The 57,384-nt window shown below is 58.5% G+C and carries 50 protein-coding genes and 1 riboswitch (2 of these 51 cut by a window edge); of the genes, 24 read left to right on the plus strand and 26 right to left on the minus strand.

The window, feature by feature from the left end; all coding sequences use genetic code 11:
• The 4 genes in view from ACUUL3_RS14655 to ACUUL3_RS14670 are tightly spaced (at most 47 nt apart) and all read right to left on the minus strand, a layout consistent with a single transcriptional unit that may run on beyond the window.
• Positions 1–1,048 carry the 5' portion of a sigma-54-dependent transcriptional regulator gene (locus ACUUL3_RS14655; protein WP_448552573.1) on the minus strand. Its footprint begins 320 nt before the window's first position, so 1,048 of the gene's 1,368 nt are visible here — the first part of the coding sequence; its start codon is at positions 1,046–1,048; its stop codon lies off the left edge, out of view.
• Positions 1,045–3,582, minus strand: a complete 2,538-nt coding sequence (locus ACUUL3_RS14660) for an ATP-binding protein (protein ID WP_448552575.1) — start codon at positions 3,580–3,582, stop codon at positions 1,045–1,047. The genes ACUUL3_RS14655 and ACUUL3_RS14660 overlap by 4 nt, the downstream gene beginning before the upstream one ends.
• A 47-nt stretch (positions 3,583–3,629) precedes the next feature.
• Positions 3,630–4,448, minus strand: a complete 819-nt coding sequence (locus tag ACUUL3_RS14665) for an alpha/beta hydrolase (protein ID WP_448556501.1) — start codon at positions 4,446–4,448, stop codon at positions 3,630–3,632.
• A 35-nt stretch (positions 4,449–4,483) separates the two neighbouring features.
• Positions 4,484–4,888, minus strand: coding sequence for a CoA-binding protein (locus ACUUL3_RS14670; protein WP_448552577.1), 405 nt, complete (start codon positions 4,886–4,888; stop codon positions 4,484–4,486).
• 253 nt (positions 4,889–5,141) lie between these two features.
• On the opposite strand from ACUUL3_RS14670, the gene ACUUL3_RS14675 reads away from it, so the two are divergent.
• A complete protein-coding gene (locus tag ACUUL3_RS14675; protein ID WP_448552579.1) occupies positions 5,142–5,345 on the plus strand; it encodes a CooT family nickel-binding protein in 204 nt (67 codons plus the stop codon).
• A gap of 1 nt (position 5,346) precedes the next feature.
• Positions 5,347–5,607, plus strand: coding sequence for a hypothetical protein (locus ACUUL3_RS14680; RefSeq protein ID WP_448552581.1), 261 nt, complete (start codon positions 5,347–5,349; stop codon positions 5,605–5,607).
• 139 nt (positions 5,608–5,746) lie between these two features.
• On the opposite strand, the gene ACUUL3_RS14685 is transcribed toward ACUUL3_RS14680, so the two are convergent.
• The gene (locus tag ACUUL3_RS14685; RefSeq protein WP_448552582.1) at positions 5,747–6,244 is read right to left on the minus strand and encodes a hypothetical protein; all 498 of its coding nucleotides are present in this window, start codon (positions 6,242–6,244) and stop codon (positions 5,747–5,749) included.
• A 39-nt stretch (positions 6,245–6,283) separates the two neighbouring features.
• A complete protein-coding gene (locus ACUUL3_RS14690) occupies positions 6,284–6,907 on the minus strand; it encodes an HAD family hydrolase (protein WP_448552584.1) in 624 nt (207 codons plus the stop codon).
• 211 nt (positions 6,908–7,118) lie between these two features.
• On the opposite strand from ACUUL3_RS14690, the gene nadB reads away from it, so the two are divergent.
• The 5 genes from nadB to ACUUL3_RS14715 all read left to right on the plus strand — a co-directional run bounded on the left by nadB (position 7,119) and on the right by ACUUL3_RS14715 (position 12,755).
• Positions 7,119–8,735, plus strand: a complete 1,617-nt coding sequence (gene nadB / locus ACUUL3_RS14695; RefSeq protein WP_448552586.1) for an L-aspartate oxidase — start codon at positions 7,119–7,121, stop codon at positions 8,733–8,735.
• 261 nt (positions 8,736–8,996) lie between these two features.
• Positions 8,997–11,126, plus strand: a complete 2,130-nt coding sequence (nrdD, locus tag ACUUL3_RS14700; RefSeq protein WP_448552588.1) for an anaerobic ribonucleoside-triphosphate reductase — start codon at positions 8,997–8,999, stop codon at positions 11,124–11,126.
• A 13-nt stretch (positions 11,127–11,139) separates the two neighbouring features.
• Positions 11,140–11,454, plus strand: coding sequence for a hypothetical protein (locus ACUUL3_RS14705; protein WP_448552590.1), 315 nt, complete (start codon positions 11,140–11,142; stop codon positions 11,452–11,454).
• Positions 11,455–11,474: 20 nt separating this feature from the next.
• Positions 11,475–12,236 (plus strand): anaerobic ribonucleoside-triphosphate reductase activating protein, encoded by a 762-nt coding sequence (locus ACUUL3_RS14710; protein WP_448552592.1) that lies wholly within the window; start codon positions 11,475–11,477, stop codon positions 12,234–12,236.
• 198 nt (positions 12,237–12,434) lie between these two features.
• Complete coding sequence (locus tag ACUUL3_RS14715; RefSeq protein WP_448552594.1) at positions 12,435–12,755, plus strand: TusE/DsrC/DsvC family sulfur relay protein; 321 nt, start codon at positions 12,435–12,437, stop codon at positions 12,753–12,755.
• Between the two features lie 71 nt (positions 12,756–12,826).
• Here ACUUL3_RS14715 and ACUUL3_RS14720 read toward each other — a convergent pair whose 3' ends face one another.
• The 5 genes from ACUUL3_RS14720 to ACUUL3_RS14740 form a co-directional block, all read right to left on the minus strand.
• A complete protein-coding gene (locus tag ACUUL3_RS14720; RefSeq protein WP_448552595.1) occupies positions 12,827–13,591 on the minus strand; it encodes an ATP-grasp domain-containing protein in 765 nt (254 codons plus the stop codon).
• Positions 13,591–13,854, minus strand: coding sequence for a hypothetical protein (locus ACUUL3_RS14725; protein ID WP_448552597.1), 264 nt, complete (start codon positions 13,852–13,854; stop codon positions 13,591–13,593). Before ACUUL3_RS14725 ends, ACUUL3_RS14720 begins: the two co-directional genes overlap by 1 nt.
• A 106-nt stretch (positions 13,855–13,960) precedes the next feature.
• Positions 13,961–14,242, minus strand: coding sequence for an acylphosphatase (locus ACUUL3_RS14730; RefSeq protein ID WP_448552599.1), 282 nt, complete (start codon positions 14,240–14,242; stop codon positions 13,961–13,963).
• A 32-nt stretch (positions 14,243–14,274) separates the two neighbouring features.
• A complete protein-coding gene (gene ligA / locus ACUUL3_RS14735; protein WP_448552601.1) occupies positions 14,275–16,317 on the minus strand; it encodes an NAD-dependent DNA ligase LigA in 2,043 nt (680 codons plus the stop codon).
• On the minus strand, positions 16,317–16,505 hold the full coding sequence (locus ACUUL3_RS14740; RefSeq protein WP_448552603.1) for a tautomerase family protein: 189 nt from the start codon (positions 16,503–16,505) through the stop codon (positions 16,317–16,319). Before ACUUL3_RS14740 ends, ligA begins: the two co-directional genes overlap by 1 nt.
• Before the next feature lie 151 nt (positions 16,506–16,656).
• On the opposite strand from ACUUL3_RS14740, the gene surE reads away from it, so the two are divergent.
• Positions 16,657–17,412 (plus strand): 5'/3'-nucleotidase SurE, encoded by a 756-nt coding sequence (gene surE, locus ACUUL3_RS14745; protein ID WP_448552605.1) that lies wholly within the window; start codon positions 16,657–16,659, stop codon positions 17,410–17,412.
• 6 nt (positions 17,413–17,418) lie between these two features.
• Here surE and ACUUL3_RS14750 read toward each other — a convergent pair whose 3' ends face one another.
• Together ACUUL3_RS14750 and ACUUL3_RS14755 are read right to left on the minus strand one after the other, a co-directional pair.
• Positions 17,419–18,510 carry a GGDEF domain-containing protein gene (locus ACUUL3_RS14750; RefSeq protein ID WP_448552607.1) on the minus strand — a complete coding sequence of 364 codons (1,092 nt, stop codon included), beginning with the start codon at positions 18,508–18,510 and terminating at the stop codon, positions 17,419–17,421.
• A gap of 36 nt (positions 18,511–18,546) precedes the next feature.
• Positions 18,547–21,852 (minus strand): EAL domain-containing protein, encoded by a 3,306-nt coding sequence (locus ACUUL3_RS14755; RefSeq protein ID WP_448552609.1) that lies wholly within the window; start codon positions 21,850–21,852, stop codon positions 18,547–18,549.
• A 193-nt stretch (positions 21,853–22,045) separates the two neighbouring features.
• On the opposite strand from ACUUL3_RS14755, the gene ACUUL3_RS14760 reads away from it, so the two are divergent.
• From ACUUL3_RS14760 to ACUUL3_RS14810, 11 genes are all read left to right on the plus strand, one after another.
• Complete coding sequence (locus tag ACUUL3_RS14760) at positions 22,046–23,236, plus strand: MBL fold metallo-hydrolase (protein ID WP_448552611.1); 1,191 nt, start codon at positions 22,046–22,048, stop codon at positions 23,234–23,236.
• A 129-nt stretch (positions 23,237–23,365) separates the two neighbouring features.
• A complete protein-coding gene (locus ACUUL3_RS14765) occupies positions 23,366–25,120 on the plus strand; it encodes a methyl-accepting chemotaxis protein (protein WP_448552613.1) in 1,755 nt (584 codons plus the stop codon).
• 90 nt (positions 25,121–25,210) lie between these two features.
• Positions 25,211–26,011, plus strand: coding sequence for a biotin--[acetyl-CoA-carboxylase] ligase (locus tag ACUUL3_RS14770; protein WP_448552614.1), 801 nt, complete (start codon positions 25,211–25,213; stop codon positions 26,009–26,011).
• A gap of 58 nt (positions 26,012–26,069) precedes the next feature.
• Positions 26,070–26,144: riboswitch (cyclic di-GMP riboswitch) on the plus strand.
• Between the two features lie 81 nt (positions 26,145–26,225).
• Positions 26,226–30,854, plus strand: coding sequence for an RHS repeat-associated core domain-containing protein (locus ACUUL3_RS14775; protein WP_448552616.1), 4,629 nt, complete (start codon positions 26,226–26,228; stop codon positions 30,852–30,854).
• 4 nt (positions 30,855–30,858) lie between these two features.
• Entirely contained in the window at positions 30,859–31,164 is a 306-nt protein-coding gene (locus tag ACUUL3_RS14780) for a hypothetical protein (RefSeq protein WP_448552618.1), read from the plus strand.
• Between the two features lie 161 nt (positions 31,165–31,325).
• The gene (locus ACUUL3_RS14785) at positions 31,326–32,639 is read left to right on the plus strand and encodes a transposase (RefSeq protein WP_448552620.1); all 1,314 of its coding nucleotides are present in this window, start codon (positions 31,326–31,328) and stop codon (positions 32,637–32,639) included.
• A 601-nt stretch (positions 32,640–33,240) separates the two neighbouring features.
• Positions 33,241–33,984 carry an RHS repeat domain-containing protein gene (locus ACUUL3_RS14790; RefSeq protein ID WP_448556503.1) on the plus strand — a complete coding sequence of 248 codons (744 nt, stop codon included), beginning with the start codon at positions 33,241–33,243 and terminating at the stop codon, positions 33,982–33,984.
• A 453-nt stretch (positions 33,985–34,437) separates the two neighbouring features.
• Positions 34,438–35,166 (plus strand): transposase, encoded by a 729-nt coding sequence (locus ACUUL3_RS14795; protein WP_448552622.1) that lies wholly within the window; start codon positions 34,438–34,440, stop codon positions 35,164–35,166.
• Positions 35,073–36,401 carry an RHS repeat domain-containing protein gene (locus tag ACUUL3_RS14800; protein WP_448552624.1) on the plus strand — a complete coding sequence of 443 codons (1,329 nt, stop codon included), beginning with the start codon at positions 35,073–35,075 and terminating at the stop codon, positions 36,399–36,401. The genes ACUUL3_RS14795 and ACUUL3_RS14800 overlap by 94 nt, the downstream gene beginning before the upstream one ends.
• Before the next feature lie 33 nt (positions 36,402–36,434).
• Positions 36,435–36,875 (plus strand): hypothetical protein, encoded by a 441-nt coding sequence (locus ACUUL3_RS14805; protein ID WP_448552625.1) that lies wholly within the window; start codon positions 36,435–36,437, stop codon positions 36,873–36,875.
• 538 nt (positions 36,876–37,413) lie between these two features.
• A complete protein-coding gene (locus ACUUL3_RS14810) occupies positions 37,414–37,989 on the plus strand; it encodes an IS110 family transposase (RefSeq protein ID WP_448552627.1) in 576 nt (191 codons plus the stop codon).
• 157 nt (positions 37,990–38,146) lie between these two features.
• On the opposite strand, the gene ACUUL3_RS14815 is transcribed toward ACUUL3_RS14810, so the two are convergent.
• The 10 genes from ACUUL3_RS14815 to holA form a co-directional block, all read right to left on the minus strand.
• The gene (locus ACUUL3_RS14815) at positions 38,147–39,466 is read right to left on the minus strand and encodes a glycosyltransferase (protein ID WP_448552629.1); all 1,320 of its coding nucleotides are present in this window, start codon (positions 39,464–39,466) and stop codon (positions 38,147–38,149) included.
• A gap of 168 nt (positions 39,467–39,634) precedes the next feature.
• The gene (locus tag ACUUL3_RS14820) at positions 39,635–40,072 is read right to left on the minus strand and encodes a hypothetical protein (RefSeq protein WP_448552631.1); all 438 of its coding nucleotides are present in this window, start codon (positions 40,070–40,072) and stop codon (positions 39,635–39,637) included.
• Positions 40,069–40,413, minus strand: coding sequence for a DUF3088 domain-containing protein (locus tag ACUUL3_RS14825; RefSeq protein WP_448552633.1), 345 nt, complete (start codon positions 40,411–40,413; stop codon positions 40,069–40,071). Before ACUUL3_RS14825 ends, ACUUL3_RS14820 begins: the two co-directional genes overlap by 4 nt.
• A 117-nt stretch (positions 40,414–40,530) precedes the next feature.
• Positions 40,531–41,994, minus strand: a complete 1,464-nt coding sequence (gene ahcY / locus ACUUL3_RS14830; RefSeq protein ID WP_448552635.1) for an adenosylhomocysteinase — start codon at positions 41,992–41,994, stop codon at positions 40,531–40,533.
• Positions 41,995–42,037: 43 nt separating this feature from the next.
• The gene (metK, locus tag ACUUL3_RS14835; protein WP_448552636.1) at positions 42,038–43,204 is read right to left on the minus strand and encodes a methionine adenosyltransferase; all 1,167 of its coding nucleotides are present in this window, start codon (positions 43,202–43,204) and stop codon (positions 42,038–42,040) included.
• A 101-nt stretch (positions 43,205–43,305) separates the two neighbouring features.
• On the minus strand, positions 43,306–44,262 hold the full coding sequence (locus tag ACUUL3_RS14840; RefSeq protein ID WP_448552638.1) for a ketopantoate reductase family protein: 957 nt from the start codon (positions 44,260–44,262) through the stop codon (positions 43,306–43,308).
• A 10-nt stretch (positions 44,263–44,272) separates the two neighbouring features.
• Positions 44,273–45,163 (minus strand): DNA-binding protein, encoded by an 891-nt coding sequence (locus ACUUL3_RS14845; RefSeq protein ID WP_448552640.1) that lies wholly within the window; start codon positions 45,161–45,163, stop codon positions 44,273–44,275.
• 115 nt (positions 45,164–45,278) lie between these two features.
• Positions 45,279–47,522 carry an ATP-dependent Clp protease ATP-binding subunit ClpA gene (gene clpA / locus ACUUL3_RS14850; protein ID WP_448552642.1) on the minus strand — a complete coding sequence of 748 codons (2,244 nt, stop codon included), beginning with the start codon at positions 47,520–47,522 and terminating at the stop codon, positions 45,279–45,281.
• Between the two features lie 28 nt (positions 47,523–47,550).
• The gene (gene clpS, locus ACUUL3_RS14855) at positions 47,551–47,865 is read right to left on the minus strand and encodes an ATP-dependent Clp protease adapter ClpS (protein ID WP_448552644.1); all 315 of its coding nucleotides are present in this window, start codon (positions 47,863–47,865) and stop codon (positions 47,551–47,553) included.
• A 128-nt stretch (positions 47,866–47,993) separates the two neighbouring features.
• Positions 47,994–49,415 (minus strand): DNA polymerase III subunit delta, encoded by a 1,422-nt coding sequence (holA, locus tag ACUUL3_RS14860; protein ID WP_448552646.1) that lies wholly within the window; start codon positions 49,413–49,415, stop codon positions 47,994–47,996.
• Positions 49,416–49,562: 147 nt separating this feature from the next.
• Between holA and ACUUL3_RS14865 the strand changes: the two genes are divergently transcribed.
• The 3 genes from ACUUL3_RS14865 to ACUUL3_RS14875 are packed head-to-tail and all read left to right on the plus strand — an operon-like array spanning position 49,563 to position 53,000.
• A complete protein-coding gene (locus ACUUL3_RS14865; protein WP_448552647.1) occupies positions 49,563–50,741 on the plus strand; it encodes an NAD-dependent epimerase/dehydratase family protein in 1,179 nt (392 codons plus the stop codon).
• A complete protein-coding gene (locus ACUUL3_RS14870; RefSeq protein WP_448552649.1) occupies positions 50,738–52,132 on the plus strand; it encodes a protein kinase domain-containing protein in 1,395 nt (464 codons plus the stop codon). The genes ACUUL3_RS14865 and ACUUL3_RS14870 overlap by 4 nt, the downstream gene beginning before the upstream one ends.
• A gap of 1 nt (position 52,133) precedes the next feature.
• A complete protein-coding gene (locus ACUUL3_RS14875; RefSeq protein WP_448552651.1) occupies positions 52,134–53,000 on the plus strand; it encodes a deoxyribonuclease IV in 867 nt (288 codons plus the stop codon).
• Positions 53,001–53,007: 7 nt separating this feature from the next.
• Here the strand turns inward: ACUUL3_RS14875 and ACUUL3_RS14880 are convergent, their stop codons facing one another.
• Positions 53,008–53,703 (minus strand): response regulator, encoded by a 696-nt coding sequence (locus ACUUL3_RS14880; protein ID WP_448552653.1) that lies wholly within the window; start codon positions 53,701–53,703, stop codon positions 53,008–53,010.
• Between the two features lie 42 nt (positions 53,704–53,745).
• Entirely contained in the window at positions 53,746–54,246 is a 501-nt protein-coding gene (locus tag ACUUL3_RS14885; protein ID WP_448552655.1) for a chemotaxis protein CheD, read from the minus strand.
• Positions 54,247–54,591: 345 nt separating this feature from the next.
• Here ACUUL3_RS14885 and ACUUL3_RS14890 point away from each other — a divergent pair, with 345 nt between their 5' ends.
• Positions 54,592–55,386, plus strand: a complete 795-nt coding sequence (locus tag ACUUL3_RS14890) for a cytochrome c3 family protein (RefSeq protein ID WP_448552657.1) — start codon at positions 54,592–54,594, stop codon at positions 55,384–55,386.
• A gap of 95 nt (positions 55,387–55,481) precedes the next feature.
• Here the strand turns inward: ACUUL3_RS14890 and ACUUL3_RS14895 are convergent, their stop codons facing one another.
• Positions 55,482–56,930 carry an exodeoxyribonuclease III gene (locus tag ACUUL3_RS14895; protein ID WP_448552659.1) on the minus strand — a complete coding sequence of 483 codons (1,449 nt, stop codon included), beginning with the start codon at positions 56,928–56,930 and terminating at the stop codon, positions 55,482–55,484.
• Positions 56,931–57,337: 407 nt separating this feature from the next.
• Between ACUUL3_RS14895 and ACUUL3_RS14900 the strand changes: the two genes are divergently transcribed.
• Positions 57,338–57,384, plus strand: the start of a protein-coding gene (locus ACUUL3_RS14900) for a sulfite exporter TauE/SafE family protein (protein ID WP_448552661.1). It continues 940 nt past the right edge of the window; 47 of the gene's 987 nt are visible here — the first part of the coding sequence; its start codon is at positions 57,338–57,340; its stop codon lies off the right edge, out of view.

Below are 57,384 nucleotides of genomic sequence, written 5' to 3' on the forward strand. Positions count from 1 at the left end.
CAAGCGCCTCGGGCCGAAAGCCCTTTACCTCTTTCCCGTGCCTGAGCGCGGCTTGTTTGAGGAAATGGTCGGCCAGGAGAGGAATGTCACCTTCCCGTTCCCGCAGGGGGGGCAGGTGGAAATGGATGGATTTGAGGCGGTAGATGAGATCCAGGCGGAACAAGCCCTGCTGGCACGCCTTGTCCAGATCAACATTGGTGGCGGAAACAATCCGGACCTCCACCGGAATTTGCCGCGGGTCGCCGAGGCGCATCACCTTTTTTTCCTCCAGCACCCGCAGGAATTTGGCCTGGAGCGGCAGGGGGAGTTCGCCGATTTCATCAAGAAAAAGGGTACCGCCGTGGGCCTGCTCGAAAAACCCCGGGTAGTCCCTGGCCGCGCCGGTGAAGGCGCCCCTGGCATGGCCGAAAAACTGGCTTTCAAACAGGGATTCGGACACCGACGCGACATTGACCGGCAGATAAGGGCCGTCCGGAACAGGCCCTGCCCCATGAATGGCCCTGGCCAGAAGCTCCTTGCCGGTGCCGGACTCGCCGGTGATCAGCACCGGGTTTCCGCTTTTGGCCATGGTCTGGGCAAAGGCCAGCAGCTCCCGCATGCGGGGGCACTGGGTGAGGATCGGGGCAAAGGCCGCTGAAAGGGTCAAGCTCTTGCCGGCGATGGCACCGGCAAGGCCGGCGAACAGGGCCCGGCGCTCATAGGCGTGTTCCAGGGTCAGGACCAGCCTCTCGTTGTCCACCGGCTTGAGCAGATAGTCATAGGCTCCGAGCCGCAGAGCCTTCACCGCCGTATGCACGTCATCCACCGCGGTGAGCATGATGAATTCGGTGCGCGGGCTGTGGGGCTTCGTCGCCTCCAGCACCTGCAGGCCATCCAGATCCGGCATCAGCAGATCCAGAAAGACCACATCGAAGGTGTCGGACCTGATCCTTGCCACGGCGTCCCGAGCCTGGTCGCAGACCTCCACCTCCCGATAACCGCGGCGCTTGAGCAGCCTCCGCATCGAGCTCAAGGCCAGGGGTTCGTCATCGACCAGCAGTATCTTCATAGCCGTTGCCTGCCAATGGTGTTGATCACCGAGATGAGCTTGGGAAGATCCAGGGGTTTTGCCATGAAATGATCCGCTTGGCAGTGTTGGCCCGCGGCCTGCCGGGCTTCCACCGGGTCGCCGGAGATAAGAACGACCGGCAGCAGCGGGAATTTTTCCTTGATTTTCCGCAGAAGCTGCCAGCCGCTGAGTCCTGGCATGGAAATATCGCTCAAGACCATGTCGATTTCCGGATGTTCCTCCAGAAAGCCGAGGACCTCCGTGCCGTCCTTCATGAACTCCACCGGCATCTTCCGCACATCGACAAAGAAAGATTTCAACAGGCCCAGGACCGTGGGGTCATCGTCCACGCAGAGGATGGTCGGCCGCAGTTCCAGGGGGCTGGTCCGCCGCTCGACGGGCAGGAAAACCGTAAATCTGGTGCCCAGTCCGGGTCGGGAGAGAACGGCAATGCGGCCGTTGTGCTCCTGGACCAGGCCGTAGGAGACCGAGAGGCCCAGACCGGTGCCGCCCTGGGCGCGTTTGGTGGTGAAAAAGGGATCAAAGATATGGCTGGCCTCCTCCGGGGCAATGCCCTGGCCGTTGTCCGTAACCTCGACGAGGACGGCGTGCAGGCGGGTGACATAGCGGCTGCGGATGGAGATCGCCCCGGTCTCCTTGCTTTCCACGGCCTGGGCCGCGTTCATGATCAGGTTGGCGACGACCTGTTCCAGTTTCTGGAAATGTCCGTAAAATTGCGGCAGATCTTCCGCCAGGTCAACGCTGATGCTGCCGACCAGCTTCCGGGCCTGGGCGCCGACGATGGTCAGGGAGTCGTTGATCACCTTGTTGATATCGACAAGCTTGCTGGGCGCGGCCTCGTCGAGCCTGGAGAAATCCTTGAGCTTGGCGACAATGGTATTGATGCGGTCGGAGCCGGTTTTGATGGCGGCAATGATCTCGCCCATTTCTTCCGCCATTTCCGCAAAGGTGATGTTGCCGGCTTTTACCCCGGGATGGTTTTGGCTGAACTCCATGATCACCGGGGCAAAGGTTTCCCAGGACTCCGCGAGCAGGGGCACATTGTAGGTGATAAAGCTGTTGGGATTGTTGATTTCGTGGGCAACGCCAGCCACGACCTGGCCCAGGGAGGCGAGTTTGTCCGCCTGGATGACCTGGCGCAGGCGCTGTTCCGACTCGAGCTGCAGTTTTTTTTCATCGGAAACATCCTGCCAGGTTCCGACGATATGGCGCAAGGAGCCATCGGCATGCCGCACCGCCCGCAGATTGCTGGCGAACCAGCGGTAGGTGCCATCGGCCGCCAGAAAGCGGCATTCGCACTTCCGTGCCTCTTGTGTGCGCAGGGACTCAAGATCGACCACCGCGCGCATCCGGTCCTCCGGGTGGAGATGTTCGACCCAGAACCTGGGGGTCGTAAGAAACCGTTCAGGGCGGTGGCCGGTGATCGATTCCACCACGTTGCTCATGTAAGTGAAGGAAAAATCCCGGTCCGGAATTCTGGTAAAGGGGATGATCGGCAGTGAATCCAGGAGCAGGGCGAGCTGCTCGTTGCTCCGGGTCAGCTCGGCCCGGGAGCACTCCGCCTCCTGCCGCGCCCGCAGGGCTTGAATGCCGTAAGCCAGATTGTTTGCCAGTTCTTCGAGCAGGAGAATCTCCTCTTCATCAAAGACGGAGGCGCCCGCCGCATGAATGGTCAGGGCGCCGACAATGCTGGCTCCAGCCGGCACGGGAAGAGACAAGGCCGCGCCGAAGCCGTGGTTCAGCGCTTCCCGGTGCCAGGCGCAGCCTGCCGCGGAAGCGGCCGTTTCCGGCATGAGGACCCGTCGGCCCGAGGAAATGGCCCTGCCCGCCGGATCACCGTTTTCGAGAGCGTCGGCCCAGGTGGCGCGCAGACAGGCAAGAAAGCCGCCCTCTTTCCCGTATTGGGCCACGGGCTTGACCGATTTCTCCGGGTCGTGCATGGCATAGCCGACCCAGGCCAGCCCGTAGCCGCCGACCTCCACCAGCAGCCGGCAGATCTCATGGAGCAGATCGTCTTCGGTTTTAGCCCGGATTAACGCCGCGTTGCCTTTGCTCAGAATCTCGAGGGCGCGGCTGCGGCGGGCCAGCGCCTCCTGGCCCAGCTTGCGCTCGGTGATATCGGTGGCGATCTCCAGGCGGACCATGCGGCCATCCACCCATTCGATGGCCCGATCCGCCATTCGGTACCAGTGATTATTCCGGGTGTTGCGGAGATCCCAGCCGTACTCGCCGGTCGGTCGGCCGTTTTCGTCGAGCAGCTTATCGTTGCTGCAGAAGGGGCAGGGCCCGGTCTGGCCCTGCTGCAGGGTCTGCCAGCAGATTGCTCCCTCGATCTCCCCGAAGAGCCGCCGGGCATAGCGGTTCACAAAGAGCAGTTCGTGGCTCTGCATATCCGCCACATAGACAATGGCATCCAGGCTGTCGAGGATCTTGAGGAATTTTTCCTGGTGGGCCAGGATATCCGCCCCGCGGTTTTTTTCTGTTCCCGGCGGCAGGTCTTTTGGCGAGGCCACTCTGTGCTCCCTTCTCTGGGTTGTGCGGTTGGCTGCGGCTGGTTCAATTATAGATTTTTTTCCGGGTTGTTATGGAGAAAAAAGGCCAGCCCGTCCTCATAGCTGTTTCCGGAGGTCAGAAAACCGCTGTTGTGGTCGCCCCGGAGCCGCAAAAAACGCTTGGGGGGCTTTGCCGCCGCATAGAGTCTTTCCCCGTGGCTGAAGGGGATGATCTCGTCATCCGGGCTGTGCACCACCAGGAGCGGGCAGGAAATCGTGGCAAGAGCGGCCAGGGTGTCGTAGCGGTAGCGGCAGAGCCAGCGGGCCGGCAGAAGGGGAAAGAGCTCCGCCGCCCGGTCCGGCGCCGAGGTGAAGGCGGACTCGACGATGAGGGCGGCCGGGCGCACCTCGGCGGCAAGGCGGGCCGCCACCGCCGCCCCCAGGGAGCGGCCGAAAAGAACGATATCCCGCGGGGCGAAACCCGCCTCTTCGCAAAGATAGCGCCAGGCGGCCCGGGCATCCAGCATGGTCCCAGCCTCGCTGGGGGCGCCTTCGCTTTCCCCATAGCCCCGGTAGTCGAAGATCAGGGTGGAATAGCCGAGGGCATGGAAGATGCGCAGGGAGTCGAGGCGATGGGAGATGTTGCCGCCGTTGCCGTGACAGAAAAGGATCGCGCCGCGGGGATTGGCCGCCGGGACAAACCAGGCGGCAATTTTGAGGTTGTCCGCGGTGAGGAGCCGGAGCGCGCGGAAAGGAAGACCGATGGCGGCCGGAGTCGTCTCGATCCTGGCGGCAGGATAGTAGATGAGCCGGTCCTGCAGAAAAAAGAGCAGGAGGCAGAGGCCGAAGTAGGCCAGGGCGATGATCGTCAGCAGGGAGGAGAGCATGCTGGGGCGCTTGGGGCCGGACAAGGGAGTCTCCCTCAGCACAGGCCGGCATGGTCGGTTTTCAGGCAGCGGTCCATGACCACGGTCAAGCCGGCGGCCCTGGCCATTTCAGCCGCCGCCTCGTTGATCACGCCCTCCTGCATCCAGACGCCTTTCGCCTTGATGCGGATTGCCGCCTCCACGATGGGCTCCACGTCTTCGGAGCGACGGAAGATATCGACGATGTCCACTGGCACCGGCACCGCGAAAAGATCGGCATAGCAGGGAAGACCCAGGATCTCTTTCTGGCCGGGGTTTACCGGGATCACCGTATAGCCGGCCTCGATGAGATAACGGGCCACCATGTTGCTCGGCCGGGATTCCTTGGGGGAAAGCCCCACCACCGCGATGGTTTTGCTGGTGGCCAGGAGTGTTTTTATGGCGGGAAAATCAAGGAGCATGGGATCTCTCGTCAGAAACATTGTCATGGGGCGCGCAAGCCGATGGTTTTGCGAATTCCCCAGGGAGGGCGCGCCGGTACCTGAAAGTTGAGGGGGTACGGAGCGAAAACCCATGGCGGCGCGCCATTGCAAAGTCTTAAGGTTATCTGTCACGCCGCCATAAATAAATCTGCATGAAAAAGCGGGAAAATCCTATTATATTGTATTTTCCCCCACGGCAAAGTGAAAAAACGATACCGCAACGAGGCGAATCATGTGCCAGATGAGCATAATCCTTGAACAGGACGGCAAGGAGGAGGTATTCCTGGAAAATGCCTCTTTTCTGGAGGTCACCGAAGAGGGGGTGCGGGTTTCCGCTCTCTTTGAAGAGCCCAGGCTCATCAAGGGCGGCGCGGTTCGCTCCGTTGATTTTCTGAAAGGCAGGGTAACCGTGACAAAAACAGGAGGAACAGCCTGAGATGAATCCGAAAACGACCGTTGAAAAGCTGCAGGTGCTTCTGCCCCACTGGATCGAACATAACGAGAACCATGGGGCGGAGTTCAAAAAATGGGCACAGGAGGCGCGGGCCGAAGGAAAGGGGTCCCTGGCCGGCATTCTTGAGCAGGCCGTGGAAAGCATGGCCGCCACCGATGCGATCCTGAAAAAGGCTCTGGCCGAGATCGGCGGCCCGAAACAGGAGCACCATCATCACCACCATCATCACCACCACTACGACTGAAGCCGTCCCGGTTTCCCCAGCCGCGCGTCCGGGAGGATTGACCCGGCTCGCGGGTTCCTTTCAAGAACCGCTCATTTTTTTAACGCGAAGGCGGCACAGGATTGCCTGCGTGAACATGGCTGCCGGTGCGCGGGCCCGGTTATTTCTCAAAGGAGCGCAGGGAGGAGACGCTGCCGTGCTCTAAAGCCTCCAGGGTGGCCACCAGCTTGATCAGCCAGAATTCTTCCGGCGCGGCCGTTATCTGGTTGCGCAGGGTTTCGCTGAGCCAGTGGGAATCCTCGGCCAGGTTGTAGAACACGCTGTCGATGCCGAAAAAGCCGTCGAGGATGTGGGCGGCGGTGTGGATGATCTTGCTCTGAAAGCCCTGGGGCAGGTGGAGCAGATCCTGAAAATCCCTGGTGCCGGCCGCGCGCAGGTCGGCGAACAGCTTGGCCAGCACCTGGCGGTTCGCGGCGATTCCCTCTTCAAGCCAGGGCCAGAACCGGCTGTCGGTTCCCGGACAGGACTCGGCGGCGATCGCCCGGGCCGAGTCATACTGCACCAGGGGGGTGCGCTCAAGAAAGCGCAGGGCGTGGGCCATGCTTTTTCCCAGGTCCGGCCCCATCACCAGGATCCGGTGCGACACCTCCAGTCTCATGGCGCCTCCTTGCGTGTTTTCCGTCCCGCGGCCGGCTGGTTAACCAAAAATGGGCAGCCGGCTGATTTCCATGAAGCTCTGCACATGATATTCCGCGGGCAGGGCCTGGTTCTTGAATGCGATGAGCCGCATGCCGACCGCTTCGGTGTGCTCGCGGTCCACCTGGGAGTCGCCAATGTAGATGCTCTCGGTGACGCCGCACTGAAAATGGGCAAGAATCTGGTGCAGCGCTTCCGGGTGCGGCTTGGGACGTTCCACGTCGAAGGCGGTCACCACCTTGTCGAAGAGATCGGCCAGGCGGAACATGTTCAGCACCGAAGCCATGGTCGAGGTACGGTTGGTGCTGATGGCGGTTTTGCGCCGGGGCCGCAAAAAGTTGAGAAATTCCGGCAGATCCGGTTCCATGATCATGTGCCGCAGGAAGGGAGTGTAATCGAGCCCCTGGCGGTACTCGTCCGCCGCCGCCAGGTCGTCTGGATAGTTGCGGAAGATGTGGCGGACGGAATCCATGACATGGTGCATGTGCACGTATTCAAGCTCCTCGGCATCCATGGGCGGGTGGCCGAAATGTTCCAGCATGTGGTTGTAGTACACCCGATTGGCGTTTTTGGAGTCGAACATCACGCCGTCACAGTCGAAAATCACCAGTTTCAAAGGGGTCATTGCGAAGAATCCTTGCCATCTTGCAGCCTCCGCGCTATGTAAACCCTTTACCGTGAAGGGCGGAACCCGGACACAACAGGAGGGGGCTGAAGCGTATGAGAAGTATTGCGGACAGTCTCCTCTTTACTGAACTTTGCCGGGTGCTGTCAAGCGGTTAACCCGGGCGCGCAAAAGGGCCTGCCGATTTCCGCCACCTCCGGAGGGGACTGCCATGAAATACAGCACCGATTTTCTCGTCATTGGCAGCGGCATTTCCGGCCTTTCCTTTGCCATCAAGGCGGCGGCTCTGGGGCGGGTCACCATCATCACCAAGAAGGCCAAGGTGGATACCGCCACCAACCTGGCCCAGGGCGGCATCGCCGCCGTGCTTTCCGCCGACGATTCCTTTGCCCTCCATATCGAAGACACCCTGCGCTCCGGCGCCGGCCTCTGCCATGAGGATGTGGTGCGGCTGGTGGTGGAAAACGGGCCGGAGCGGATCCGGGAACTGATCCGTCTCGGGGTCGATTTTCAGCACGACGGCGTTGATCCGGGTCACCTCGATCTGGGCCGGGAAGGGGGGCATTCGGCCCGCCGCATCGCGCACGCCATGGATCTTACCGGCCGGATGATCGAGGAGAGCCTGCTGGCCAGGGTGGCGGACAACCCCAAGATCACGGTGCTGGAAAACCATCTGGCCGTGGATCTTTTGGTCAGCTCCAAAACCGGCACTCCCTATCAGCCCCACGACAGCTTCACCGACCAGTGCCTGGGCGCCTATGTTTTTGACCGGGCCACGGGGAGGATCGACACCTACCAGGCCAAGGTCACCGTGCTCTGCACCGGCGGCACCGGCAAGGTCTACCTCTACACCACCAATCCCGACATCGCCACCGGCGACGGCATTGCCATGGCCTACCGGGCCGGGGCGAAAGTGGCCAACCTGGAGTTTGTCCAGTTCCATCCCACCTGCCTCTACCATCCCAGGGTGAAGAACTTTCTCATCTCCGAAGCGGTGCGCGGCGAGGGAGGCCGCCTCATCGACCAGCGCGGGCAGTCCTTCATGCACAAGTACGATTCCCGGGGCGACCTGGCCACCCGCGACACGGTGGCCAGGGCCATCGACAGCGAGATGAAGATGAGCGGCGACGACTGCGTTTATCTCGACATCACCCATCAGCCCGCGGAGTTTTTGAAAAAACGTTTTCCCACCATCTATAACAAATGCCTTTCCCTGGGCATCGACATGACCAGGGAACCCATCCCGGTGGTGCCGGCCGCCCACTACATGTGCGGCGGGGTGCTCAGCGACCACTGGGGCCGCACCAATATCGAGGGCCTTTTCGCCTTTGGGGAAACCGCCTGCACCGGGCTCCATGGCGGCAACCGCCTGGCCAGCAACTCCCTGCTCGAAGCGGTGGTCTTTGCCCACCAGGCCTTTCTGGAATGCCAGCGGGAATGGCCCGGGCTGAAGGAGGCCTGCCTGCCGGAGGTGGCGGAGTGGTCTCCCGGCGCGGCGCAACGCATCGAGGAAAACGTCCTGGTCAGCCACAACTGGGACCAGATCCGGCGGCTGATGTGGAACTACGTGGGCATTGTCCGCTCCCTGAAGCGGCTGAATCTGGTGCAGGAGCGGCTGCAGGTGATTGTAAACGAGGTCAACCAGCATTACCACGACTACATCCTCACCCCGGACCTCATCGAACTGCGCAACATCGCCCAGGTGGCCGAGCTCATCGTCCGCTGCGCCTGCAGCCGCAAGGAGTCCCGCGGCCTCCATTATCTGGCGGATTTTCCCCGGGCCGATGACCGCCACTGCCTGCGGGACACCATCCTCTGGCGGCAATAACGCCCCTGCCTCGCCCCCTTTTCCCGCCCGCTTCGGGGCATCTGCCCGTAGTGTCGGGAATATAAGCTTTTCGTTAAGTTCTTTCGTTTTTAACCACTTTATTTTACAAGAAAAAATCTTTTCCTCCCCCGGGATTTTTCCCTTGACTACCCCACTACCTGTAGTGCAATAATGGTTACCGAAACACAACATATCGTGTTTCCGCTGTAAAAGGAGGGGAAGTTTTCAACTAATTTCTTTATCACCAGGAAGGAGCGGGGAATGGGAGTCGTGATGCCACTCAATGCGGAGAAGGGACGGCCGGAACAGAACAAGCAGATGTTCAAGGAGGACAGCACCGATCTCGCCCTCTTTGTCCGCTCCTCCCAGGACGACATGACCGGCTGGGACCGGCACCGCATTGTCGAGGCCCTGCTGCGGGAAACCTTCATCGACCGCGATACCGCGGAAAAGATCAGCCTGGATATCGAGGCGACCATCCAGAAGGGCAGGGTCAAGACCGTCACCGGCCCGCTGATCCGCGAAATGGTCAATGCCAAGCTCCTGGAGCTGGGGCTGGAGGAGGCCCGACGCATGCATACCCGCCTCGGGGTGCCTCTCTACGACGTGGACCAGCTCCTGGTCCAGCACAACAAGGAAAACGCCAACGTGCCGCACGGACCCGAGGCCACCAACCTGACCCTGGCCGAGGGGATCAAGAAGGAGTATGCCCTGCTGCATGTTTTTTCCCCGGATGTGGCGGACGCCCATCTCTCCGGCGACCTGCACCTGCACGACCTGGGCTTCATCGACCGGCCCTACTGCTCTGGTCAGTCCCTGGAGTACATCAAGAAGTTCGGCTTGAACCTGCCCCATGCCCTTTCCATGGCCAAGCCGGCCAAGCATGCCGAGGTGCTGCTCGCCCACATGGTCAAGTTCGCCGCCGCGCTCCAGAGCCACTTCGCCGGCGCCATCGGCTGGGACGCCATCAACCTCTTCTATGCGCCCTATCTGGAGAGCTTGAGCGATTACGAGGTCAAGCAGCTCGCCCAGATGATGATCTACGAATTTTCCCAGCAGGCCGTGGCCCGCGGTGGCCAGGCGATTTTTTCCGATGTCAATATCTACTGGGAGGTGCCCAAGCACTTTGAAAACGTGGAGGCCATCGGCCCCGGCGGCACCTATACCGGCAAGACCTACGGCGAATACGAAAAACAGGCCCAGCGCTTCGCCTGGGCTCTGTTCGAGGTGTACAAGGAGGGAGATGCCGCCGGGCGGCCCTTCTTCTTCCCCAAGCCGCTGGTGCACATCACCGAGAAATTCTTCAAGACCGAAGGCCACATGGACTTTCTGCACCACATCTGCGAAGTGGCCTCGGTGAAGGGCAACACCTATTTTGTCTTTGACCGCGGCGAAACCGCCAAGATCTCCGAATGCTGCCGCCTGAGCTTCAAGCTCGAAGCCACCGACCTTGAGGATGCCAAACAACCCTGGAAGATGCGCTACTCGGCCCTGCAGAACGTCACCATCAACCTGCCGCGCCTCGCCTACCGGGCCAAGGGCGACGATACCAGGCTTTTTCAGCTTCTCACCGAAAAGCTGCAGCTTGCGGCCAAGGCCCACGAGCAGAAGAAAAAGTTCATCGAGCGGCTGATGGCCCTCGGCAAGGGCGGGCCGCTTTCCCTTCTGGCCATGGACCTTGACGGCCAGACCTATCTCAAGCTGAATCGCTGCTCATTCCTGATCGGCATGGTGGGCTTGAACGAACTGATCAGGGTTCATCTCGGCGAAGAAATGCATGACTCCGAGGCCGCCATCAAGTTCGGCCTCAAGGTGATCGCCCACATGAACATCGTCTGCAACAAGCTGGCGGAAGCCATGGGCATGAAGTTCGTTCTCGAGCAGACCCCGGCCGAGAGCACTGCCTTCCGTTTCGCCAAGCTGGACCTGGCCCATTTTTCCGCCGACGCGGAAAAGGTGATTCAGGGCGATAGGGCGCGGGGCGAAGTCTATTACACCAATTCCACCCTGTTCAACGTGGGCGCCAACATGAGCCCCATTGCCCGGGTGGAGCAGGAGGGGCTGTTCCATCCCCTGATCGAGGCTGGCTCCATCACCCATATCTGGCTCGGCGAGGCCCAACCGGACAAGGAGGCGCTGGCCAGCTTCGTGATCAAGGTCTTCCGGCACACCCAGAATGACCAGATCGCTTTTTCGCCGGAGTTTACCGCCTGTATCGACTGCGGCAAGACCAGCCGGGGGTTGAGCGGGAGCTGCCCCTACTGCGACTCGAAAAACGTGGACGGCATCACCCGGATCACCGGCTACTTCACCAAGATTTCCAGCTGGAACAAGGGCAAGCTCGGCGAGCTGCACGACCGTTACCGGAACGTCAACCGTTTCAACAACTAAGGAGGGGACGCGCATGACACTGTTCACCAAGGATGATTGCATCCTGTGCAGGCAACTGAAAAAACAATTCGATCTCATGGCCATGGAGGTGCACATCGAGGTGCTCGACAATAACGACGCCGGCGCCCTGGCACATCTTGCCTGGCACGGCCTGGTGGAGACGGCGCGGAAAACCCTGCCGATCCTGGTGCTGGACGACTCTTCCACGGTGCATGAGTTCGCCCATATCGAGAGACATCTGCTGGATCGCGCCGCCCGGTACGGCGTATCCGGCAAGCGGGTAACGCGCCAGGCTCATTGCGAGTCCGGCAGCTGCGCTCTGCAATAAGAGCTGGCGGGGAATCGCTCGTGGGGGGGGGAGGCCGGCGCATCAACGGGAAAGACTCCCCGTCCCGGCCCTCATCGCCCTCGCGTTCCGCCGCCTCCCTGCCCGCGATCAAGGGGTTTCTGGAAACCTCCTTCATCGACTGGCCGGGCAAACTCTGCGCCATCCTCTTTGTGGGCGGCTGTAACTTCCGTTGCCCATTCTGCCATAATCACCCCCTGGTCCTCGCCCCGGAGGGATTGGAGAGCATCCCGTTTACGACGGTCCTCCAGCGCCTGGCCCCGCGCCGGAAATGGCTGGACGGCATCTGCGTCTCCGGCGGCGAGCCGACCCTGTCTCCAGGCCTTCCTCAGCTGATCGCCCATCTCAAGGCAGAGGGATGGGCGATCAAACTCGATACCAACGGCAGCCGCCCGGCCGTGCTTGAGGCCCTTCTTGCCGACGGCCTGCTCGACATGGTTGCCATGGATGTGAAAGCGCCCCTGGTCCAGGAAAAATATGACCGCTGTGCCGGCGCCAGGGTGGATCTGGGTGGAATCAGAAAAAGCATCGCGCTGCTGCGGGAAAGCGGAGTCGCCCATGAGTTCCGGATGACCGTGGCCCCCTTTCTCCATTCCGAAGCGGATATCCATGTCTGGTCCCGTCAGGTCGGCGGCGAAAACGCCCGTCTCAAACTGCAGAATTTCAATCCGAAAACCACCCTGGCCCCGCATCTTGAAAAGGAGCGGGGCTTTGCCCCGGAGATTTTTTCCCGGCTGGTTGCGGGGTTGGGAAAAATGCGCTGAAAAGGGCCGAATCCGAGCCGGATTCGGCGGGGGGAAATCCATTTACGACAATTATTCTGAATAGTTATTCATGTTTTGAAAAAAATAGAACAGCGACTGCTTGACAAAGGGAAAAGCATATAGTATTCAATGGCATCTTAAATCAGCGAATAAGGTACATTTCACATAATAGTTAATCTTACAGCAAGGAGGAGTATCATGCCCACGATCGAGCATAATGGTTCAAGCTTCACCGTTGACGAAGACGGCTTCCTTACCAAAGGCATGGAAGAATGGAATGAGCATTGGGTTGAGTACGTAAAAGGTGTAGAAGGTATTTCCGATCTCACCGACGAGCACCGCAAGGTTATCGACACTCTGCAGGAGTACTACAAGAAGAACGGTATCGCTCCCATGGTTCGTATCCTTTCCAAGACCACCGGCTTCCCGCTGAAGCGCATCTACGAGCTGTTCCCCTCCGGACCGGGTAAGGGCGCTTGCAAGATGGCTGGTCTGCCCAAGCCGACCGGCTGCGTTTAATCCGCACCGCTTCGGATCAGTTTTGTTCCGGCAAGAGGAGAAGGCAAACGCCTTCTCCTCTTTTTTTTGCTTCAGCGTCCCAGCTGCGCCATTGCCGTCGCGTGGATCGCGGCAATCCGCGCCTGATATTCCCGGGCCTTGATCCGCGCGCCTCTGATTCCCCCCCGCAGGTTGATCTCGCTCAGATACGTGTCTCCTCCCTTCCCAACCATCAGGTCGATGTGGGCATAGGGAAACTTCCCCCGTTCCATGACCGCCCGGCAGATCCGCTGCTGCTCGACCGTCAGGGCGCAGGGGGTGCTGAGGCCGCCGAAGTGCATGTTGTTGCGGAAATTGAGGGGACTCTCCCGGCGGTAGGCTTCCACGTAATCGTCCAGAAAGACGGCGCGGATATCCTCGGTCTCGGCGACAAACGGCTGCAGGACGAAGGGGAAGGGCAGCACTCCGAGGGAGGCCTGGTTGAAAACATCCTCCAGGCAGGACCAGCGGAAAATGCCCTGGCCGGCGTTTTTCCGGTCCAGCTTGGTCACCACCGCCCCTGTCCTGCATACGGCATAGATGTTCATGGCCTCCCGCAGGTCATGGAGGTCATGGACCGCCATGGTAAGGGGCAGCATCCAGGAGGAAAAAAGGCGGGCCTGCAGGGCCTTGGAGCGGCTGGCGAGTTGGGCCAGGGCGGCCGGAAAGAGTTGCACCCCGCGTTCGACGAGGTCGAGAAGAAGCACCTCCTCGCTGGCGCGCAGCCGTACCCGGCCGACCACCAGATCTCCGGCCGTAAGCTCGTTATAGAGGGAACGCAGGCTGGCGTTATCGGTGACAACCCGCCGCTTTTGCATCAAAAGAGCATTTCCAGAAAGTGCTGGTGATACTGGGAAAGGTCCTGGTTGCATTCGCCGCAGAAGAACTTGATCTCACCCAGCACCTGGGACTCATCGCCTTCCTGGGTGAAGCTGCCGTCCGCATTCTGCAGGTAACGGGTGGTCAGCACAACCCCGTCCGCTATCTCAAAGAAATCGACATCGTTCCCGCAGTGGGGGCAACGGATGCGCGTACCGCTTTTTTGAGGAACCCCCCGGGGGGTTATCATGCCTGTTTCCATTCTACTCCTCGCCAAAAAAAGAGGGGGCATCCCCATTATTCAAGAGCCGCGATTCTACGCCAGATAGGCAAAAATGTCAATTGGGATGGGCGATGGGCAAGCCGCCTCAATGATAGCGGATGGCAAACGGGGCCGTGTCGCCCAGGGGATGCTCTTCGCTGCAGGTGACCTTTTCGACCTGGGCCATTGGCGAACCTGTTTCGAGCCAGGCGAGCATTTTGTCCACCTGTTCGCTCTCCCCTTCAAGTACAGCCTCCACCGAGCCGTCAGCCCGGTTGCGCACCCAGCCGCTCAAGCCGAGGCTCCTGGCCTCTTTTTGCGTATAATCACGAAAATAGACCCCTTGCACGATTCCTTCGACCCGGGCCACCACCCGCTTTCTGGCCATACGCACCCCTCTCTTGCCTGTGCATTCCACGTTCAGCGGCCGATCAGCCGCAAAAATTCTTCTTCGGTCACGACAGTCAAGCCCAATTCCCGGGCTTTTGTCAACTTACTTCCAGGATTTTCTCCTAGAACCACGTGGGTCACCTTCCTGTTGATGGTGGAGGCGACCTGGCCGCCCAGGGCCTTCACCCGGGCTTTGGCCTCATCGCGGGACAAGCCGGCAAGCCCGCCGGTGAAGAGAAAAAGAGAGCCGGCCAAGGGGCCGCTACTTTCCGACGGTGATGGTTCCTGGCCGCGGACCCCGAGGGAGGCAAGTTCGGTGAGCATCTCCTGCACGGCCGGATCCTGAAAATAGTCAACGAGGCTGGCCGCCCCCTGTGCCCCGATTCCCTCGATTTCCAGAAAATCGTTTTCCCTGGCCAGGGAGAGGGCGGAAAGGTCGCCGAAACGCTGTTCCAGGAGCTGGGCGGTTACCTCTCCCACATGGCGGATGCCCAGGGCGGCGATCAGTCTGGCCAGGGAGGGCCTTTTGCTGGCCTCGATGGCCCGGACGGCATTTTCCGCCGACTTGGCGCCCCAGCCGGGGAGATCGGCGAGTTGTTCCTCCCGCAGGCGGTAGATGTCCGGAATATCCTTGACCAGACCTGCCGCGACAAGCTGTTCGATCACCTTCTTGCCCAGGCCCTCGATATCCATGCCGCTCTTGCCGGCAAAATGGGTCAGGGCCCGCAGCCTTTGCGCCGGGCAGTGGGCATTGCCGCAGCGGGTAACGGCCTCTTCGGCGGCCCGGGACAGGGGGTGGCCGCATTCCGGGCAGAGGGAGGGCATGCAGATGGGCTGTTCGTCCCCGGTTCGCATCTCCTTCACCTGCTTGACCACCTCGGGGATAACGTCCCCGGCGCGCTGGACCAGAACGGTGTCGCCGATCATCAGCCCCTTGCGTCGGATTTCATCCTCATTGTGCAGGGTGGCCCGGCTCACGGTCACGCCGCCGAGCTGCAACGGCGCCAGGATGGCCACCGGCGTCACCGCACCGGTGCGGCCAACGCTGAATTCCACGCCAAGCAGCCTGGTCGAGGCCTGGGAGGCGGGAAATTTGGCGGCAATGGCCCAGCGCGGGCTGCGCGCCTTGGTGCCCAGCCGTTGCTGTATGCTGAAGTCGTTCACCTTGACCACCATGCCGTCGATATCATAGGCAAGGGTCTGCCGTTTTTTCAGGAGCAGCTCGAACTGGGCGATCACCGCAGCCAGGCTCGGGCAGAGCATGACAAGGGGGTTGATCTTGAGGCCCAGCCTGCCCAGATAGGCGAGCAGTTCCTTCTGGCTTGCACAGGGCAGCCCGGCAGGGTCGCTGACCCCGTAGGCATAAAAATCAAGGGGCCTGCCGGCGGTGATTTTCGGGTCAAGCTGGCGCAGGGAGCCGGCCGCCGCATTCCTGGGGTTGGCAAAAAGGCTTTCGCCCGCCATGGCTCGCTCCTCGTTCAACTTTCTGAAATCGGCAAGGCCGATGAACACTTCGCCGCGCACCTCCAGGCGGGGGGGAATTTCGATTCCTTCCGCTTCCAGAAGGCGCAGGGGAATGGCGGGGATGGTTTTGAGGTTCTGGCTGATATCCTCCCCGAGCCAGCCATCGCCCCGGGTGGAACCGAGGACGAAAAGCCCGTTTTCGTAGACCAGCTCGACGGCCAGGCCGTCGAGCTTGGGCTCGGTCATATAGCTCAAGGGTTCGCTGCCCTTCAAAAACCGACGGATCCTTTCGGAGAATTCCCGGAGATCCTCGGCGCCGAAGGCGTTCTCCAGACTGAGCATGGGCAGCCGGTGGGGTACCGTGGCGAACTGGCTCAAGGGAGCGCCGCCAACCCGCTGGCTCGGCGAATCCGGGCTGATCAGTTCCGGATACTGCGCCTCCAGGGCGAGAAGCTCCTGAAAGAGCGCGTCATACTCTGCATCGGCAATGAGAGGATCGTCGAGCACATGGTACCGGTAAGCGTGCAGGTTCAGATCCTGCCGGAGGTTCAGAAGCCGCCGGGCCGCCTCTTCCTTGCCGATTTTTGCGAACAGGGAGAGCTGCGCCATCAGGACGGCTTGGCCAGGAGTTTTCCGCCCATGGCAATGTTTTCGTGCTGCTCCTCATCCACGAAGATGAGAATGGAGTCGGCAGGCTTTTTGGTCACCTCGCTGATGACCCGTGTGACTTGCGCGCACATCTCCTCTTTCTGTTCCTTGCTCAATTTGCCGGCCAAGCGGATGCTGACGTAGGGCATGGCTTCTCCTTGTGGGTATTTTTCTGTTCTGGAAAGCGGACGTTGCCCTAATATAGCGTAAAAGTTATAAGAAATGAAGGAAGAGAAAGAGGCTTTACGGGGATGGACTCCCATTTTCCGATCACAAGCCCGGAACCGATCTGGAGGAGCCATGGCACCCGTGATACTCGTAACCAATGACGACGGCATTCAGGCCCCAGGGCTTGCGGCCCTGGCCGAGGCCCTGGCCGAAGTGGGCAGGATCGTGGTCGTGGCGCCGGAGCAGGACAACAGCGCGGTCAGCCATTCCCTGACCATGAAGCGGCCGCTGCGGGTTCGCGCCCTTGCCGGGGACCGGTATTCGGTGGACGGCACCCCCACCGATTGCGTGACCCTTGCCATGGGCAGGATCCTGGCGGAAAAACCGCGGCTGGTGGTTTCCGGCATCAATCCCGGCCCCAATCTCGGCGACGACGTCAGTTACTCCGGGACGGTTTCCGCCGCGGTCGAAGGCACCATGCTCGGCGTGTGCTCCCTTGCCGTCTCCCTGGCCGGCGAAGAGTCCTGCTGTTTCAGAACGGCCGCCGCCTTTGCCGCGAAGCTGGCCCGGCTGATCCTGGTCAATGGCCTGCCCAAGGATACCCTGCTCAACGTCAATGTGCCGAACCGCAAGGAGGAGGAGATCAAAGGGGTGCGCTTTACCCGGCAGGGGAGAAGGGTCTATGATGACGCCATCAAGGAAACCTTCGATCCCTGGGGCCGGAAGCATTACTGGATCGGCGGGGGGACGCCTTTCTGGGATGCTGGCGAGGACACCGACGCCCAGGCCATTGCCGGAGGATATATCTCCGTAACCCCGCTCCATTTGGATCTGACCAACCATGCGGCCCTGGCCAGGCTCCGCAAGGAGTGGCGGGTGACGCTTTAGGCGGCGTTATTTGCCGGCCACGGTCACGGCGTGGCCTTTCCGTTTTTTGGATTCGTACATGGCCGCATCCGCCTGCTTGACCAGCAGGTCGCCATCCCGCAATTCCCCGTGCCTTTCCGAGGCGATGCCGATGCTGAGGGTAACGTTGGCGTTATTCAGCAAGGGGTCCTGGCTAAAGCCGTCAATGAGGCGGCTGGCCACCTCCTGGGCCTGGGACAAACCGCTGTGCGGGAGAATGATACAGAATTCGTCGCCGCCATAGCGGGCGGCAATGTCTTCCTCTCGCACCACCCTGCGGATGAGATCGGCAAGCGCCAGCAGGATATCGTCGCCCCGGCGGTGGCCATGGGTGTCATTGACCGCCTTGAAGCCGTCCAGGTCGAGGTAGAGCAGGGCAATCCCGCTTTCCGTCCGCAGGGTGCGGGCGATTTCTCTCTTCAGCTCTTCATAAAAACTGCGCTGGTTCAACAGGGAGGTGAGTCCGTCCCTGCTTGCCAGCCTCGCCAGTTCCGCGGTGCGCTGGGCCACGGTTTTTTCCAGGCTTTCCGCATACACCTCAAGCTCCTTTTTGCCGCGGGCCAGTTCTTCCATGAGGCTGTAGATATAGGTGTCGAAGACCAGCTCCAGGTCAAAAAACATGATTTTTTCCAGGGCCTCGAACCGATCCTTGCAGTCGCCGCCTCCGCCCTTGCCGGTGAAGAGTTGCTGTCGCAGGAGGCTCAGCAGATTCCGGAAGGATGAAACATAGAGCTTTGGCGGTACGCCGATGCGCTTGTGGACCAGGCCGATCCGCAGGCGGGAAAGCACATATTCCATGCCGTATTCGCCGTCAAAGAGGGCGAGGATGTAACGGCACAGGTGTTTTTTCAGCCGGGCCAGGGTTTCGGCGTCGCCGATCAGGCTGGCGATCTCCTCCTCCTCCAACTGCTGGGCGTAAAACTTCTCGGCCAGATCATCGACAATGGGCGCGATCAGGGGTTTGCAGTCGCGCAGTTTCTGCTTTTCCTTCTCCCCGAGGGCGAGCAACTCAAGCCGGCGCTTGATTTCCCGCTCCGTCATCTTGAGCTGTTCGCCGAGGGTCATGTCCGTCAGTTTCATGGCCTGTCTCCGGCACAATTAAGGCGGGGCGAGCTCTTACGCTGTGCTGCCGAAGGGGTTCTTTTTTTGCAACAGTTCGCCGAAAGCCTCGGCGGTCAAGGGCGGGCTGTAGAGAAAACCTTGAATTTCCGTACAGTTGAGTTTGCGCAAAAAGGCGAGCTGCTCGACGGTTTCCACGCCTTCCGCCACCACCTCAAGCTTCAGGGCCTGGGCCAGGGCAAGGATCGTCGTGGCAATGGCCACCGAGTTTTCCTCATGGGGCAGATCCTTGATAAAGGAGCGGTCAACCTTCAGGGTGTTGATGGGCAGGCGCCGCAGGTAGTGGAGGGATGAATAGCCGGTGCCGAAATCATCGAGGGCCAAACAGACCCCCAGCTCTTTCAGTTCAAGAAGCAGGGCCAGGGCTGTCTGCTCGTTGGCCATGACCGCGCTCTCGGTGATTTCGAGGGCCAGACGGGAGATCGGCAGCCCTGTTTCTTCCACGATCTGGCTTACCCGCTGCACAAGGCCCTCCTGCATGAACTGGCGGGTGGAAAGGTTGACGGCCACGGTCAGATCATTTTTTTGCCCAAGCCACCTCTTGGTGTCAAGGCAGGCCTGCCGGAGCACATACTCGCCGATGGCGACGATCAGGCCGGTTTCTTCGGCAAGGGGGATGAAGTCGAGGGGAGAAACCAGGCGTCCGTCCTTGGTTTTCCAGCGGATCAGCGCCTCCATGCCGGTGATTTCCCGGGACGCCACCGAAACCTTGGGCTGATAATAGACCAGGAATTCGTTACGTTCCAGAGCCTTGCGCAGATTGTTTTCCAGGGAGAGGCGGTGGACGACCGCGGCGTTCATGGCCTTGGTGAACAGCTGATACTTGTTCTTGCCCTCATCCTTGGCCCGGTACATGGCAAGTTCCGCGTTTTTCAGCAGGGTTTCCGCGTCGTTGCCATCGGTGGGAGAATAGGTGATGCCGATGCTCACCGTGACAAAGGATTCATAGATGGTCAGGTTGAAGGGGGCGATGAATGCGTCGATGATTTTTTCCGCCAGCAGCACCGCTTCTTTCTCGTCGGCGCACTCCTCGACCAGGACGGCGAAGTCATCCCCGCCCAGCCTGGCCACCGTGTTGTCCGCCGGGAGACACGTTTTCAGGCGTTCGGCCACCTGCTGCAGCAGCACATCGCCCACCGTATGACCGAGGCTGTCGTTGATATGCTTGAAATTATCAAGATCAATGACCAGAGCGGCGACGTGTTTGCCGGAGCGCTGGGCATGGCCGATGGCCACCGTGAGGCGGTCCAGCATGAGCTGGCGGTTGGGCAGGGAGGTGAGGGCGTCGTGGTAGGAGTGGAAATGAAGTTGCTCCTCGTAGCTGCGCAGTTGGCTCATGTCGTGGAACACCGCGACATGATGGGTAAGCTGGCCATAGTCGTCGGTAATCGCGGTGATGGTCAGCCACTCCGGGTACACCTCGCCGTTTTTCCGGCGGTTCCAGATCTCTCCTTCCCAGCGGCCCGCCGTGAGCAGGGTGGACCACATATCCTGGTAAAACTTTGCGTCGTGGCGGTCTGATTTCAGGATGCTCGGTCGTTTGCCGATGGCTTCCTCGGCCCGGTAGCCGGTGATATGGGTAAAGGCCCGGTTGACCGACTGAATAATGCCGTTGGCGTCGGTGATGGTGATTCCCTCGATGCTGCTGTCGAAGACCCGGGCGGCCTGGGCCAGCTGTTCCTCGCTTTTCTTGAGCAGGGTGATGTCCTGGACCGTGCCGAACATGCGCACCGGCGTTCCATTCTCGGCGAATTCCACCTCGCCTTCCGCATGCAATTCGCGAAAGGCGCCATCCAGGATGATGCGGTGATTTATGCTGTAGGGCGCACGGGTTTCCAGGGAGTGCTGAACGGCGTCCTGCACCTTCCGGCGATCGTCGGGGTGGACATGGCTTAAAAATTTTTCATAGCTGGGCGCTGTTTCCTCGGGGGAGAGGCCGAAAATCCGGTAGACCTCCGCGGACCAGAGCAGGGTGTTTTCCGGGATATGCCAATCCCAATAGCCGAGTTGGGCTATCTGCTGGGCCTTGCTCAGGTTGGCCTCGCTGCTCAGCAGCCGCTGCGCAGCCTGCTGCCGCTCGATGAGCAGGGCCAGGGTCTGGGCCACGGTTTCCAGAAACTGCTGTTCCGGCTCGCTGCAGGCATGGCCGGCCTCGGCATAGAGCATCAGCACCCCGAGGGTCTGCTCTTCCTTGGTGATCGGGATGATGTAATGGCTCTGGTCGTCCATGCCCTGATAGCGGGAAAGGTGCTCTTCCGGCAGATGGGGGGCGAAGATGAAGCGCCGTTCCTGGGCGGCCCTGCCACAGAGGCATTCGCCGAAGCTGATGGTCCCGCACTCCCTGAGCAGGGCGGGGTCCATGTTCTTGTGTACCGAGAGGGAGAGTGTTTCGGGGCGGGCCCGGTCCAGGAGGAAGATCCCGCCCTTTGCGGTCAGCGGCAGCCAGGGGATTTCGACGATGAGGTCGAGGGCCTCGCGGAGCTGGTCCAGAAGGGAGGCGTCCTTGAAGCTGATCTGCAGGAGTTTTTGCACGATCTCCTGCTGCCGGCGCAGGCGGAGGAGAATGTCCTGGGTCACCTTGTAGGAGGTGATGTCCCTGCCCAGGACCACCAGCCCCTTCCGGCTGCCATCTTGATGAAAAAGCGGAATTTTGTATATTTCCAGGGCTTTATAGCCGCCGGCGGCCAGGGGGATTATTTCCTCGCCCTGCAAGACTTTGCCGCTCTGCCAGGCCGTGTTGTCGCTTTGTTCACAGGCCAGAAACGCCTCCCTGTAAAAGGGGCTGAAGGCGGCGAGGTCGGCATCGGTTTTGCCCCGATAGTCGATGCCCGTGAGCTGGAAGAGGTCCAGATCAGCCTTGTTCGCCTCAAGCCAGCGGCCCTCGCCATCCTTGAAGCAGACGATATCCGGCATGGCATCGAGCAGGCTGCGCAGCCGTTCCTCGCTGCCGAGGATGGAGGGGTCGGTGCAGGGGGCATGGAGTTCGGCGGCGTAGAACCCTCCGAAGCGGGCCGGCAGGCGAACAAGCCGTAACGTGGCCGGCGAATGGTTTTCAGCCAGATACAGTGTGCAGGCGAGGCTTTTCTCGCCGCCCCGGAAAAAAGTTTCTATTTTTTCGCTGCCGGCCCGGGCCGCGACAAGACCGGCAAGGGTGTCGCCGACGCGGCCATGCGGCAAGGCGAACTGGGTGAGAAAGGCAAGCCAGTCATCGTTGCAGGCTTCTATTTTCCCGGCCCGGTCGACGATGGCAAGCGGAAAGGCAAGCCAGGCGAAAAAATCGGCGATTTCGGAATTACTGGTCATGAAATACGGTCACACCTGAAGAAAAAGATTTCCCCCTGTTTCTGGTTCTCTGCCATACTATTTGGTATAACGCATTTTTGTGACATGCGAAAAACAAATATGAAACACGGGGCCAAGAAAGGAGTTGCAAATCACAGGTTTTTGATAGTAATAATTATCAATTATTTATTCAATATTAATTTCTGGAGGAGCCATGAGCGCAAAGATGCCTTTTCTTTACACGGCCAATGACCTTTTTTCCTGGATCAGCCATAAGCCGGATTTCATTCTGCTCGATGTCCGCAATGAAAAGGATTTCAGCAACTGGAGCGTGGAGGGCCCGGAGTTTTTTCCCTACATCAATATCCCGTATTTCAACTTCATGGAGGATGTGCAGGGCAGCATCGATCGCATCCCCAAGGGCTACAAGGTGCGCATTGTCTGCGCCAAGGAAGGCTCGGCCAAATATGTGGCCGACCTTCTCGTTCAGAACGGTTTTGCCGATGTGGGCTACCTCGCGCAGGGGATTGTCGGCTGGGGCAACGCCCTGGTGCCGGAGAAGGTGAGCCAGGAGGGCGATGCCTACACCCTCTATCAGTTTATCCGCCCGGGCAAGGCTTCGTGCAGCTACCTGCTCATCAGCCAGAAGGAGGCCATGGTTTTTGATCCTTCCCGCAACATCGACGCCTACAGGAAAATCGCCAAAAAACATGGCGCCAGGATTGTGAAAACCTTCGAAACCCACCGGCAGGCAGACTATATTTCCGGCAGCCCGGCGCTTGCCCAGGAAAAAGGCTGCACCGCCATGGTCAACAGTCTTGATTTCGAGGGAGCCTCCTTTCCCCATGAGCCCATCGTTTCGGGTAAAGCATATGCCTTCGGCAGGAAAGGACCCAAAGTGGTTGCCCTGCATACCCCGGGGCACACCATGGGCAGCACCTGTTATCTCATTGACGACAAGTATCTTTTGAGCGGTGACACCATCTTCATCAACACGGCGGGACGGCCGGATCTGGGAGGCAAGTGGCAGGAGTGGGCGCGGGAACTCTATCTCACCCTCATGCTGCGGATGCGCGATCTGAGCGACGAAGTGCTGGTTCTGCCCGGCCATTACACAAGCTGGCGCGAGGCGAACTGTTCGCGGATCTTTGCCGCGAAGCTCGGCGATCTGCGCGAAAACGTCATTGCCTTCCGCTTGCCCAATGAAAAGAAATTTGCCGAATTCATCCAGGACAACATGCGGCCGCAGCCCGGAGTATATGCGGAAATCCGCCGGGTGAACGGCGGCTGGCTCAAGGTCAGCACCGAGGAGGCGGACACCATGGATCTGGGCAAGAACGAATGCGGAGCCAGCAACTACGGCAAGGTGGGAGTCAGCGCCGAAGTGCAGCGCTGCACAATTTAGTCTTGCGGAAAATCCCCATTTTTTCCACACTGGGGACAAACGGCCAGAACGAACGCAGTGATTTGCGGCGCCGAGGGGCAGGGCAGTGGCCAGCCAATTACGGACCGGCATATTCCGATGGAGAGAAGAATGGATCTTAAGCAGTGGTCTTTGCGTGGGAAAATCGTGCTGGTCGGCGTCTGTCTGCCCACCATCCTCATTGTGATCCTCTTCCGGCTCTATGCCGCCGAATCCCGGGAAAAAACCGTACAATCCTTTACCGACAAGGCCAGGGCCATCTGCCTGACCGCAGAATCCACCCGTCAGGAAATGGAGGCCAAGTGGGAGCTGGGCCTGTTTACCGCGGAAAAGCTCCGGGAGATGGCGGAACTGGGCCAGCGGGACAAGGTGCTGGCCGCGGTGCCGGTGGTTTCCGCCTGGAACGCCGCCATGCGCAAGGCGAAAGAGGGGGGGTATACCTTCAAGGTTCCCAAGTTTCACCCGCGAAATCCGAAAAATGAGCCGGATCCCTTGGAGGCCAAGGCGCTCAAGCTGATGGGCGAGCAGAATCTGGACGAATATTATGAAATCGATCCGGCCATGAATGCGGTCCGCTACTTCCGGGCCGTTCGCCTGAGCGAGACCTGCATGCTCTGCCATGGTGATCCGCAAACCTCCCAGGCTCTCTGGGGAAATTCCCAGGGTGTCGACCCCACCGGCGGGCCCATGGAAAACTGGAAGGTCGGCGAGATCCACGGCGCCTTTGAGGTGATTCAATCCCTGACCGAGGCGGATAAACGGCTGAGCGACTCTCTCCGGAAGGGCAGTCAGCTTGTGGTGCTCGGCCTCATCATCATGGCGGTGCTCTTTGCCACCCTGGTGATCCGGATTGTCGCCAACTCGGTGATCAAGCCGATCAGCCGGGTCATCTCCGATCTGACCCGCGGGGCGGACAACCTGCTTGATGCCGCCAATCAGGTATCGTCCGCCAGCAACGAACTGGCGGACGGCGCCACCCGGCAGGCGGCCAGCCTGGAGGAGACCTCCTCCGCCCTGGAAGAAGTCTCCTCCATGAGCAAGCAGAACGCGGAAAACGTCAACCAGACCAGCCGGATGGCCGAGAGCGCCAGAAGCTCGGCCGAGGTGGCCCAGAACAGCATGGTGAAGATGACCGATGCCATCGGCAGCATCAAAAAGTCGTCGGATCAGACCGCCATCATCATGAAGACCATCGATGAAATCGCCTTCCAGACCAACCTGCTTGCCCTGAATGCCGCGGTTGAGGCGGCCAGGGCCGGGGAGGCGGGCGCCGGCTTCGCCGTGGTGGCCGAGGAGGTTCGCTCCCTGGCCCTGCGCAGCGCCGAAGCGGCCAAGCAGACCGCGCAGCTCATCGAGGAATCGCAGAAAAATGCAGACAACGGCGTGGCCGCAGCTGCGGAGGTAAAAGAGATTCTCGGTACCATTGTGGATGGGGTGAAAAAGGTGAGCAATCTGGCCAGGGAAATCACGGTTGCCAGCGACGAACAGGCCGTGGGGGTAAACCAGATCAACCTGGCGGTTTCCGAGGTAGACAAGGTAACGCAGGCCAACGCCGCCATCTCCGAAGAGGCCGCCTCGGCAAGCGAAGAGCTTTCCGGTCAGGCCAAGGAGCTTAATGCCCTGGTGCATTCCCTGGCCGGGATTGTCGGCGTCAGGCAGAGCAGTGCCGGATCGACCGGGACGGGCAAAAAAGCAAGTGGCAGGCGGAAGGCCGGCCCGGCGTTGCCGTCGGCAAAGGGCAAACAGACCAATCCTCCTGGCGGCAAGCCGGTGAAAAAATTGGCTGCCCCGGCCGGCAACTCCGCGGGCGGCAAAAAGCCCGAGGAGGTCATCCCCTTTGACGATGATGCGTTTGAGGATTTTTAAGCAACGGTAAGGCGAAAGACTCGTAAAAGGGCAGGCCGCGGGGCCTGCCCTTTTTGCTGATGCCGCCGGGTGTCGACGGAAAGGAAAGAGATGATGGCGGATACGCTTTGGGTGGAATTGAGCAGCGCCGGCAGGTTGGGTCCGCATCGGGTGCATTTTCTGCCCCATACCGAGTCGACGAACAGCGTGGCCCTGGGGCTTCTCAAAAACAGCGGGGTTGAGGCCGGCACCCTTGTCGTGGCGGAGAGCCAGAGCGCGGGTCGCGGCCGGCTGGGGAGGTTCTGGGCCTCGCCGGCCGGCGCCGGGCTTTATTTTTCCTGCGTGGTCCGGCCGGCGCTTCTCCCCGTGGATTTTCCAAAGATCACCCTGGCGGCAGGGCTGGCAGTCTGCCTGGCCGTGGAAAAAGAGGTCGGTATCGCCCTGGGTCTTAAATGGCCCAATGATCTCTATCTGAACGGGAAAAAATGCGGCGGCATCCTCACCGAAACCGAGGCCCTTGCCGGGCAGGCAAGCCCGGCGGCGGTGATCGGCATCGGGGTGAACATCAATACCGACCAAAACGCCTTTCCGGCCGAACTCTCGAACAAAGCAACCTCCCTTTTTGCCGAGACCGGCCGCATCTTTGCCCGGGGCCCGCTCCTGGCCGTCATTGTCGCCGAGCTGGAGGAGGTGCTGGGCAGGCTTGAGCAGGGCGGCTTTGCGCAAATTCTCCGGCAGTGGCGACAGCGGGACATCCATGCCGGCAAAACAGTCTCCTGGCTCGGCAGCCAGGGAACCATCGTTACCGGCCTTTCCCTGGGACCGGACGAGGATGGCATCCTCCACATCCGGGACCAGGCCGGGAATACCCATACGGTCATCTCAGGCGATGTCAGCCTGACGAACAGATGAAATAAAAACCCTAACACATTTTTTCTTGACCTGACATTCCGATTCCCTTACCCTGGCAAAACGATAAAGGCAAACCCGGAGCGATCCGGAGGCGCAAAGCCACGGGCCACAAGCTGGTAGCCGGGCTGCCGAACGGGGGAGGCATTGAAACAGTGAGCCCGTCTTCGGCCAGAAGACGGGCTTTTTTTGTTGTGAACTTCAGGGAGGGGGCAAAATGTTTTCACTACGCTTTATTCTGGCAAGCGCAAAACGCGCATGCGGCCTGGCTGGCATAGCCTTGTTGACCGTGGCCGGCATTCCGGCTCATGCTCATGCCGTCGGAACATGCACACCCGGTCTTTCGACCGTCATCGGCACCGAATATGTCGCGGACAAATGTTCGGCTGCCGGCCCGCCATACAACTACATCGCCACGGACCTCACCTGCGCGGGCGGCAAGGTTGTCAAAAGCTCCTCGCAGATCAGCGGCAGCTATTATAACAAGACGCCCGACTCCTTCCAATCGGCACTCGCTTCCCTTGCCTCGTGGTATGGCATGCAGGTGTTCCGCAATACCGATGGAACCCGGTTTATAACCATCAGCAAATATTTCAAGCAAGGAGGCACCCTTGAAGGCGTGAACCTCGGTCAGTACACGACGGCACCGACGGTGCATGTGGATGTTTTTGCTGATTATTATTTTCCGCCGGCCAGTGTGCCGGATGCCGATAACGACGGCTTTTACGTCTGCCTTGATTGCAACGACAACGATCCGGCAGTAAACCCAGCGGCCCAGGAAATTTGTGGAGATGGCCTGGATAACGACTGCAATAATGTTACGGATTGCGCTGATGCACCATGCGCGACGCAACCACAGTGCCTGGCGGCATGCACGGATAACGATGGCGATGGTTTCAGTCCAGATGGCGAAAAATGCGGCCCGGTTGATTGCAACGATTCCGAACAATTGGCCCATCCGGGCTTGGCGGAAATCTGCGGTGACGGCATAAACAACGATTGCGATGCCACAACCCCGGATGACTGCTGTGACACAAAGATCATCGACTTCACCGGCTCCAATGCCACGATCAACGCCGTGGCGGGCGGAGCCACCACCTTCAACGCCACCATTACCGATTCGTCCGGCAAGGGTATCAACTGGACCATGAATGTCGCCGGCCGCATCTTCACCGGCACCGGCAAAAGCATTTCGGTGCTCTGGGATGGCAAGGACAGCAGCGGCAGGATTCTGGACAGCGGCACCTATACCGCCACCCTCCATGCGGAAACCGGGGACGGCGGCTGCAAGGATGACGCCACCCTGCCTGTCCGCATCAGCAATAGCGGCGGCTGCTTGACGATCACCTTCGGCTCCCGGGCCAACATTGCCAACGGCAACCTTTCCCACGATCAGGAGCTGTTCAGCACCGGCGGCACCGGCCTGAGCACGGCCATGACGCTCTACTACAACAGCCTCAGCCAGCATCTCGGCTCTCTGGGGCTTGGCTGGGCGCACAGCTATGAAATCAATGTCACGGAAAATGCGGACGGCTCCGTACTTCTCCGCTCCCCAAACAGCGCCGGCAAGCTTTACAACCTGGTGGATGGCGCCTATGTTGCGCCGGCCGGCGATTATGCCACCCTGGTGAAAAACAGCGACAACACCTTTACCCGCGCCACCAAGGCAGGGCTGCAATACCGCTTCAACCAGGCGGGCAACCTGGCCGCCATTGTCGATCGTAACGGCAATGCCATGCAATTTGCCTACGAATATGGCATGCTGACCAGCATCACCGACTCGGTGGGCCGGGTTACGGAATTCCTGTACGAACTGAACGGCAGGCTGGCGCAGATCACCGACCCTGACGGCAAGAACTACAACTTCCTGGTGGAAGGCGACACCCTCGCGAAGGTCACCATGCCGGACGGCGGCAACTGGCTTTATACCTATGACGCAGAGGGCTTCCTCGTCTCCCGCACCGATGCTTCCGGCTACACCACCACCTATACCTACGACGAGCAGCATCGGGTGAAAACAGCCACCGATCCCGAGGGCAAATCCCGCAGCATTACCTACTCGACCTCCACAGATGAGGTGAAGACCGCGCTGATCACGGAGAAGGACGGCTCGGTCTGGCAGTTCACCTTTGACAGCACCCAGGGCAATATGCTGGCCAAGACCGATCCGGCCGGCAACTCCATCACCTATACCTATGACGAAAACCACAACCTGCTCAGCAAGACCGAGGCGGACGGCAGCACCACCACCTACGGCTACGATGCCAACGGCAACATGCTGTGGACCATCGATCCGCTGGGCAATAAAACCACTTACACCTACAACGAGGCCGGCCAGGTGACCAGCATCACCGATGCCAGCGGCGACACCACCGACTTCAGCTATGACGGCAAGGGGAATCTGCTTTCCGTCCGCGATGCAGCTGGCAACACCACCCAGTACACCTATGACGCTAGCGGTCGGATCAGCAGCATCACCAACCAGGCGGGCCAGACCATCACCCTGGCCTACGATACCCTGGGCAACGTTGCCGTGGTGACAGACCCTGCCGGCGCCAAAACCAGCATGACCTACGATGCCGCCGGCCGAGTAATCAACCAGACCGATGCCAACGGCCAGACCACCACCTTCGGCTACGATGAGGCAGGCAACCTCATCACGGTGGTCGATCCCTTCGGCCAAACCACCACCTTCGGCTATGATCAAAATGGTAACCGCACCGCGGTGACCGATGCCAACGGCAACACCACCGCCTATGTGTATGATTACGCCCACAGGGTGGTGCAGATCACCGATGCCCTGGGGCAGACCACTTCACTGACCTATGCCGAGACCGGCTGCGCCACCTGCGGGGCCGGCCAGAAAACCCAGCCTGCCACCCTTACCGACGCCAACGGCCACACCACCTGGTTCCAGTACGATTCCATGGGCCGCCTGGTGGAGGAGAGCAATCAGCTGGGCGCGAAGGTCACCTACCAGTACGATGCAAAAGGTAACCTCATCAGCCGCACCGATGCCCAGGGAAGGACCACCAGCTACAGCTATGACGCCATGGGCCGACTGCTCGCCAAGGTCTTTCCGGACCAGAATCAGGTCCTCTTCAAGTACGATGCCAAGGGCCGCCTGATCTATGCGGCCAACCAGCACATCGGCTACGGCATGACGTACGACAATTTGGGCAGGCTCATCACCATCACCGATTCCAACCAGCGGACCATCCGCTATCAGTACGATGCCCTGGGCAACCGAACCAAAATGACCACGCCGGAAGGCAAGGTGGTGGAATACAGCTACGACGAGGCCAACCGCCTCATCGGGATCGACAGCTTCCTGGGCGAGTTCTCCTTCGGCTACGACAAGCTGGGTCGCCGCGTGGGTCTTGCCTTTCCCAACGGAGTCAGCACCGGATACACTTACGACGCCGTGGGCCGACTCACCGAGATCCTGGCCCAGACCGCGGGCCGCCGCGGCCGTGGGGAAACGGTCAACGCCTTCAGCTACACCCACGACGCCGTTGGCAACCGGCTCTCCAAGACCGTGAGCATGGATGATTTCAGTCACAGAGACACCCGCTACGAGTACACCTACGATGCGGTTTACCAACTGCTCCAGTCTTTGCCGGCAAAGAACATGCGGCATCGGGAATGGAGCCAGGAACAGAGGGCGGAGCGCTTCAGCTACGATCCGGTGGGCAATCGCCTGACCGGGCCGGACCGCAGGGACACCTACCGCTACAACGATCTCAATGAACTCCTTTCCGCCAGAAGGACGGCTTTCCAATACGACCTCGACGGCAACATGATCGCCAAAGGCGGCTGGACCTACGAGTACGATTACGAGAACCGGCTGGTCAAGGCGATCCGGGCGGAGCGGGACGGGATCAAGACCGTCTCCTTCAAGTACGATCCCTTTGGCCGCAGGATCGAGAAAAAGGTGGAGGAGGTCGAGGATGGCCGGCTAGAGAGCAAGACCTACGCCTATGTCTACGACAACGAGGACATCATCCTGGAGATCAAGAGCGGCGGCAAGGATGAGGATGGCGATAACGACGGCGGCCGCAAGGCCGGCTGGCTGAAGCACTGGCAAAAGCGGGTCGCAAAACCCGCGATCAGCCGCTTTGTGCACGGCCCGGGCATTGACGAGCCCCTGGCCATGGAGCAGAAGGGCAGGGCCTATTTCTACCATGCCGACGGCCTGGGCAGCATCGTAAGCCTTACCGATGCCAAAGGCCATGTGGTACAATCCTACCAATACGACTCCTTCGGCAACATGCAGCACCACGGCGGCGAGGTGAAGCAGCCCTATGCCTACACCGCCAGGGAATGGGATCACGAGACCGGCTTGTATTTCTACCGGGCTAGGTACTATGATCCGCAGGCGGGGAGGTTTATCTCCAAGGATCCGATTGGGTTTGCGGGAGGGGATGTGAATGTGTACCGCTATGTCGGGAATGATCCGGTCAATTGGGTTGATCCTTTGGGGCTTGATGCCACAAACTGGTTTAACACAACGGGAGGAAGAAGCTGGTTTAATGGACCTACTAATGGAAATTGGGGAGGCAGTTGCTGGAGCGGAGGGCGCTATTCTTGTAACGGTAATCCGATAGGCGATGCTCCACCTACAGACAGTGGGGATCAATGCTACAAACAGCATGACACCTGCCTTTCTGCCTGCGGCTCGAATCTTCAATGCCGTGCTGCCTGCAACAGGCAAGTAGTAGATAATTTACTTCAGTTACCAAATGACTCACGGTTGTGGCCCCATCCGCCTAGGGCTGGCACAGAGGGCGATAGTGAACGATACAGGTTTTGGGCCATTGAGTTGTTTGGTGGGCGTCAGAGGTAGAAATATGCCGAATAATCAAAAAAAAATTACGTTGCAAGTTTCTTTGTGGTTACCATTCGGGATGGCATCTTTACTCTCGCTAATTTGCACCAGAGTGTATTGGGCCTGGGCTTTGATTGGTCATAATTATACTCCACTCATCGCAATGGGAATAATAACGGCAGCTCTTGGAATTAGGATACTTGCCCATACTGGTTTACGGCTATGGCCTGCTATTGGTGTTATTATTGGATTGCTTATTGGGCAATCATGGTTAATCGAATTTCTTGGTGCAATAATTTTCTGGCAATTTAAAGGATTCGCTCCCTAAAAAAGAAAAAAAAGGGACAGATCTATGGGTTTGGGGGTCAAATCTTTACGGGCTGTTGCCCAAACCGTTATTGCTCCCCTCATTAGGGTCATGAGTTGTGCATGAGCTGGGGTCAAATCTTTATCCTTGACACCACTCCTCCCCTCCTCTAGCATCTTGGTATGGTACGCCCTCTTCGCATCGAATATCCAGGCGCGCTTTATCACGTCACCAACCGGGGCAATGAGCGCAAAACCATCTTCAAGGACGACACCGACCGGCAGGAGTTCTTAGAACTCCTCGCCCGCTCCCTGGCCATATACTCGGTCAAGCTCTACAGCTTTGTTCTGATGAGCAACCATTTTCATCTGCTGGTGGAGACCCCCTTGGGGAATCTCAGCCAGTTCATGCGTCACTTCAACATCAGCTACACATCGGCCTTCAACCGCCGCCACCGCCGATCCGGACACCTCTACCAGGGAAGATACAAGAGCTTCCTGGTGGATAGGGATGCGTACCTCTCCATGGTATCCCGTTATATCCATCTGAACCCGGTTAAGATCGGCAGCAACACGAATAAGCCGCTCGTCGAACAACTTGATATCCTTTGGGCCTACAAATGGAGCAGTCTGCCGGGATTTGTCTCTCTAAAAAAGCGATGGACGTTCGTGGATTATCCGGTGATCCTCGCGGAGTTCGGCGGCGACACCGCAACCGGGCGAACGAAATACAAAAAGCAGATTGCCGGAGATCTGGCGGAAGGCCTGCCGGTGAAGGAAAGGGTCGTCGGGCAGAGCCTCTTGGGCAGCGATGATTTTGTACAACGGATCAAAAACACTTATTTGGATGCGGAAACGGCCCGGGAGCAACCAGCTCTTGCCGAAGTGCGAAAATATCTGGCCCAGGACGTTATCCTGGATGGTATCTGCAAGGTGACGGGAAAAACCAGGGAAGAGGTATTACAAACCACAGGGCCACTACGCCAGATGGCCATGGATCTGCTCTACCGGTTGGGCGGGATGAAAAACCCGGAGATCGGGAGGCTGTTGGGTGTTGACTACAGCACCGTCAGCCAGGGAAGAAAGCGGTTTCGAGAGCGCCTGGATAAGGACAAGCAGCTGCAAGCCATATACACCAATGCGGAAGAGTTACTGTCAAGGATAAAGATTTGCCCCCCCCGCCTCAGGCAACCGGACAAAAATGACCACGCCGGAAGGCAAGGTGGTGGAATACAGCTACGACGAGGCCAACCGCCTCATCGGGATCGACAGCTTCCTGGGCGAGTTCTCCTTCGGCTACGACAAGCTGGGTCGCCGCGTGGGTCTTGCCTTTCCCAACGGGGTCAGCACCGGATACACTTACGACGCCGTGGGCCGACTCACCGAGATCCTGGCCCAGACCGCGGGCCGCCGCGGCCGTGGGGAAACGGTCAACGCCTTCAGCTACACCCACGACGCCGTTGGCAACCGGCTCTCCAAGACCGTGAGCATGGATGACTTCGGCCATAAGGACACCCGCTACGAGTACACCTACGATGCGGTTTACCAACTGCTCCAGTCTTTGCCGGCAAAGAACATGCGGCATCGGGAATGGAGCCAGGAACAGAGGGCGGAGCGCTTCAGCTACGATCCGGTGGGCAATCGCCTGACCGGGCCGGACCGCAGGGACACCTACCGCTACAACGAGCTCAATGAACTCCTTTCCGCCAGAAGGACGGCTTTCCAGTACGATCTCGACGGCAACATGTTCGCCAAAGGCGGTTGGACCTACGAGTACGACTATGAGAACCGGCTTATCAAGGCGATCCGGGCGGAGCGGGACGGGATCAAGACCGTCTCCTTCAAGTACGACCCCTTTGGCCGCAGGATCGAGAAAAAGGTGGAGGGGGTCGAGTACGGCCGGCTTGAGAGCAAGACCTACGCCTATGTCTACGACAACGAGGACATCATCCTGGAGATCAAAAGCGGCGGCAAGGATGAGGAGGGCGATAACGACGGCGGCCGCAAGGCCGGCTGGCTGAAGCACTGGCAAAAACGGGTTGCAAAGCCCGCGATCAGCCGCTTCGTGCACGGCCCCGGCATTGACGAGCCCCTGGCCATGGAGCAGAAGGGCAGGACCTTTTTCTACCATGCCGACGGCCTGGGCAGCATCGTAAGCCTTACCGATGCCAAGAACCATGTGGTACAATCCTACGAATATGACTCCTTCGGCAACATGCAGCATCACGGCGACGAGGTGAAGCAGCCCTATGCCTACACCGCCAGGGAGTGGGATCAGGAGACCGGGTTGTATTTTTATCGGGCAAGGTATTATGATCCGCAGGTGGGGAGGTTTATCTCCAAGGATCCGATTGGGTTTGCTGGCGGGATTAATGTTTATGCTTATGTCTCCAATAATGGCGTAACTTTAAATGATCCCTTCGGTCTGTGTGCCGCCGCAACGACTACTGATTGTAGCTACTATGACATAGCATATGCTAAAACTGGCTGTGAGTATTATAAAGATGCAAAAAATTGGTGTGAACGATTTGGAGCGCTTGATGGCAACACCTCAACGGCCGGGTGGACACAATGTGTGAGACGGTGTCTTCAAATATCAGACATGCAAAAATGTAGACCGGAAGAGAATACTTGTGTTGACTGTGATGCTGTGAAGAGTTGTAATGGTGACAATCATCAGTTTTGTTATACAGCCTGCAGGTATGCGGATCAAAGTAGTACCAACCCTAATAAACTTCCTGAGCTTCTGTCTGTTAGCGAGAAAGAGTGGATAGATAATCTTATTGATTGGGGGTTCAATGGACCTATTGGCGATTTTGTCAATTGGTTATCATTTTATTAGTAGATGAAGAGAATATACATTTCGCTAGTGTTGGGCTTGGTTGCTGCCATTTTAGCTTACGTAATGGCTTTTCATGTTGAACCGCAAGATGGCCAGGTAGGCTTTTTCTTTCTTTTTGAAATAATGTTTTCTTGGCTTGTTTCCAAGTTTATAGGCTCCTACCGAGTTAATGAGTGGTGGCCAATGGCAATAGGGCTGATTTTCGTGACAACCATTATCTTTTCTATACCAGCATATATGTTGGTGCTAATTTGCGACCGTTTCTTTAAAAAGAGTGGGGCAAAAGGTAAACATTCGTGACAGGGGTGGGGCAAATCTTTATCCTTGCCCCTTCCTTTAGCGTCTTAAAAAGTGGGCAGAATTCAATTCTGCCCACTTTTTTATTATATGCTGGGGAGATGGGGTCAAATCTTTATCCTTGACACTCCCTCCCCTCTTCTCTAGCATAGTTACATGGTACGACCTCTTCGCATCGAATATCCAGGCGCGCTTTACCACGTCACTAACCGGGGCAATGAGCGCAAACCCATCTTCAAGGACGACACGGACCGGCAGGAATTCCTCGAACTCCTCGCCCGCTCCCTGGCCATATACTCGGTCAAGCTCTACAGCTTTGTTCTGATGAGCAACCATTTTCATCTGCTTGTGGAGACCCCCTTGGGGAATCTCAGCCAGTTCATGCGTCACTTCAACATCAGCTACACATCGGCCTTCAACCGCCGCCACCGCCGATCCGGCCACCTCTACCAGGGTAGATACAAGAGCTTCCTGGTGGATAAGGATGCGTACCTCTCCATGGTATCCCGTTATATCCATCTGAACCCGGTTAAGATCGGCAGCAACACGAATAAGCCGCTCGCCGAGCAGCTCGATATCCTTTGGGCCTACAAATGGAGCAGCCTGCCGGGATTTGTCTCTCTAAACAAACGATGGCCGTTCGTGGATTACCCGGTGATCCTCGCGGAGTTCGGCGGCGACACCGCAGTAATTTCCGGGGACACAATACCTATTTTTTTTGCCAAGGAAAACCAGGCCGGAAGCCCGTTACAAAACAACTTAACAAATAGGTATTATGTCCCCAGATACCAATGCAGACCGCGGGCCGCCGCGGCCGTGGGGAAACGGTCAACGCCTTCAGCTACACCCACGACGCCGTTGGCAACCGGCTCTCCAAGACCGTGAGCATGGATGACTTCGGCCATAAGGACACCCGCCATGAGTACACCTACGATGCGGTTTACCAACTGCTCCAGTCTTTGCCGGCAAAGAGTTTCGGCCACCGGGAGCGTGTCGAGGAACAGAGGGCGGAGCGCTTCAGCTACGATCCGGTGGGCAATCGCCTGACCGGGCCGGACCGCAGGGACACCTACCGCTACAACGAGCTCAATGAACTCCTTTCCGCCAGAAGGACGGCTTTCCAATACGACCTCGACGGCAACATGATCGCCAAAGGCGGCTGGACCTACGAGTACGATTACGAGAACCGGCTGGTCAAGGCGGTCCGGGCGGAGCGGGACGGGATCAAGACCGTCTCCTTCAAGTACGATCCCTTTGGCCGCAGGATCGAGAAAAAGGTGGAGGAGGTCGAGGATGGCCGGCTAGAGAGCAAGACCTACGCCTATGTCTACGACAACGAGGACATCATCCTGGAGATCAAGAGCGGCGGCAAGGATGAGGATGGCGATAACGACGGCGGCCGCAAGGCCGGCTGGCTGAAGCACTGGCAAAAGCGGGTCGCAAAACCCGCGATCAGCCGCTTTGTGCACGGCCCGGGCATTGACGAGCCCCTGGCCATGGAGCAGAAGGGCAGGGCCTATTTCTACCATGCCGACGGCCTGGGCAGCATCGTAAGCCTTACCGATGCCAAAGGCCATGTGGTACAATCCTACCAATACGACTCCTTCGGCAACATGCAGCATCACGGCGGCGAGGTGAAGCAGCCCTTCGCCTACACCGCCAGGGAGTGGGATAGCGAGACCGGCTTGTATTTTTACCGGGGAAGGTATTATGATCCGCAGGTGGGGAGGTTTATTTCCAAGGATCCGATTGGGTTTGCGGGAGGGGATGTGAATGTGTACCGCTATGTTGGAAATAATTCAGTGTTGCGGACTGACCCGACAGGGAAAATTGATCCCTTGATTGGTGGGGCAATCTTCCTAGCTGGTTCCCATCTATTTCATTTGGGAGATGTTTTCAGCACATCAAATGGCAATCTATGGGATGGTTTCACGGAGCAAGACAATAAGTGCTCTTTGGGACCAATGTTAGGCCCAATAGGCGATGCCTGTTTTCCAGAGAACTGCCAAAAGCATGATAATTGCTATGCAGAAAATGAATGTAATGCTTCTTCATGGGTACCAAGTGTATTGGGCGGCACAAAACCATGCAATCAATGCAACAGCGGATTCTTTCAGTAATTTTGAGCAAAAACAAAACCAAAGGATTGTATTATGATGTTTCGTTTCGGTGTTAGGCTTTTTTTTCTACTAGCAATTTCCGTAGGCTTATCCGGTTGTTTGGAAGCAAGCTTTAAACTATCGCCAACATCAAGACTTCCTATTTGGTTTGAATTACCTGAAGAAGTACCTAGAGACAATGTGAGCGTTACCATGGACTATTATACGTACCCTGGTAAACGCGTTGCGATTTTCAAGTTATTTCAGAATGGAAAATTATTCGCATCTAAAGAAGTTTCAGGAATTTTACGTGGGACTCACCCCCTTCAATTGAAAAATCCACCACCTGGATTTCCAAGGCGTTATCCATCCTATGAAGTTGTCACTGTTAACGGAATAACCGATATTGTTGAGCACCGCAGAATGGAGTCTATTTTTTACATGGCGGACGATCCTACAGTCTGGAAAGAGTTTGGAGTTGAAAAATCCAACTAAATATAAAAGCGGAGGATGGGGTCACCCATTAAAAGGCCCTTTGTCAAGGGACAGACTTCCCCGTTACAAGAAAAAACACTTTTTCCCTTGCGAAGGACAATGTTCGCCGATTCCGTGGTCTTCGCAATCCTGAATCTTTCCCGCACCCGTTATTTCGGACTTTTGAGTCGGTGTCTGTCAATACAGAAGTAAAAGTGTACCAGTTTCGGCAAAGTAAAAGTGTACCACCTGTGAGGGAAAGAGGTCTGCGAAGACGCCAGCGAGGGTGTAAAAAGGATTGTGTAAATGGCCATTCCGGGGGTAGAAAAGTTCGCCCCCAACCAAGGGGTTTTTCAGGGGTTTTTCCGGGGACACAATACCTATTTTTTTTGCCAAGGAAAACCAGGCCGGAAGCCCGTTAAAAACGACTCAACAAATAGGTATTATGTTTGAATGCATAAGTAATTGAAAAGGGAGCCTCCAGGTGGCGGACAGCTCATATAATGAGCGAGCGGGGTCGAATAAATCGCCCCGAGTCAGACCCACAAGGAGGCTCCCTATGGAAAGTATTTACTACATCGGCCTGGACGTCCACAAGAAAACCATCGCTTACTGCATCAAGACAGCCAACGGCACGAAGGTGCGGCAAGGAGTTGTCGCCGCTGAACGCAAGGCTCTTGGGCAATGGCTCACTGAATTACCTGGTCCATGGTTGGGCGCCCTTGAGGCGACGATTTTCACCGGCTGGATTTACGATTTTCTCAAACCCCACGCGGTGGAGCTGAAGGTTGCCCACGCGGAGATGCTCAAAGCGATTACCGCCGCCAAAAAGAAAAACGACCAGGCCGACGCGGAGAAACTGGCCGACCTGCTGCGGGTGAATCTGCTGCCGGAATGCACCATGATGTCCACGGAGTTACGGGAATTACGCCGTATCCTGCGTTATCGGGTAATTTCCGGGGTAATTTCCGGGGACACAATACCTATTTTTTTTGCCAAGGAAAACCAGGCCGGAAGCCCGTTACAAAACAACTTAACAAATAGGTATTATGTCCCCAGATACCAATGTCCCCAGATACCAATGAACCGTGGTCGGCATGGCGAAGATATCTTTGCCGACAAGAAAGACCATTAAACCTTTCTTGTCGTTTTGAGAGAAGCTTGAAAGCTTAAGTGAATATCTGAGCAAGAGCCAAGCAAAGACTTGACCCCTTTTTAAGTGAATATCTGAGCAAGAGCCAAGCAAAGACTTGACCCCTTTTTCCTTATGTCCCCAGATACCAAAGGATCGCCTATTGCATTTTTTTCATCTTTACAGGAGAGCCTTGACTTTTAACGCCTAAAGGTAGCGCTTTGTTGGGCGTCATTTCTCCAAGACGATCCAAAATCATATCGCAGGCACCAGCAACTACGTTGCAATGGGTTAGGCGCATGGCAACTTTCTGGCAACGTTGACGCATGGTGTGGTCGGATATCAACTCTCTCAGCGCACTCGTTACAGCTCGTACACTGTATTTCTTCGGCAACACTTCTTTCGCTACGCCAAGTCGCACCGCACGGTGGGCGTTGTCAAATTGGTCATAGGCGACAGGGCGAATAAGCTGAGGAACGCCCGCCCGTAGTGCCTGACTGGTAGAGCCGATGCCGCCGTGATGAACAAATACGGCCAATTTGGGCAACAGTGTTCCAAACGGCACGTAGCAAACGTGAATGACGCCTTCAGGAAGTGGGCCGGGGATTTGCTCTGCGAACGGCGAGAGAAGAATCCCTCGCACTCCTGCCTCTTTGCAAGCCTCAATGGAAGTCCTAAAAAAATCGTGAGCCGTTGCAGTCGCCGTTCCTGCCGAGAAGCCCACCGGTGGCGGGCCTGCCTCGATGAACTCGGAAAGGCTCTGCGGCAGCAGAACCTGCTGGCTGTGGTCATAGAGCGGGAAGCCCGCCAAGACCACATGTTGAGGCCAGTCAACTTGGGGCTCGGCGAACCAGTTGGGAAACATACCGACAACAGCATCTGCCTCGTGAATCCAGGAATGGAATATCCGCTCAACACGTGGCAAGCCCAACTCGGCACGCAACCGGTTCAACGGTGTCGTGATATAGGGATCGTAAAACCCCTTATCGAGCGTCCACCAAGCCAAGCGTTTCACCAACGCTGGAGTTCGTGAATCGATCCAGCGTGGAACGAGCCGAGCCGGGCTGTGATTCGACCGAAAAACGGAAGGAGCAAGGTGTACCGTTGCACAAGGCACGTTGTCAGTTTCCCGCAGCAAGCGTGATGCGAACAGCAGGGAGTTGCTGATTGTGATGGTGTCACCAATACGCGCATCAGCTTTCATGGCGCGGTAGTACGCGGGGCAGATCTCGCCGTACTCTTTCCCCACGCGCCTGAAAGCACTTTTCGGATCGCTATCACTCGTTTCCTTGAAGAGTTTCTCGTACGCATCAACCGTACTAATAGGAATAAACCGGATCGTTTCGTCCGTTACATAAGAGTGGAATATCGGATTTGCGTAAAAGATGACGTCGTGTCCGCGTGTGGCGAATTCTCGGGCGAGCGCAACAAATGGCAGAACATCGCCATGACTGCCAGCTGCTGAAATTAGTACTCTCATCGGAAAGCTCTAAATATTTGCAAGGAATTTCCGGGGACACAATACCTATTTTCCTTGCCAAGGAAAACCAGGCCGGAAGCCCGTTACAAAACAACTCAACAAATAGGTATTATGTCCCCAGATACTTATGTCCCCAGATACCAAACAGTTTCAGCTTGTTACCGCCTATTACGCCATATTCGGCCCGTATCTCGCCACCTTTTTCAGGTTGCGGACAATGCAGAACAGGTTCCACTGGATGTTCACCTTTCCCTTGGCGGACCGGCCATGGAAGTAGGCCACCTGTCTGATTCTCGTCCGCTCGGGATGCCGAAGGCATTGCGTACGGAGCGTGCAGGGGAGGCAAGCCGATTCAGGCCCCTTGAATTTGGTGGCCAAAAAATTTCTCACCGCGACATTGTTGCCGTTGCGGTACAGCCGTTTCCCTGCCAGGCAGACGCAATGGCTCAAATCCTCCGGGAACACAAAGTCTGCGCTTGAAAACAAGTTGCTTCTTCCCGCCAGTTTCGGCCGTTCCTTCCGATGCCGCTCCCTGATTTTTCTGGCCCGTTTGCGCAGGGTTTCATCCTGGGGGGGCAGAATTAAATTCTGTTCATTTTTTCTCACGGATGTGGCTTGATCCCGTTATAAGCCTCTGCCAGGAAGTTGCAGATCGCCAGTCCATTGTTGATGAATTTTCTGCCGGTGGCGAAGCTCGTTTTGGCGCCTGGCGTCATCCCTGCCTCCTCGGCCAGAACCAGCACTGGGCAACTCTGGTTATCCGCGCCCAGAAGCTCGACAATTTCCGGCCTGGGCCGGGGAAAGTTCACCTGCACGATCACTATCTTCTCGCGGATTTGCGGGGAATAGTGGAGGAACCCTTCAACAACAGCGCAGTCGGGGCAGTAATAGGGTCCCCGGCCATCCTCAATCCAGGGGGTCAGGGTAAAAAGGGTGTGTTTTGCCATGGATCGCTCCTTGTTGCGTTCGCTTCCCCTTGCTTGAGTCAGCTTGGGGAAATCTCAAAAAAAAAGGGATTCCAGCGAGCCGGAATCCCTTTTTCAGCAAAGTAAACCTGTTCCTTGCTAATAGCGGTAATGATCCGCCTTGTAGGGGCCGTTCACCGGCACGTCGATGTAGGCGGCCTGCTCCTTGCTCAGAGTGGTGAGATGTACGCCGAGTTTCTTTAGGTGCAACCGCGCCACCTTTTCGTCCAGCACCTTGGGCAGCACATAGACCTTCTTCTCGTATTTCTTGGCGTTGTTGAAGAGTTCCATCTGGGCCAGCACCTGGTTGGTGAAGGAGGCGGACATCACGAAGCTCGGATGGCCGGTGGCGCAGCCCAGGTTGACCAGGCGGCCTTCGGCCAGCAGGGTGATCTTCTTGCCTCCGGGGAAGAGGATGTGATCCACCTGCGGCTTGATGTTCTCCCAGGTGTATTTGCGCAGGGAGGCCACGTCGATCTCCGAATCGAAGTGGCCGATGTTGCAGACAATGGCCTCGTCCTTCATGGCCTTCATGTGGGCATGGCCGATGACCTTCTCGTTGCCGGTGCAGGTGACGAAGATGTCGCCAAGCGGCGCGGCCTCTTCCATGGTCACCACCCGGTAGCCTTCCATGGCCGCCTGCAGCGCGCAGATGGGGTCGATTTCCGTTACCCACACCGTGGCGCCCAAGCCGCGGAAGGCCTGGGCGCAGCCCTTGCCCACGTCACCGTAGCCCAAAACCACCGCGATCTTGCCGGCCACCATCACGTCGGTCGCCCGCTTGATGCCGTCCATCAATGATTCGCGGCAGCCGTAGAGGTTGTCGAACTTGGACTTGGTCACCGAGTCGTTCACGTTCATGGCCGGGAAGAGCAGGCTGCCGGTTTTCTCCATATGATAGAGGCGATGCACTCCGGTGGTGGTTTCTTCGGTCACGCCGCGGATGGCCTTGGCCGCCGTGGTCCATTTCTTCTTGTCCGCGGCCAGATCCTGCCGGAGCACCGCCAGCACGGCCTGCCATTCCTCGTTGTCCGATTTTTTTGTGGCCGGAACCTTGCCGGCTTTCTCGAATTCCGCGCCCTTATGCACCAGCAGGGTGGCGTCGCCGCCGTCGTCCAGAATCATGTTGGGCGGTTCGCCGTCGGGCCAGGTCAGTGCCTTTTCGGTGCACCACCAGTATTCCTCGATGCTCTCCCCCTTCCAGGCGTAGACCGGAATACCGGCCGCGGCAATGGCGGCGGCGGCGTGGTCCTGGGTGGAGAAGATGTTGCAGGAGGCCCAGCGCACTTCAGCGCCGAGGGCAACCAGGGTCTCGATCAGCACCGCGGTCTGGATGGTCATGTGCAAAGAACCGGAGATCCGGGCGCCCTTGAGGGGCTTTTTCTTGCCAAACTCTTCCCGCAGGGCCATGAGGCCGGGCATTTCGGTTTCCGCGATCCTGATTTCCTTGCGGCCCCAATCGGCCAGACTCAGGTCGGCGACCTTGAAATCGCCCTGTTTTTTAGAGGAAGTTTTCGGGGCCGGGGCCTTTTTCGCAGCTGCTTTTTTTGCTGAAGACTTCATGGTGTGTTCTCCTCACCGCGCTTTTGCGCGGGGTTGCTTAACGTTATTTCAGGCCCGCGGCATCCTTGAGGATTTCCGCCTTGTCGGTCAGCTCCCATTTGAAATCCTCCCGCTCGCGGCCGAAGTGGCCATAGGCGGCGGTCTTTTTGTAGATGGGCCGCAGGAGGTCGAGGTGCTGGATAATGGCCTTGGGCCGCAGGTCAAAATGGGCGTCGATGAGGGCCTTGATTTTTTCGTCGCTGATCTTGCCGGTGCCAAAGGAGTTGACGTTGATGGAAACCGGCTTGGAAATGCCGATGGCATAGGCGATCTGCACTTCAAGCTCCGTGGCGATCCCCGCCGCCACCAGGTTCTTGGCGACATAGCGGCCCATGTAGGAGGAGGAGCGGTCGACCTTGGAAGGATCCTTGCCGGAAAAGGCGCCGCCGCCATGGGAGCCCATGCCGCCATAAGTGTCGACGATGATCTTGCGGCCGGTCACCCCGCAGTCGCCGACCGGGCCGCCGATGACGAAACGGCCGGTGGGGTTGATGAAATATTTGGTGTTCTTGTCCACCATCTCGGCGGGGATGATGGGCTTGATGATCTCCTCCATGACCCCTTCCTTGAGATCCTCGTAATCGACCTCAGGGGCGTGCTGGGTGGAGAGGACGATTGCCTCGACCCGCTTGGGTTTTTTGTTTTCGTATTCGATGGTGACCTGGCTCTTGGCATCGGGCCGCAGCCAGGGCAGGAGCCCTGCCTTGCGCACCTCTGCCTGCCGTTTGGTGAGACGGTGGGCATAGGTGATGGGCATGGGCATCAGCACCCGGGTCTCGGTGCAGGCGTACCCGAACATCAGGCCCTGGTCGCCGGCGCCCTGATCCAGATCGAGGCCGGAGCCTTCGTTGACGCCCTGGGCGATATCGGGAGACTGCTTGCCGATGCTGGTGAGCACCGCGCAGGATTGCCAGTCAAAGCCCATTTCGGAAGAGTTGTAGCCGATCTCCCGCACCGTCTCCCGCACCACGGCGGGCATGTCCACCCAGGCGATGGTGGTGATCTCGCCGGCAATGAGGGCCATGCCGGTGGTGACCAGGGTTTCGCAGGCGACCCGGGCCTTTGGGTCCTGGGCAAGGATGGCGTCGAGGACGGCATCCGAGATCTGGTCGGCAACCTTATCCGGGTGGCCTTCTGAGACAGATTCCGAAGTAAAGAGATAGTTTGACATTCCTGCTCCTCATGATGTTCGCTGGCGGAATAGTTATTGATGAAAGGCGAAAGAAAGGCCTTTGCTGAAACGCTGTATGTTTATTGCAATATTTATTTATGTCAAGAAGAAAGGTGCGAATAGCTGTTTTCCAGGGCCTTTATCGCGGAAACAAGCTGCCGGTTGACCGGCGCGGCAAGGCCGAGCCGGTCGGCCTCCGCGACCACGGCGCCGTTGATGGCGTCGATTTCGGTGCGCCGTTTTTTGCGGACGTCCTGCAGCATGGATGAGATGTTTTCCGCCGTGGCCCGGCAGACCGCTATGGTCCTTTGCACCGGGTCGTCGGCGATTCCGATCCCTTTGGCCCTGGCAACCCTGGCCGCCTCCTCAACGGCGGCAACCAGGAGAGCGCGGCTCTCCTCCTTTGCAAGCAATTCGCCGTTCTTGCACTGATTGAGAGCGGTCAGGGCATTGATGCCCGCATTCACCAGGAGTTTATTCCAGACCTGGGCCATGATCTCGGGCTCGATTCGGGTCGGAAGGCCGGCGGCATTCAAAAGCGCTGCCGCGGCCTCAAGTTTTGCCTGGGCGGCGGCAGCGGCCTTTCCGCTGAAGCCGAGCACGGTCTGGCCGCTGCCGCCGAAGCGCACCCGGCCGGGGGCAAGCAGGGTGGCGCCCAGGGAGGTGACTGCCAGGGCCCAGGCTCCGGGCAGAGCGGTTTTTTCCAGCAGGGCGAGATGGGAGATTCCGTTCTGGAAGGCGAGCAGGAGGCTGTTGGCGGAGAGCAATGGCGACAGGGACGGGAGGATGCCTGCCACGGTGGGGGATTTCACGCAGAGCAGCACAAGGTCCACCGGTCCGATGGTGGCAGGGTCGGTGGCGGCAAAAACCGGGGCCTGGACAATCCCCTCCGGATATTCAAGGATGAGGCCATGGCGCTGGAGCAGGGCAGCGCGCCCGCTGTCATGATCCAGCACCATGATGCTGCCGGCAACCTTCCGGCTGAGGGCGGCGGCAAGGAGAGAGCCCAGCGCGCCCGGGCCGACAACGGCTATCTTTCTGCCGCCGGCGCTTGCCATCGGTTGCGGGCTAACGGGTTACCGTTACATCTTCGACGATAACATTATACTTGTACCCGAAGCCGAAATCCTTATTGGCGGCGAGCACTCCCTCCACAGTGACGATGTCGCCCTTTTCCGCGGAGGCCGCCGTGGTCACCACCAGATCATGGGTGTTCTTCACCGGATCGCCGGAACCATCCTGGAGGTGGAGCCAGGTCTTGCCCATGATGCCGGCGGAAACCTTCACCACCTGGCCTTTGACCTTTACTTTTTTCGCGTTCAACTGCGTGGCCTTTGCAAAAAGTTCGGCAACGGTGTAGCCGTTTTCGCCTTTGGCCTTGTCCATTTTCAGTTCCACAAAGGGGACAATGGCCTTGCTGCTGCCCATGGCGACCTCGCTTGCCGCGGGGGTTGTTTCGGCGCCTGCCTCCTGTTGCATGGCGGCGTTGAAATCAGCGCCACCGGCGGCCGGGGTCATGGCCTGTGCGGCGGGAGCCTCGGTCCCGTGGGGATTCATGCCGGCGCCCTTTGCCTCCTTGCCGGCCAGGCCCGGGGCAAAGATCAGTTCTGCAAAGGTCTTGTTCAGACTCTTGCTGGGAAAGTTCTGCATGAGCTGCCCTTCGTTCACCGTGACCTCTTCATCAACCTTCACCTCCGTCTCCGGCACCGCCACCCAGATCTCGCCCGCGGGAGAGGCCAGCAGAATATAGGTAAAGCCGCCGCCGGCAGCGACCTCCTTTGCCTTGCCCTGCAAAGGATACGCAATTTGTTTTTCCGGTGCCTGCATCTCCTGCCCCGGAGCTTCCTGGGCGGTTTTGGGCTCGGGAGCCTTGCTCGTCTGCTGTTGGCTGTCACAGGCGGCCAGGGTCAATACACAGAGAACGCTGCCCAAAACACACTGCCATTTTTTCAACTTCATGGATGTAGGTCTCCTTATTTCTTTTCAGCTTACGGATATGAAAAAAGGCGCCCCATGGGTTATGGGGCGCCATGCTCTTTCTATTGGGACACGGCAAGGATGAAAAAAGTTCCTCCTATTTTTTTATCTGTCCATAGCGGTATGTCAACTGCTTATTTTTCAAGCCGATCTGCACCATCCCTCCCTTGGCCAGCCGGCCGAAGAGAATCTCTTCGGTCAGGACATCGCCGATTTCCTGCAGAATCAGGCGGCGCAGGGGGCGGGCCCCAAACTCCGGGGCATAGCCCTTGCCGGCAAGCCAGCTCCTTGCGCCGGCGGCGAGAGAAATCGTCACCTTGCGTTCGGCGAGCTGCGCCTGCAGCTCCGCGATCATCTTGTCGACAATCCGTTCCATCAGTCTGGCATCCAGCGGGTTGAAGGTGATGGTCGCGTCCAGCCGGTTACGGAATTCGGGAGAAAAAAGATTTTTCAGGGCGCGTTCATTCTTGCCTGTATTCTCGCCGGTAAAACCGATGGGCCGCTCGCTCATCTCGCGGGCGCCGGCATTGGTGGTCATGATCAGGATCACGTTGCGGAAATCAGCCTTGCGGCCGGCATTGTCCGTGAGGGTGGAGTGGTCCATGACCTGGAGGAGGATGCTGAAGATGTCCGGATGGGCCTTTTCGATTTCGTCGAGCAAAAGCACGCTGTAGGGGTGCTTGCGGATCGCATCGGTGAGCAGGCCGCCCTGGTCGAAGCCGACATAGCCGGGCGGGGAGCCGATCAGCCTGGAAACCGCGTGTTTTTCCATATACTCGCTCATGTCGAAGCGTTCGAAGTGCACCGAGAGCGCGGCGGCCAGCTGCTTGGCCACCTCGGTCTTGCCGACGCCGGTGGGGCCGGCAAAGAGAAAGGAACCGGTGGGGCCTTCACTCTGCTTGAGTCCGGCCCGGGAACGTTTCACCGCAGTGACCAGGGCGTTGATGGCGTGGTCCTGGCCGAAGATGCTCTTTTTCAGCAGTCCGTCCAATCCCTTGAGATGGGCGAGATCCGAGCCGCTGGCGCTCTTGGCCGGGACCCGCGCCATTCGGGAAACCACCTTTTCCACGTCGCGCACCGTAACGGTGCGTACACCTCGGTTTGCGCCGGCCAGTCGGAAAGAGGCCCCGACCTCGTCGAGCACGTCGATGGCCTTGTCCGGCAGAAAGCGGTCGCTGAGATAGCGGCTGGCAAGCTCCGCCGTGGCCTTGACCGCGGGGGCCGAATACCTGACGCCGTGGTGCTCCTCGTAGCGCGGCAGAAGTCCTTTTAGGATGGCGATGGTCTCCTCGACGCTGGGTTCCTCGATATCAATCTTCTGGAAACGGCGGGAGAGAGCCCGGTCCTTTTCGATATAATTTTTATACTCCTCATAGGTGGTCGAGCCGATGCAGCGGAGAGAGCCCGCCTGCAGGGCCGGCTTGAGGAGGTTTGAGGCATCCATGCTGCCGCCGCTGGTGGCGCCGGCCCCGACGATGGTGTGGATCTCGTCGATGAAGAGGATGATGCGGGGATCCTTTTCCACTGCGCTGATAACCGCCTTGAGGCGCTGTTCGAAATCGCCCCGGTACTTGGTGCCGGAAAGCAGCCCGCCCATGTCGAGAAGGCGGAGCTCGACGTCGTGCAGGAGTTCCGGCACCCTGCCTTCATGGATCTGCAGGGCAAGGCCTTCGGCAATGGCGGTTTTTCCCACGCCGGGCTCGCCGACCAGCAGGGGATTGTTCTTGCGGCGGCGGCAGAGGGTCTGCATCACCCGGGTCAGCTCCTTGTCGCGGCCGACCAGGGGATCGATTTTTCCCTCCCTGGCGCGTTCGCTGAAGTTGATGGTGTATTTCTCCAAGGCCTCGTTGCCCTTGGGCGATTCGGGTTTGGCCTCCTCGGTTTTTTTCTCTTCCCTCTCCTTGCCGCCATCCCCTTCCCTGCCATGGGAGATGAAGTCGGTGACATCGAGCTTGCTGATCCCCTCGGAATGGAGAAAGTAAACGGCAAAGGATTCGGTCTCGGAGAAGATGGCGGCCAGCACGTCGCCGGCATCCACCTCTTTTTTGCCGCAGCTCTGCACATGGGCGATGGCCCGCTGCAGAACCCGATTGAAGCCTAAGGTCTGGATGGGGTCGTGACCCATGGCCTCCTGCACGGTGGGGAGGTTGGAGGTGAAGAAATCCTCGAGTTTTTTCTTCATGCCCTCAGGATCGCCGCCGCACCCTTCGATGATGCCGGCGGCCAGATCGTCATCCAAAAGGCCGTATAAGATATGCTCAACGGTGACGTGCTCGTGTTTCCGGATTTTTGCTTCCCGGATGGCACGCACCAGAGCGATTTCCAGTTTCGCATTGATCATTGCCGCGCTCCTTACGGGATGGCTCCCGTTATGCTTTTTCCATGGAACACTTCAAGGGATACTCGTTCTGCCGCGCCAGATCGTGGACGAGAACCACCTTTGTTTCCGCGACATCCCGCGGGTAAATGCCTGCAACCCCGATCCCCTGCTGGTGGACATTGAGCATGATCAGGTTGGCCTCGGTTTTGCCCTTGTGGAAGATGGTTTCAAGCACCATCACAACAAAATCCATGGTCGTATAATCGTCATTGTGCAAGAGCACCTTGTACATGGACGGTTTTTTGGTCTGCTGCCGCTTTTCGGTTATGACCGCTCCGTCAAACTCCTTTTTTACGGCGCCCATCGTCTTGCTGCTCCCTCAGTCAAATCATTGGCCCAGGCGGTTTGCTGCCTGTAATAATAATCATTTTTTTTTAATCCGCCACGTCGGCTCTTCTCTTTGCGGAAGGGAAGAGAACCGGCGGAGAGGCATTATCCCGCGGCCTGCCGGCGCCCGGTTTTGCCTGCCGCCGGCAGCAGGGAAAGGAGAAAATTTTCCAGAATAAGGTAGTCGGGCAGGCCCGAGCCCTTCAAGAGATATTCCGCCTGCAGCAACTCGGCCAGCGCTCTTTTTATGACGGGCAGGGAAAAGTGTTCCGCCTGCTGAAAGCTTTTGTAGACCACGAAGGGATGTCCGTTCAGCTGGGCAGGCCAGGCCGCCATGCTTTCCTTGAGCCTGGGGAGAAAACCCTTTTGGAAAGCGGCATAGGAGATGCCGGCCGAGTAGGGGGGGGTGGGCTGCTCAATGACGGCCCGCACCAGGAGGAGCTTGCGGAGAAAATTGCGCAGCCCGGCCACGACAATGAGCGGGTAGACGCCGTGTTCCCGCAACCGTTGCAACACGGGGAGGGCGGCGGCCAGATCGTGATTGCCCACCGCCTCGGTGAACTCGTAGAGCGCCTCTTCCCTGGTCCTGCCGACCATGACGTCGAGGTCGGTCATGGTGACGGTTTCCGCCTCGCCGCTGTAAAGGGCGAGTTTCTCGCTCTCCATGGCCACGGCCACCGGATGAAAGCCGACCCTTTCCAGAAGAACGGGCAGGGCGCGGGGTTCGAGCTTCTTGCCGAAGCCGGCCAGGGTCTTTTCGGCGATCTCCCGAAGAAGGGCCTCCTGATCCTTGCGTGCGGCCGAGCTGGCGCCGGTGTCCACGGAGAGGTCGATAACCACGCACTCTTTTTCAAGATACTTGAATAATTTTTTTCGTTTGTCCGCGGCTTCGGCCAGAAGAATCAGGGTGTTGCCCGCCGGAACCCCTGCCATGAGGGCCGCCTGCAGCAGCTCGGCCGCATCGGTCTTTTCGGCGGCCGCCGGGGCCGGGTCGTCTTCGGCGGCCGTGAGAAGTTCCCGCACCCAGCCCAGCTCTTCGGGTTTGGCAAAGCCGAACAGTTCCTGCCAGCGGTTCGGGGCGCACGCTGCCAGCTCCTCCCTTTCCCAGTCGGCCGGAACAAGATCGGCCAGGGTCAGCATCTGGGCAAGAAAACGCGCCGCCCGCCGTGGCTCTTTCGCCGCCCAGCCCTTTTGCGCCTTTTCCCACAGGGTTGCCGCCACCACCTTGGAGTAGAGGATCCTGGAATCCGTCACCCGCAGAACCTGGCCGCCGCCGAAGAGACTGTAGGTTTTCAGCATGTTGATGGTGGCCGGGATATCCTCCTGGTCGCCATCGATATTTTTCAGGCTGCTCAGGCGTTGCTTTTCCTCGGGGAGAAGCTGGCAGACGAGGTCGTTGGCAACCTCCTGGCAGAGATAGCGTTCACCAAAAAGAAAATAGACCGGCGAGCGTTCTCCCTTTTTGAGGGCGGTAAAGAGCCTGGCAATATCCTGACGGGTATAGAGCGGCATAGTTTGTTTTCCCACGGCGCATTCCGCGCGCTTCCTGTTGACGGGTTTTGTCTTTCCCTGCTACTCTTGATTTTAAGTACTGTGTCCGGCCCCGCTTGTCACTGAAAAAGAGTGAGGCAATGGGCCGGAGAACCTCTCCTCTTGAAACAAACCCGTGTTCCCATGACGCTTCCGCAGGCAAAAAAAACAGGGATTCTCATCGGCGGCTCCGGCCTGATCGGTGGTACTCTCCTGCACTATTTCAAGACCCGGGCCGGGGATGAGGTGACCATTCTCGCGCCGAACAGCAAAAAACTGAGCCTGCGCGAACCGGACGATATCCGCCGCTACTTTGAAAAGACCAAGCCGGATTTCATCATCAACAGCGCCATTGCCGCCATTGACAGCGATCCGCAGCTTGCCTACGAGATCAATTACATGGGCACGGTTTCCCTGGCCAAGGCCGCTTCCGAGCTGAGTATCCCCTATATCCATTTGAGTTCCGCCGCCACCATGCCCACCGGCACGGATCTGCGCGAAGAAGACCGGCTCGACCTTGCCCCGGATCTGCCCAATTATACCAAATCAAAACTCATGGCCGAACTGACCCTGGAGCATCTGCGCAAAACCAGGGGGCTTGACTTCACCGCGATCCGGCTGGGTATTGTCTACGGGGCGCACGATCACAAGATCCAGGGCTTTCATCGCCTTTTTTTTTCCATTGTCGCCCGGGCCATGCCCATTCTGCTGACGAAAAAGGAGGCCATGCACTCCTATTCCAACTCCCGGAAGCTGCCCCACTTTGTCGCCCATGTCCTGACGAACCGCGAAGAGTTTTCCGGGCAGACCTACAACTTTGTCGATCCGCTGCCGGTTTCGCTGAGCCAGCTTATCCTCACCATCAAGTCCTACCTGGGGCTCACGGCGCCCAGGGAGGTGTACATCCCCTATCCCCTGGCCAGATTCGGCATGCACCTGGTCGCCCGCCTGGTCCGCCTCATCAGCCGTCTCGGCATTGAGGCGCGGATGCCGGCCGAGCTGATGTTTTTAGAGAAGTTTTATGAAACGCAGACCCTGTCCGCGGCAAAGCTCGCGGCCTCGAGCTTCGTGGATCCGGATCCCGAAGCCACCATTTTCACGGAGCTGCCGGACCTGATCCAATACTATGTGACCCGCTGGGAGCATCTCAACCTGATCGAGCCCTTTGACAAGGAGTTCTTTGACCCCCGCAGGCGGGCGGAGGAGTTTCTCCGCTCTCCGGACAAGCTCCTCCGGGAGGTGCATGCCGAAGCAAATCTTCCTTTCCTGAAACAGTGTTCCCTTGACGGCGGCAAGCCGGAAAGCGGGGAGAGGGGAGCATGAGTTCCGAAGCGGCATCGACGACGAAAAAACAGATCCCCGCCGCCATCGGCCGGTATCGGATTGTGCGGCAAATCGGCCTGGGCGCCATGGGCGAGGTTTATCTCGCCCACGACGAACTCATCCATCGCAAGGTCGCCATCAAGTGCATGCGGGTCGATCGGTACAAGAGCGAGGCAAAACGGCAGAAGGCCATCGAATCCTTTCTCCATGAAGCCCGGATCGTCGGCAACCTCGACCACCGCCATATCACGGCGGTGTACGACATCGGGGTCCGGGCCGGCGCGCCTTACATCGTCATGGAGTATGTCGAGGGGAAAAACATCAAGGAGCTGATCCGCGGCAAGGCCGCCTTCAGCATCCAGGACAAGCTCAGCCTTATCGCCATGGTGGCCAGGGCTCTCCATTTCGCCCATAAGCGGGGTATTCTTCACCGGGATATCAAGCCGGCCAACATCATGATCGTTAAGCAGAGCCTCCTGCCCAAGATCACCGATTTCGGCATCGCCCGGGTGGTGGATACCTCTTCCTTCGGCAACATCGAAAGCAGCATCGACGAGGCGGGTTTCATCCCCGGCACTCCCCTCTACATGTCGCCGGAGCAGATCCGCGGCGAGGAGTTGGACAGGCGCAGCGACATTTTTTCCCTGGGGGTCCTGGCCTATGAGTGGCTGAGCGGCGAAAAGCCTTTTGGCGGGAAAAACCTCATTGCCCGCTTGAAATCCGTGCTCGCGGACGCCCCGAAACCGCTCAGCGCCTTTCCCGGCATCGATCCGGAACTGGACAGCATCATCATGCGGGCCCTGGCCAAGCCTCTGGCCGCCCGCTACCAGAGCGCCGACGAGTTCGGCGACATCCTGGAACTGTATCTCAACTCCCTGGAGAAGAAAAAGGCCGGGGGAAAAACAGGATTTTCCTTTGATAAAAAGGAGATAATCGGGCGTCTGCGGCAACGGTATCTCTTTTTCGCCGATTTCAGCGATGAGGAGCTGTTCGATCTCTTCCGCGTCTCCGGCAAGGAGGAGTTTGCCAAGGGCGAATATCTGATCCGGGAAGGAACCTCGGGCGCCAAGATGTATATGATCATCGCCGGCTCCGTCATCGTTCTTACGGAAACAGAGGGCAAGCGGGTGGAGCTTGAAACCCTGGGAGAGGGCAGCTGCGTCGGCGAGATGTCGATGATCGACCATCTGCCCCGCTCCGCCTCGGTGGTGGCACTCAAGAAAACCGTGGCCCTGGTCCTGAACGAAACGGTGCTCCGCCATAACAGTCCCAAGCTCTGTCTCAAGCTCTACCGGAATCTGGCCACCACCCTCTCCGAGCGGCTGCGGGCCAGCGAAAGCAAGTACCTGAACCTGCTGGCCGTCTGCCATGCCGGCGGGGAGGAGGGGTAGCATGCCCCTGCTCGGCGCCCATATGTCCGTGGCCGGCGGCCTGCACCTGGCCTTTGCCCGGATCCGCGAGGTGGGCGGCGAGGCGCTGCAGATTTTCACCAGAAATCAGCGCCAGTGGCGGGCAAGGCCCATCGCCCCCGAAGAGCGCCGCCTCTTTCTGGAAGCATGGAAGCAGTGCGGCCCCTTGCCGGTCGCCTCCCATGATTCCTATCTGATCAATCTGGCCAGCCCCCAGGAAGAGACAGCGCAAAAATCCATGGCCGCCCTTGGCGACGAACTGCGCCGTTGCGCGGCCCTTGCTATTCCCTATCTGGTCATGCACCCGGGCGCCCATCTGGGCAGCGGGGCCGAAGCCGGGATCAGCCGGGTGGCGGCAAATCTCGATACGGTTTTCCGGAAGGCGGTCGAGGCAGACGAGGTGATGGTGCTTCTGGAAACAACTGCTGGGCAGGGCAGCAGCCTGGGGGCCACCTTTGCGGAACTCGCCGCCATCATCGGTCAGTCGCGGCATGCGGACAGGCTCGGCGTCTGCTTTGATACCTGCCATGTCTTTGCCGCGGGCTATGATCTCCGCAACGCGGCGGCCTATGAGAAAACCATGGCGGAATTTGAAAGCCAGGTGGGCCTTGGCCGCCTGAAGTTTTTTCACCTCAACGATTCGCTGCAGATGCTTGGCGGCAGGGTGGACCGCCACACCCACATCGGCGCCGGCCAGATCGGCAGGGAAGGCTTCCGGCTTCTGCTGAATGATCCGCGGTTTCGCAACCATCCCATGACCCTTGAAACCCCGAAAGGAGAGGATCTGCGGGAGGACAAGGAGAATCTGGCCCTGTTGCGTGGCCTGATCGCGCAGAGCCAGCCCGGCTGAGTTTCTATTACAGCCGTCGTTCCGTTTCCCGGAGGATCGCGTCCAGGAGGGGGCTTTCCGGCGAATCCTCCGGCAGTCTCTCCTTGAGCTGGGAGGCGAGGGTGGCGATCCGGCTCAGGGCGTCACGCTGTTCGATGATGAGGTGCTCCCGGGTCTTTCTCTCCTGAAAAAAGAGATCCAGATTGTTCTGCAGGGTTTTGAGCAGGTGGTTGTTTTGGCCCTGGCTGCGCATGGGGTTGCCTTCCTGATTCTCCTCCACGGCGGCCAGGTATTCCCGCCAGAATTTTTCGTAGGCCGCCAGGGTGTCGGCAGGATCCAGGGCCCGCTGATAGGAAATGATCCGTTCCACCTTTTCCCGCAGTTCGCCGAGCCTGATCGGTTTGCAGATATAATCGAAGGCGCCGAGGCGCATGGCTTTGATGGCGGACTCCACCGAGGCGTAGCCGGTCATCATCAGGACGCCGCAGGCCGGGTTGCTGGCCTTGGCAAACTGCAGGACATCAAGGCCTCCTTCGCTGACATGCTTGGTTCCGGGCATGTTTTTGTCGGTGAGCACAACGTGAAACTGCTCCTGCGCCAGCAGGGCAATGGCCGAGGCGGCATCTTCGGCCATTGCGAACTCATAGTCGAAGCCAGCCAGCGCCGTGCAGACAAAGTCCCGCATCATCGCCTCGTCGTCAACCACCAAAATCCGTATTTTCATATTCAATTCCTCCGTTTGCCCGCAGTTTCTCCCCTGCAACGATCACCGTAAAGGCTTCTCTTTTTTCCCGGGGGAAGAGACAAAAACCTCGCCGCTGCCGACATGCACGGAAACGGTGCGGGAAATTTCCCCGCCCACATCCATGGCCACCACCGGGATCTGGCAGCGGGCAAGGATATCCAGCATGACCTGCACGATGCGGCTGCCGATGTGGTAATCCTTTTTCATCCGGATCACCTTGGCGCCGCCGGCAAGTCTCGCCACCATGCCGGAACCGGCCGTTCCGTAAAGGCCGCATTGCCGCTGCATTTCAGCAATAAGGGTGGGGGTGGCGGTGTCGGCATAATAGCCTGGTCCATGCATTGTGCCGGTGTACTGCAATAATGAATCGGGCAGGGCGACATGCACGAGACCGCTGGTTGTGCTGGCCGGATGCTGGAGCACCAGGGCGACGCATGAGCCCAGAGCGTAGGTCCTGATGGTATGCTGCGGGTCGGCGCTGACCAACCAGTCGCCGATCCCCACCACTTTGAGATTGTCCATCCACTCTCCTGCAGGTTGTTGACAGCCGGAACGTATTTCCATGATAGCATATCCGGCTGCCGGGGGAGAATGCGTAATCTCCCGGTTCTCTCCGGCTGCCGGAGGCGGTCCGGATGGTTGTCCGCCAATCAGATTCTGGCGGCCAGCGGTCAACTTCTGGGCGCCTCGCCCCGGAATGAGGCGGGCCGGGATTTCCGCGGGGAAAATTTATTTCCGGGTTTTTTCGTTCCTTACCCCGGGCGCGGTATTTTTCCTGGGCAATGGCACAGGATTTGCTTTGCAGGGGTGGTCAAAGCAGAATCGGCAAGGGTTTTTTTAAATTTTTAATTTTTGAGGGCAGCAACAATGAAGAGCAAGAAGAAATTTTCCCGGCTGGCAAGCCTGGTTGGGGGAACCCTTTTTATCGGTACCGCGTTTCTGGCCACAGGGGCCGTGGCGGCAGGGCTTTCTCCCGATGACTGCATCAAATGTCACGACAAGGCTCCCCAGGATATCAGCAGCAACGGCGCGGCCCACAAGAGCCAGGTGAGCTGCGTCGATTGTCACGAGGGCCATCCGCCCAGACAGCTGGAGATCATCCCCCAGTGCAGCAAATGCCACGAGGGAAGCGAGCATTTCAAGCTGCAGGGCTGTACCACCTGCCACAACAATCCCCACACTCCGCTGGTGATCACCATTGCCAGCAATATCACCGATCCCTGTCTTACCTGCCATACGGAGCAGATGGCGCAGCTCCAGCAGAACAAGAGCAAGCATACCGCGGTGGCCTGCAGCACCTGCCATCGGGAAACGCACGGCATGATTCCCGATTGCACCCATTGTCACTCACCCCATGTGGAGGGGCAGAGCCAGCAGGATTGCCTGACCTGTCACAAGCCGCATATGCCGCTTGAGGTCGCCTATCCCGACTCAACGCCGTCCACGCTGTGTGCTGCCTGCCACAATGACGTGTATCAGCAGATCACCGCCAATCCGGCCAAGCATTCCAAACTGGCCTGCGCGACCTGCCATCAGGGCAAGCACAAGATGATTCCGAAATGTCAGAACTGCCATGGCGAGAACCCGCATCCGGCGCCGATGCATGAAAAGTTCCCGCAGTGCGGACAGTGCCACGGCATTGCCCACAACCTGAACAAGTAGTTGCAGGGTCAGACAAGATAAGAAAAGCGGCTGTCCGAAGAAAACGGGCAGCCGCTTTTTTGTTGCCCACCCTCCCGACACGCTCCACCAATGCGCTACGCAAAGGAGAGCAGCACCGGGCAGTGGTCCGAACCCGTGATTTCCGCCAGGATCTCCGCCCCCCGCACCCTCGCCCCGCTCCTTTTATCCACGCAGAAGTAGTCAATACGCCAGCCGATATTCCTGGCCCGGGCATTGAAGCGGTAGCTCCACCAGGTATATTGCCCCGGTTCCTGATTGAACATCCGGAAGGTATCCACATAGCCGGCGGCGAGGAACTTGTCCATCCAGGCACGTTCCTCCGGGGTAAAGCCGGGGTTTTTTTCGTTCTGCTTCGGATTGGCAAGATCGATCTCTTTATGCGCCACGTTGAAATCGCCGCAGATCACCACGGATTTGCTTTGCGCCAGCCCGGCGAGAAAGGTCATCAGGTCGTCGTTGAACCGCAGCTTGTAATCCATTCTGGTCAAGCCGTGCTGGGCGTTTGGGAAATAGGCATTGACGAAATAGAAGTCGGCAAACTCCAGGGTGAGCACCCTGCCTTCGTGGTCGTGGTCATGGTGATCGATGCCGTAGATGATCTGCTGGGGAACCGCCTTTGCATAGATGCCGACCCCGGCGTACCCCTTTTTCCGGGCCGGAAACCAGTAAGAGGTGTAGCCGGGGATATTCCTGAGTGATTCCGGCAGCTGCTCCGGGGTGGCCTTGATTTCCTGCAGGGCGAGGATATCGGGGTCAAGGTCGCCGAGGATCTCGACAAAGCCTTTTTTTTCGACAGCCCGCAGGCCGTTCACATTCCAGGAGACAAATTTTTTTGCCGGGGAGGCCATCGATTTTTCCTCGCTTGTTGCTTTTTTTCTCGGGGTGACACCGATTTTCGGGCAGTAGGCCGCGACCACGCAACGATCGCAGTGGGGGGCGACGGGTTTGCAGGTCCCCTGGCCAAAGGCCACCAGGATGGAGTTGATGGTCAGCCAATATGGCGGCGGCAGTTTTGCCCGCAGGGCCATTTCGGTTTCCAGGGGGGTTTTCGTGGCCACGTAGCCCCAGATGTTCATGATCCGGTGCACATGGGTATCCACGCAGATGGCGGGTTTTTTGAAGGCCACGGCCACCACCAGATTGGCCGTCTTCCTGCCCACTCCGGGAAGGCGGGTGAGCTCCTCCACCGCATCCGGGATTCTGCCTGAAAATTCCTGGGCGACCGCCTCGGGCAGCCTGGCGAGAAAGGCCGCCTTGTTCCTGTAAAAGCCCACCGGATAGATCAGTCTGGCAAGCTCGTTTTCGTCGAGCAGGGCAAGACTGTGGAGATCCGGCGCCGCCTTGAACAGTCTGGCCGCGGCCTTGGCCGTGGTTTCATCCTTGGTCCGGGCGGAAAGGATGGTCGCCACCAGGATCTTGTATGGGTCATGGGTCTGGACGGCGATCAGGTCGACCACCGGCACCCTGTAGCCGCGAACCTCATCCGCGAGTTTATGGAGCACTGTTTCGATATCGAATTGCATATGCGCGTATCCAAGGGTGCGTTGCATAATGTAGCGGGTCTGTTGCAGAAAAAACGCGATATTTTGTTTGTTGCGTATTGCAACAGCCACGTTTCACAATTAAACAGTTTTTTCTTGACACTCAATTTGCGGAGCATTAAGTGATAACCACTTCTTTGCCGGCAAACCCTTCTTGCGGCCACGCGCATCCATATGAAAAATGCCCGCCGCTGCCGTGGCCCAGCGGGCAAGTGAATTCCAGGCGTGTCTATCTGGTTTGGCAAGATATCTTGCGCCGCCTGCCAAAAAGCCGGCCGTGTGATGCGACACATGGCCGGCCGGCCAGCATGTCTTGCTCCGCCAACAGTATATATCATATAGTATTACGGGATAGTTTTACGGCATTCAGGATAAAGGAGGAAGTGACAATGCAACAAAAGATGAAAGAAAAAATAGGGATGCTCTTTGCCTCCCT

It is taken from the genome of Thiovibrio sp. JS02 (assembly GCF_053485635.1).

Bases quoted from the DNA above. Each gene is read 5' to 3' on its own strand.
- ACUUL3_RS14730 (WP_448552599.1), bottom strand. From the start codon at position 14,242: ATGGCCAGAAAGCGGGTGGTGGCCCGGGTCGAAGGAATCGTGCAAGGG.
- ahcY (WP_448552635.1), bottom strand. From the start codon at position 41,994: ATGAAGTCTTCAGCAAAAAAAGCAGCTGCGAAAAAGGCCCCGGCCCCG.
- ACUUL3_RS14780 (WP_448552618.1), top strand. From the start codon at position 30,859: ATGCCGAATAATCAAAAAAAAATTACGTTGCAAGTTTCTTTGTGGTTA.
- ACUUL3_RS14815 (WP_448552629.1), bottom strand. From the start codon at position 39,466: ATGAGAGTACTAATTTCAGCAGCTGGCAGTCATGGCGATGTTCTGCCA.
- ACUUL3_RS14750 (WP_448552607.1), bottom strand. From the start codon at position 18,510: ATGAAACTGACGGACATGACCCTCGGCGAACAGCTCAAGATGACGGAG.
- ACUUL3_RS14765 (WP_448552613.1), top strand. From the start codon at position 23,366: ATGGATCTTAAGCAGTGGTCTTTGCGTGGGAAAATCGTGCTGGTCGGC.
- ACUUL3_RS14705 (WP_448552590.1), top strand. From the start codon at position 11,140: ATGACACTGTTCACCAAGGATGATTGCATCCTGTGCAGGCAACTGAAA.
- ACUUL3_RS14845 (WP_448552640.1), bottom strand. From the start codon at position 45,163: ATGAAGTTGAAAAAATGGCAGTGTGTTTTGGGCAGCGTTCTCTGTGTA.
- ACUUL3_RS14880 (WP_448552653.1), bottom strand. From the start codon at position 53,703: ATGAAAATACGGATTTTGGTGGTTGACGACGAGGCGATGATGCGGGAC.
- ACUUL3_RS14720 (WP_448552595.1), bottom strand. From the start codon at position 13,591: ATGCAAAAGCGGCGGGTTGTCACCGATAACGCCAGCCTGCGTTCCCTC.
- ACUUL3_RS14690 (WP_448552584.1), bottom strand. From the start codon at position 6,907: ATGACCCCTTTGAAACTGGTGATTTTCGACTGTGACGGCGTGATGTTC.
- ACUUL3_RS14810 (WP_448552627.1), top strand. From the start codon at position 37,414: ATGGAAAGTATTTACTACATCGGCCTGGACGTCCACAAGAAAACCATC.
- ligA (WP_448552601.1), bottom strand. From the start codon at position 16,317: ATGGCGCAGCTCTCCCTGTTCGCAAAAATCGGCAAGGAAGAGGCGGCC.
- ACUUL3_RS14805 (WP_448552625.1), top strand. From the start codon at position 36,435: ATGATGTTTCGTTTCGGTGTTAGGCTTTTTTTTCTACTAGCAATTTCC.
- ACUUL3_RS14670 (WP_448552577.1), bottom strand. From the start codon at position 4,888: ATGCTCCTTGATTTTCCCGCCATAAAAACACTCCTGGCCACCAGCAAA.
- clpA (WP_448552642.1), bottom strand. From the start codon at position 47,522: ATGATCAATGCGAAACTGGAAATCGCTCTGGTGCGTGCCATCCGGGAA.
- ACUUL3_RS14715 (WP_448552594.1), top strand. From the start codon at position 12,435: ATGCCCACGATCGAGCATAATGGTTCAAGCTTCACCGTTGACGAAGAC.
- ACUUL3_RS14740 (WP_448552603.1), bottom strand. From the start codon at position 16,505: ATGCCCTACGTCAGCATCCGCTTGGCCGGCAAATTGAGCAAGGAACAG.
- ACUUL3_RS14870 (WP_448552649.1), top strand. From the start codon at position 50,738: ATGAGTTCCGAAGCGGCATCGACGACGAAAAAACAGATCCCCGCCGCC.
- ACUUL3_RS14890 (WP_448552657.1), top strand. From the start codon at position 54,592: ATGAAGAGCAAGAAGAAATTTTCCCGGCTGGCAAGCCTGGTTGGGGGA.
- ACUUL3_RS14675 (WP_448552579.1), top strand. From the start codon at position 5,142: ATGTGCCAGATGAGCATAATCCTTGAACAGGACGGCAAGGAGGAGGTA.
- ACUUL3_RS14775 (WP_448552616.1), top strand. From the start codon at position 26,226: ATGTTTTCACTACGCTTTATTCTGGCAAGCGCAAAACGCGCATGCGGC.
- ACUUL3_RS14680 (WP_448552581.1), top strand. From the start codon at position 5,347: ATGAATCCGAAAACGACCGTTGAAAAGCTGCAGGTGCTTCTGCCCCAC.
- ACUUL3_RS14770 (WP_448552614.1), top strand. From the start codon at position 25,211: ATGATGGCGGATACGCTTTGGGTGGAATTGAGCAGCGCCGGCAGGTTG.
- ACUUL3_RS14895 (WP_448552659.1), bottom strand. From the start codon at position 56,930: ATGCAATTCGATATCGAAACAGTGCTCCATAAACTCGCGGATGAGGTT.
- ACUUL3_RS14885 (WP_448552655.1), bottom strand. From the start codon at position 54,246: ATGGACAATCTCAAAGTGGTGGGGATCGGCGACTGGTTGGTCAGCGCC.
- ACUUL3_RS14665 (WP_448556501.1), bottom strand. From the start codon at position 4,448: ATGCTCTCCTCCCTGCTGACGATCATCGCCCTGGCCTACTTCGGCCTC.
- ACUUL3_RS14685 (WP_448552582.1), bottom strand. From the start codon at position 6,244: ATGAGACTGGAGGTGTCGCACCGGATCCTGGTGATGGGGCCGGACCTG.
- metK (WP_448552636.1), bottom strand. From the start codon at position 43,204: ATGTCAAACTATCTCTTTACTTCGGAATCTGTCTCAGAAGGCCACCCG.
- nadB (WP_448552586.1), top strand. From the start codon at position 7,119: ATGAAATACAGCACCGATTTTCTCGTCATTGGCAGCGGCATTTCCGGC.
- ACUUL3_RS14795 (WP_448552622.1), top strand. From the start codon at position 34,438: ATGGTACGACCTCTTCGCATCGAATATCCAGGCGCGCTTTACCACGTC.
- ACUUL3_RS14785 (WP_448552620.1), top strand. From the start codon at position 31,326: ATGGTACGCCCTCTTCGCATCGAATATCCAGGCGCGCTTTATCACGTC.
- clpS (WP_448552644.1), bottom strand. From the start codon at position 47,865: ATGGGCGCCGTAAAAAAGGAGTTTGACGGAGCGGTCATAACCGAAAAG.
- ACUUL3_RS14840 (WP_448552638.1), bottom strand. From the start codon at position 44,262: ATGGCAAGCGCCGGCGGCAGAAAGATAGCCGTTGTCGGCCCGGGCGCG.
- ACUUL3_RS14755 (WP_448552609.1), bottom strand. From the start codon at position 21,852: ATGACCAGTAATTCCGAAATCGCCGATTTTTTCGCCTGGCTTGCCTTT.
- ACUUL3_RS14875 (WP_448552651.1), top strand. From the start codon at position 52,134: ATGCCCCTGCTCGGCGCCCATATGTCCGTGGCCGGCGGCCTGCACCTG.
- nrdD (WP_448552588.1), top strand. From the start codon at position 8,997: ATGGGAGTCGTGATGCCACTCAATGCGGAGAAGGGACGGCCGGAACAG.
- ACUUL3_RS14790 (WP_448556503.1), top strand. From the start codon at position 33,241: ATGGAGCAGAAGGGCAGGACCTTTTTCTACCATGCCGACGGCCTGGGC.
- ACUUL3_RS14865 (WP_448552647.1), top strand. From the start codon at position 49,563: ATGACGCTTCCGCAGGCAAAAAAAACAGGGATTCTCATCGGCGGCTCC.
- ACUUL3_RS14725 (WP_448552597.1), bottom strand. From the start codon at position 13,854: ATGGAAACAGGCATGATAACCCCCCGGGGGGTTCCTCAAAAAAGCGGT.
- ACUUL3_RS14825 (WP_448552633.1), bottom strand. From the start codon at position 40,413: ATGGCAAAACACACCCTTTTTACCCTGACCCCCTGGATTGAGGATGGC.
- ACUUL3_RS14760 (WP_448552611.1), top strand. From the start codon at position 22,046: ATGAGCGCAAAGATGCCTTTTCTTTACACGGCCAATGACCTTTTTTCC.
- ACUUL3_RS14800 (WP_448552624.1), top strand. From the start codon at position 35,073: ATGCAGACCGCGGGCCGCCGCGGCCGTGGGGAAACGGTCAACGCCTTC.
- surE (WP_448552605.1), top strand. From the start codon at position 16,657: ATGGCACCCGTGATACTCGTAACCAATGACGACGGCATTCAGGCCCCA.